Source organism: Streptomyces sp. NPDC029139 (genome assembly GCF_055564335.1).
Window position 1 is genome coordinate 1 of record NZ_JBVHWN010000021.1, and the last position, 55706, is coordinate 55706.

Genomic DNA, 55706 nt, shown 5'->3' on the forward strand with positions numbered 1-55706 from the left:
GGTGGCGAATCCAGAACGCGAGGGGGGGAGGAGGTGAGGAAGCAAAGGAGGGAGGAGAGGGGGGGGGGGGGGGGGGGAGGGGGGGGGGGGGGGGGGAAACCCCCCCCCCCCCCCTCCGTACGTCCCCGGCAGTCCGGTCCGGGGGCCGGCCCCGGACCGGCGCCGCTCCGCTCAGCGCTCCAGGACGAGGGCCAGACCCTGACCGACGCCGATGCACAGCGCGGCGAGCCCCGTTCCCGAGCCCGCCGCGGCCAGCTGGTGGGCCACCGAACCGGCGAGCCGTGCGCCGGAGGCGCCCAGCGGGTGACCGATGGCGATGGCGCCGCCGCGCGGATTGACGATCTCGGGGTCGAGTTCCGGCCACTCGGCGAGGCATCCGAGCGACTGGGCGGCGAAGGCCTCGTTCAGCTCGAAGGTCGTCAGATCGGCGAAGGAGCGGCCCGACTTCTCCAGCGCGCGCCGGACCGCCTCGACCGGCCCGAGGCCGAAGAGCTGCGGCTCGATCCCGCTGACGGCGGAGGCACGGATCCGCGCGAGGGGCTCGCGGCCGGTCTCCCGCAGCCCCTCCTCGTCGACCAGGAGCAGAGCCGCGGCGCCGTCGTTGAGCGGCGAGGCGTTGCCGGCGGTGACCGTGCCGCCCTCGCGCCGGAAGGAGGGCTTGAGCTTGGCGAGGGCCTCCAGCGAGGTGGTGTCGCGGATGCACTCGTCGCGGGCGAGGTCCACGCCCTCGTACGGCACGACCTCGCCGTCGTAGAGGCCCTTGCCCCACGCCTCGGCGGCCTTCTGGTGGCTGGCCAGGGCGAAGGCGTCCTGCTGCTCGCGGGTGATGCCGTGCTTGTCCGCGACGAGTTCGGCTCCCTCGCCGAGCGCGACCGTCCACTCGGCGGGCATCCGCGGGTTCGTCATGCGCCAGCCCAGCGTCGTGGAGTGCAGCTGCTGGTGGCCGGCCGGGAAGGCGCGCTCCGGCTTCTGCAGGACCCAGGGCGCGCGGGACATCGACTCCACGCCCCCCGCGACGGCCACCGAGGCGTCGCCGAGCGCGACGGCGCGGGCGGCCTGGATCACCGCCTCCAGACCGGAGCCGCAGAGGCGGTTGACGGTCACGCCCGGAACGGAGGTGGGGAGCCCGGCGAGCAGCACGGCCATGCGGGCCACGTCACGGTTGTCCTCCCCGGCGCCGTTGGCGTCGCCGAAGTAGACGTCGTCGATCCGGGCGGGGTCGAGGGCGGGCGTACGGTCCACGAGGGCCTTGACGACATGCGCGGCGAGGTCGTCGGGGCGCACCGAGGAGAGGGCGCCCCCGAACTTGCCGATCGGCGTACGGACGGCGTCGACGATGTAGACGTCGCGGATGCTCATCGGTTCTCTCCCACGTGACCTTCGGTGCGGCGTTCGCCTGGTGAACGTTCCTTCGTTGCCGTGCGCGCCGAGTCTCCGCCGGGGGGCGCCTTCTGTCAACGGTCCCGGGAGACGGATACGTGGTGGATGAACCGATGCCTTCGGACGGGGTGGGTCATGACCGCGGGGGGTGCCGGACCAGCGCCGTCAGGCCGTAGTCCAGCTCGCGGCCGTCGACCAGCAGCGCCTCGACCGTGCGGGTCTCGGGGTCGATGTCCGCGGTCAGGCCGTGGCCTTCGTAACGCGGGTACCCCGAGGCGCCCTGGCGGCCGGTGGCTTCGACGACCGCCGAGCGGACCGCGCTGTCCTCCACGGACGCGTCACCCCTGTCCTCCACGTGCTCGGGGACGAGAAGGATCTCGAAACGCTTCGGAACTGTGCTCATGCCTCGACGCTAGTCCGCCGCGGCGCCGCGCGCCGCTCAGCTGGACTCGCGCGGCACGACGTGCGAGGCCATCAGGTCCCGCGCCTCCGGCGTGCCCTCCGGGTCGCGCACCGCGCTGTCGACGAGCTCCGCGAGGTGCCTGCCGATCACCATGTCGATCCGGACCGTGGTCAGCCGGGGCCGCAGCAGCCGCCCGAGCATCAGATCGTCCGAGCCGACGACCGCCGTCTCCTCCGGGACGGAGATCCCCGCGTCCTGCAGGGCGCGCATCAGCAGCATGGCGTACTCGTCGTTGTAGGCGAAGACCGCGTCGAGCCCGAGTTCGCGCCACCGCCCGGCGAGCTCGTTCGCCGACTCCTCCTCGTACCGCAGGGGCAGGGGTACGACCGTGGCGTCCGTCCCCGCCACCGCCTGGCGCACCCCGTCCAGCCGCGGGCCGGAGAACATGTCCAGGCCCGGCTCCTCCGGCACGATCACGCCGATCCTGCGCCGCCCCCGCTCGACGAGGTGTTCGGCGGCGACACGGCCGACTCTCCCCTGGTCCATGACGAGGGAGTGCGTTCCCGCGACCCGCTGCGGGCCCACGGTGATCACGGCCTTCGCACCCGAGCGCTTGAGGATCTCCACGCCGTCCGGAGTCAGCTCCACCTCGCCGAAGGAGACCACCGCGACCGGGCGAAGTTCCGCCCAGGCACGGGCGGCCTCGTCCGCGTCCAGGCCGAGACTTCCGTACTGCACGACGGTGTAGTCGAGGCGGCGCAGGGCCCACTGGAGTTCGTTGAAGAACTGGCTGTAGAGCGGGCCGATCGGCACCTGCGCGGTCGGGAGCAGGACCATCCGGCTGTGGCCGGCACGCAGACTGCGGGCGGCGGCGTGAGGGACGTAGCCCAGCTCCTCGGCCGCCTCGCGCACGCGTCGGCGGGTCGGCTCACTGATCCGCACGGCGGCCGTGTTGTTCAGGACGTACGAGACGGTGGCTCGGGACACGCCGGCGAGGCGCGCGACGTCGGCGCTGGTGGGCACGGCACGTTCGGCGGGCTGTTCGGTTGGCTTCCTCATCGCTCCGGCATCTTTCCAGACCGATCCGGGCCAAGGTCTGGCGGATGGCCTGATTCGAGTGCTACACAATGCTGACGCGTGTCACTGACACGTGTCAACACACCCTCTTCTACCGCTCTCGCCCCCTCGGGCGATCTCCCAGGAGGGCACCATGGCCCTTTCCTCCTCCCCCACGGGTACCGGCACCCCCACCCCCTCGGCTCCCCGGCCGACCCGTGGTCTGCTGCCCCTGCTGCTCACCGGCAACACGGCGATGTACGCGCTCTACGTCGGCGTGCCCGGCATGCTCCTGGCGCTCCAGATCGAGGACATCGACCCCGCGAACAAGGTGGCCAACTTCGGGCTGATCTCCGGCGTCTCCGCCATCTTCGCCACCGTCTTCAACCCGGTGGCCGGCGCGCTCTCGGACCGCACCGGGCGGCGCAACCCCTGGATCCTGGCGGGCGGACTGCTCGCGATACCGGTGATGTTCCTGCTCGGCAGTGTGCACACGATCCTGCTGGTGATGATCGCGTGGTGCCTGGGCCAGGCCGTCATGAACATCTATCAGGCCGCCATCACCTCCGTCGTGCCCGACCGGGTGCCCGTGGCCTCGCGCGGCAAGGCCTCGGCGGCCGTGGGGCTCGGGCTGCCCATCGGCTCCACCATCGGCGCGCTGCTCGGCGCGGCCTTCTCCGAGGACTACCGCACCGGCTACCTGGTCTTCGGCGTGATCGTCGCGGCCGCCGCCGTCCTGTTCACCACCTGCGCCCGTGAGGAGCGCATGCCCGCGAAGGCGTCCCTGCCGGTGAAGCAGCAGATCGCCGCCTTCGGCAGCGCGCTCAAGGACCACGACTTCCGCTGGGCGTTCATCGGCCGTGCGCTGCTGGTCCTCGGCTACTTCGCGGTCTCCGGCTTCCAGCTGTACATCCTCAAGGACCACACCGATCTGCCGGCCGGGCTCGCGGCCGAGGAGGCCGTGGCGCTCCTGATGCCGCTCAACGCGGTCGCCATGGTCGTCTCCACCGTGCTGGGCGGCTGGCTCTCCGACCGCTACGACCGCCGCAAGCTCTTCGTCGGTGCCTCGGCCGCGCTCGCCGCCGTCGCCCTCGTCATCCCGGCGGTCTCGACGAGCTGGACCGCGATGCTCGCCTTCTCCGTCGTCAACGGCCTGGGATTCGGCTGCTACATGGCCGTGGACACGGCGCTGGTCACCATGGTGCTGCCGAAGGCCGAGGACGCGGCCCGTGACATGGGTGTGCTCAACGTCGCCAACGCGGGACCCCAGATCGTCGCGCCGTTCGTCGCCTCGCTCGTCGTGTCGGTGAGTGGCGGTTACACACTCCTCTTCCTCGTCGCCGCCGTACTGTCGGTCCTCGGGGCGCTCGCCGTGCGCCCCATCCGTACCGTGCGCTGAGGACCACACCGAGAGGCATCGACGTGCGACTGAACACCACGACATGGGGATCCGGTGACCGGATCGCGCTGCTGATCCACGGCATCATGGCCGACCACCGCACCTGGCGGCGGGTCGGGCCGGCCCTGGCCGAGCGTGGTTACCGGGTGATCGCCGTGGATCTGCGCGGCCACGGCGGGAGCGGGCGCGCCGAGGGCCCCGAGGGCTACACGCCCTCGCACTACGCGGACGACCTGGTCGAAACCCTGCCGCGGAGCGCCGAGTTGGCGATGGGCCACTCCCTCGGCGGGCTGAGTCTGGCGGCCGCCGTGGAGCGGCTCGCGCCGCGCCGCGCGGTCTACTCCGATCCCGCCTGGCATCTGCCGTCAGGGGACGAGGGCTACCGTCCGGAGCTGTTCACCCAGGGCAAGTCGCTCACCCGCGCGCACATCCGGATCCTCAACCCCCGCTGGTCCGAGGAGGATCTGGACATCGAGTACGAGACGCTGCGGCTGTGGGACGAGCGGACAGCGCACGGTCTGCTGGGGGTCGTCGGACAGGACATGTGGCCCGTGCGGCCGCTCGTCCCCTCGCTGATCACGCTGGCCGACCCGAGCTCCCTGGTCTCCTCCGAGAACGCCCGGATGCTCAAGGAGCGTGGTTTTGAACTCCGTACGGTCGTCGGCGCGGGCCATACGATCCACCGGGACGACTTCGACGGGTTCATGACCGCCCTGGAGGGCTGGATCTGACGTACCTTCTGTTCATGGACGACGTCTCGATGGTGGGTCTGCTCGGCCGGGTCACCGGCACCGTCGGACCGGGTCTCGTCGGTGAGGTGATCGTCCGGATCCGGGGCGGCGCCGAGCACTTCCTCGCCCATCCGGCCCATCCCGCGGAGCGGTTCGCGCCCGGAACGGTGGTGACTGTCGTGGAACATCTCCCTCCACGCACCGTCTATGTCACAGCCGCGTACGACGGTTGACCGATCCATTGAGTGCCCGCCGTGAGGGGCGCACACTCCCTTCACCGGATCCGCACGGCTCCGGTGAAGGGGGAGCTGCCCATGGGCATCGGCATCCTGGCGGGCGGCGTGGTCGCCGCCGTCCTTGTTCTCATCGCACTGTTCAAACTGATGTGGCGCGTCGCGGAACCCAACGAAGCGCTCATCATCTCCGGCTCCAACCACAAGATGGAGGGGCTCGGAGAGGGGATGGGCTTCCGGATCGTCACCGGCCGCGGCACCCTCGTGCTGCCGGGCGTCCAGGCCGTACGGAAGCTGTCGCTCGACCTCAACGAGACCCAGCTGCAGGTGGAGTGCGTCACCCACCAGGGCATTCCGCTCAAGGTCCGCGGTGTGGTGATCTTCAAGGTGGGTGACGACTTCGTGTCGATCGCCAACGCCGCCCGCCGCTTCCTCGATCAGCAGAAGCTGATGTCGGAGCGGGTGCACATCGTCTTCGCCGGGCATCTGCGCGCCATCGTCGGCGGGTTGACGGTCGAGGACATGATCCGTGACCGGGAGAAGCTGACCGGACAGGCCCGTTCGGCCTGTGGCACGGAGATGGAGAAGCTCGGCCTGATCGTCGACTCGCTGCAGATCCACGAGATCGAGGACCCGACCGGGTACATCAAGAACCTGGCCGCGCCGCACGCGGCGGCCGTCCAGCGTGACGCCCGGATCGCGCAGGCCGAGGCCAACCGGCGGGCGACGGAGGCCGAGCAGCAGGCCGCGGCCCGGATGTCGGAGGCCACCCGCGACAGCGAGATCCTGCAGGCCGGCTACCAGGCGGAGCGGGACCAGGCGTCCGCGAAGGCGCGGCAGGCCGGGCCGCTCGCCGAGGCCGGGGCGCGTCAGGAGGTCGTCGTCCAGGAGACGCGGGTCGCCGAGCTGGAGGCGCACCGTAAGGAGCAACAGCTCCAGGCGGAGGTCCGCAAGCCCGCGGACGCGATGGCGTACGAGACCCGGACGCGGGCCGAGGCCGACCGGGACGCCCGGATCTCGGCGGCGCAGGCGGAGGCCAAGGAGACCGAGCTGGCCAGTGCCGCCAGGGCGACGGCGACCCGGTTGACCGGTGAGGCGGAGGCGGCGGCCCAGCACGCCAAGGGCCTGGCGGTGGCCGAGGCGACCCGCGCCAAGGGGCTCGCCGAGGCCGAGGCGATCAAGGCCAGGGCTGCGGCGCTCGCCGAGAACCAGGAGGCCGTGGTCGCGCAGCAGCTGGCCGAGAAGTGGCCGGAGATCGTCGAGGCGGGCGCGTCCGCGTTCGGCAACGTGGATCAGATGGTCCTGCTGAACGGCGCCGACGGCATGGCGGAGGTGTTCGCCAAGGCGTTGACCATGGGCGGTACGGGTCTCGGGCTGGCCCGTCAGCTGCTCGCGACCATGAATCCGGGCGCCCAGCCGGGGGTGGCGCCCTCGGTGGACGGCGCGGCGCCGCCCGCTCCCCGCGCGGAGGTGATCGCGGTCGGCGACGACCAGGGGTAGTCCCACGGGCCGGGCCCGGCGCCGTAGCGGCGTCGGGCCCCGGTCATGTCGTGCGTCGTACGGTCGTACGGTCGTGACCCGCGGTCGTACGGTCGTGACGTGAGTCGCACGGCCGACCGCGACGCCCGGTCATGGCGTCCGGGCCGCGTCGACGGGCCCGTGGAGGCTGCCTCGGTGGGCGCGTCGTGGTGGCCGCGTCGACGGGCGCGCGGAGGGTCGGAAGTCAGTTGTGACCGAACTTCGGCTCCTTCTTGTGCGAGACCTGTTCGATGATCGGCCGCTGGGTCTCACGTACGACCGATGTCTGTTCCTTCGCCGTCGCCTCGGTCCTGTGCTCGTGGCCGCCCGTACGGGCACCGCGGTTCACCCGGGTCTGTTTCTTGCCCACGATCTGCCTCCTGTACCGGAACTCGGACGCTGGGGCCATTTCAGGCTCGCACGCGGGTACGACCACCGCATGTCAGGCGCCCGCGAGGACCCGCTGGAAGGCGCCGAGCGTCGTCCGGTCCCTGGTGCGGTCCAGGATCGCGAAGACGATCTCCTCGAAGTGTCCGGCGAACCGGCCGCCGTCCGTCAGCAGGGCCCGGAAGGCGCCGGCGACCTGGGCCGGGTCGTTCTGGAAGACGCCGCAGCCCCACGCGCCGAGGACGAGCCGGCGGTAGCCGCCGGTCACGGCCGTCTCCAGGACCCGCTCGGCGCGGGAGGCGAGCACGGCCTTGACGCGGTGGACGAGTTCGGGGTTCTGCCGTCGGACGACTCCCGCGTTCGGCGCCGGAGAGGTGAGGAAGCCGACCGTGAACGGCTCGTTCAGGAGACCGCCGCGGTCGTCGCGGAAGACCGGGACGCCGGGAGAGAGGATCACCCGGTCCGTGTAGAAGGCGTTCCTCTCGGCCCGGTGATGCTCGTAGTACGCGGAGGCGCGCAGCAGCGTGGTGTAGAGGGCCGAGGCCCGGCAGACGGCCTCTTCCTGGGCCTGGGCGCCGTTCAGGTAGCCGCCGCCCGGGTTGCGGGCGGAGGCGAAGTTCAGGACGGCCACCGGGGCCGCGTCCGCTCCGGTCAAGCGACGGGCGGCGACGAGGCTGCTCTCGTCGGTCACCGTCAGGACGGTGGTGCGGTCGCTGTCGGGGGCGACGGCGAGGGGTTCGGGGCCGTAGAGCCTGGTTCCGGCCAGCGCCGCGCGCAGTTCCGCCTCGATCGAGACCGTCCGGCCGTCGGGGGCCCGGTAACGGCCCTCCGCGACGATGTCCTCGGTCTGCTTCGCGATCCCCCGCAGTCGTGCGCTCATGCCCGCAATCCTGATCGAATCGACTCCGCCGGAGCAACGGGATATTCACCGTGCGGCCGGTGGGGCGCCCTTGCACGCCCGTCGGCGGTGGCTTTAGGTGGAATCAGCGCCTTCCGACAGGAGGAACGACATGTCGTCGAGCGGCATACCGCGGGGCGGTCCCGCCCTCACCGAGAACGAGGCCGAGGACCTGCTGCGATGTATCTGCTTCAAGACGGGCCCGCCCCGTGTGCTCGGGGTGGAGGTGGAATGGCTCGTCCACGATCTGCGTGACCCGCGGCTTCCCGTCCTGCCGCAGCGGCTGACCTCGGCCGTCGACACCGTACGGTCGCTGCCGCTGGCCTCGCCCCTGACCCTCGAACCCGGCGGACAGCTGGAGCTCAGCTCGCCGCCCGCCGGCTCGCTCATGGAGTGCCTCGACACTCTCTCGGCCGATCTCCGGGCGGTGCGCGAGGCGCTCGCCCCCCTCGGACTCTCCCTCGGCGGATACGGGGTGGATCCCTGGAACGCGCCGCGGGAGCGGCTGCTGCGCGAGCCCCGGTACGACGCGATGGAGGCGGCCCTGGACCGTACGGGACCCGCCGGCCGGGCCATGATGTGCGACTCGGCCTCGGTGCAGATCTGTCTGGACGCCGGTCACGAGGAGCCCGGTCCGCTCGGCTATCACCGCCGCTGGCAGCTGGCCCATCTGCTGGGCGCGGTCCTGGTGGCCGCCTTCGCCAACTCCCCCGTCCACGGCGGGCGCAGGACCGGCTGGCGATCGACGCGCCAGGCCCTGTGGACCGATCTCGACCCGGCGCGGGCGCTCGCTCCGGCGCCGGACGGCGAACCCCGGGCGGCCTGGGCGGCACACGTGCTGGACACCCCCGTGATGTGCGTCCGCGGGGAGGACGGGCCCTGGGAGGTGCCGGAGGGGCTGACGTTCCGGGAGTGGCTGCGTACCGGCCGTCCGCGCCCGCCCGGCGAGGACGACCTGCGGTACCACCTGACGACGCTCTTCCCGCCCGTACGGCCGCGCGGACATCTGGAACTGCGGATGATCGACGCCCAGCCCGGTCCGGACGGCTGGATCGTGCCGGTGGCCGTGACGGCGGCGCTGTTCGAGGACCCGGAGGCCGCGGAGACGGTCTACCGCGCGGTCAAGCCGCTGGCCGAGCGGGCCGGTTCGCAGGCGCCGCCGCGCAATCCGCTCTGGCTGGCCGCGGCCCGCGACGGCCTGACCGATCCCGATCTGCACGCCGCCGCCCTGGTGGCGTTCCCGGCCGCCCTGGAGGCGCTGCCCCGGATCGGGGCGAGCCCCGCCGTCCGGCGGGCGGTGGCCGCCTTCCACGAACAGTACGTACTCCCCGGCAGCTGTCCCGCCGACCGACTCCAGGAGGTCTCGTCATGACCGTGACGACGGATCCCTCGGCCCTGCGGCGGCGGGCCCTCGACGCGCTCACGACCGCGCGGGAGCGCACCGCGCTGCTCACCTCCTGCGTGGAGGACGACGAACTCAACGCGCAGCACTCGCCGTTGATGTCCCCGCTCGTGTGGGACCTGGCGCACATCGGCAACCAGGAGGAGCAGTGGCTGTGGCGGACCGTCGCGGGGCGTGACGCCCTGCGCCCGGAGATCGACTCGATCTACGACGCCTTCGAGCACCCCCGCGCCAGTCGCCCCACCCTGCCCCTGCTGCCTCCGGCCGAGGCCCGGGCGTACGCCTCCGACGTGCGCGGCCGGGTCCTGGACGTCCTGGCGGCCACCCCGCTGGAGGGCCGGCCACTGGTCGAGGCGGCGTTCGCCTTCGGGATGATCGCCCAGCACGAACAACAGCACGACGAGACGATGCTGATCACCCATCAGCTGCGCAAGGGTCCTCAGGCGCTGACCGCTCCCCCGCCCCCCGCGACGGACACGGGACCCCTTCCGGCCGAGGTCCTGGTCCCGGGCGGTTCGTTCACCATGGGAACGTCCGACGAGCCGTGGGCGCTGGACAACGAGCGTCCTGCCCACACGCGGGTGGTCCCGGCGTTCTTCATCGACACCGTGCCGGTCACCAACGGCGCCTACATGGCGTTCGTCGCGGACGGCGGCTACACGGACGAGCGCTGGTGGCGGGCGGAGGGCTGGGCGCAGATCCGGCGGCACGACATCGGCGCCCCGCTGTTCTGGCGCCGCTCGGGCGGTCAGTGGCTGCGCCGCCGGTTCGGCGTGACGGAACCGGTGCCCGAGGACGAGCCGGTGGTGCACGTCAGCTGGTACGAGGCCGACGCCTATGCCCGCTGGGCGGGGCGCAGGCTCCCCACCGAGGCCGAGTGGGAGAAGGCGGCCCGGCACGACCCGGCGAGCGGGCGTTCGCGCCGCTACCCCTGGGGCGACGCCGACCCCGCGTCCCGCCACGCCAACCTGGGTCAGCGTCACCTGCGGCCCGCCCCGGCCGGAAGCTATCCGGAGGGCGCCTCGCCGCTCGGCGTACGGCAGTTGATCGGCGACGTGTGGGAGTGGACCTCCAGCGACTTCCTGCCGTATCCGGGGTTCACGGCCTTCCCGTACAAGGAGTACTCGGAGGTCTTCTTCGGCCCGGCGCACAAGGTGCTGCGCGGTGGGTCCTTCGCGGTGGACGCGGTGGCCTGCCGGGGGACCTTCCGTAACTGGGACCTGCCGGTGCGCCGGCAGATCTTCTCCGGGTTCCGGACCGCACGCGACGCGGAGCTGGGCTGATGTGCCGCCATCTGGCCTTCGTCGGTGATCCCGTGCCGATCGGGGAGCTCGTGCTGCGGCCGCCGCACTCCCTGGAGCGGCAGGCATGGCAGCCGCGCACCCAGAGCAGTGGCATCGTGAACGCTGACGGCTTCGGCGTCGGCTGGTACGCCGAGGGAGATCCGGTGCCGGCCCGCTACCGCCGGGCCGCGCCCGTCTGGGGGGACCTCTCCTTGGCCGACCTGGGGCGCGTGGTGCGGACGGGGGCGTTGCTCGCGGCGGTCCGGGGGGCCACCCTGCCGGGCGCGGACGGGGAGGCCGCGGCGGCCCCGTTCACGGCGGGGCGGTGGCTGTTCAGCCACAACGGGGCGGTCCCGGGCTGGCCCGACTCGCTGACCGGCCCGGCGGCGTCCCTGACGGCCGGGGAGCTGCTCGCGCTGGAAGCCCGCACGGACTCGGCGCTGGTGTGGGGCCTCGTCCTGCACCGGCTGCGGGCCGGTGACGGGCCGGGGCAGGCGCTCGCCGACACCGTACGGGAGGTCGCCGCGGCGGACCCGGACTCCCGGCTGAACCTGCTGCTCACGGACGGTTCGGAGATCACCGCGACCACCTGGGGGAACTCCCTGTGGTGTCTGAGCCGCCCCGACCGCACGGTCGTGGCCTCGGAGCCGTACGACGACGATCCGCTCTGGCGCGAGGTGCCGGACCGCACCCTGCTGACCGCCACCCGCACCGATGTCACCCTCACCTCGCTCAAGGAGCCCTCCGCGTGAGCCCGTTCCAGTTGACCCGCACCCTGCCCGAGGACGCCACCGAAGCCGAGCTGCGCGCCGACGTCCTGCACGGCCTGACCCGGATGCCGAAGGAGCTGCCGCCGAAGTGGTTCTACGACGCGCGCGGCAGTGAGCTGTTCGAGGAGATCACCCGGCTTCCCGAGTACTACCCGACCCGCGCCGAGCGGGAGATCCTGATCGCCCGGGCCCCTGACATCGCGGCGGCGACGGGGGCGCGGACCCTGGTGGAGCTGGGTTCCGGGTCCTCCGAGAAGACCCGGTTCCTGATCGACGCGCTCCTGCCCGGTCTGGAGAGCTACGTCCCGGTGGACGTGAGCGAGTCCGCGCTGACCGGCGCGGCCGAGGCGTTGCTGGCCGAGCGGCCCGCACTCCATCTGCACGCCTTGGTGGCCGACTTCACCCGGGGGCTCGCTCTGCCGGGTACGCCGGGTCCGCGGCTGGTGGCCTTCCTGGGAGGCACGATCGGCAATCTGCTGCCCGAGGAGCGCGGGGTGTTCCTGCGCTCCGTGCGGGCGATGCTGACGCCGGGCGATGCGCTGCTGCTCGGCACGGACCTGGTGAAGGACGAGGCGACGCTGGTGGCCGCCTATGACGACGCCGCCGGGGTGACGGCGGCGTTCAACAAGAACGTGCTGGCCGTGATCGCGCGCGAGCTGGGGGCGGACGTGCAGCCGGACGACTTCGACCATGTCGCGCTGTGGGACCACGAGCGGCAGTGGATCGAGATGCGGCTGCGGGCGCGCCACGCGCTCACGGTGAAAATCCCGGAGCTGGATCTGGCGGTGCCCTTCGAGGCCGGCGAGGAGGTACGGACGGAGGTGTCGGCGAAGTTCCGTCAGGCGGGGGTGCGGGCGGAGCTGGCGACGGCCGGTCTGGAGCTGACGCGCTGGTGGACGGACGAGGAGGGGCGGTTCGCGCTGTCGCTGGCGACGGCGCGCTGAGCGGCCCGGGCCAGGGCGCGGCGGTTCGGATACTGGACGTTGGATATCGGATCCAGTATCCGGATCTCCGCGGTGAGTTCGCGAGCCGCCGCGATCCGCCAGAGCGAGGCGGCGAGCGGATCGTCTCCGACGAAGGCGGCGGGGCCGGTCGGCCGGTACTCCAGTCGTACCGGCTGCACGGGTACGGAGGCGTCGAGGGCGGCCTGGAAGGCGGCCGGCCGGAAGGCGCCCGCGCCCCGCCCGCACCAGGTCGACCCCTCGGGGAAGACGATCACGCGCCTGCCGCCCGCCAGCGCCCGCGTCATCGCGCGGACGGTGGCGGGCAGGGCCCGCAGCCGGTCGCGGTCGATGAAGAGGGTGCCGCCGCGTGCCGCGACGGGCCCGAGCAGCGGCCAGGCCCGGATCTCCCGCTTGGCGAGCATCGTGCCGGGCAGGACGGCGGCGACCAGGGGGATGTCCAGCCAGGAGATGTGGTTGGCGACGACGAGCAGGGGTCCGTCGGCGGGGACGGGGGCTCCGGTGATCTTCAGCCGGACGCCGAAGGCGCGGAGCACCAGTCGGCACCACGCGCGCACCAGCGCCCGCCGGCCGGCGGAGGGCAGCAGCGCCGCCAGGGGCGCGAGCAGCACCCCGGCGAGGACGGCGGCGACACCCGTGGCCAGCCGGGCCGCCGCCCGTACGGGTCCGGCGGCCCCGCCCGTGTGCCGTGCACAGGGATCAGGGGCGCACGGCGAGGTCGGCAGCCAGGGCGAGGGGGAGCCGGCGCCGGTCACTGCGCGGGGGCGAGGGAGAGGAAGTGGCGCAGGTAGCGGGGGTTGGTGTTGCGCAGCGACAGCAGGACGTAGAGGTCGGCCACGCCGAAGTCGACGTCGTGGGCGGGCGCGCCGCAGACCCACGCGCCGAGCCGCAGATAGCCGCGCAGCAGCGGCGGGAGCTCGACCCGGCCCTCGGGGCGGGCGACTCCGTCGGGCGTCCAGAGCTTGTGCGGGGTGACCCAGTACTCCTCGGGGGCGAGGTGCTTGGCCTTGACGGTGTCCCAGGTGGCGGCGGCGAGCGTGCCCCCGTCGGCGAGGGGGATGGAGCAGCAGCCCGCGAGCCAGGTGTGGCCGGTGCGGGTCATGTAGCGGGCGAGTCCGGCCCAGATCAGGGCGATGACCGCGCCGTTGCGGTGGGCGGGGTGGACGCAGGAGCGGCCGACCTCGACGAGGTCGTCGCGGACGGGGGCGAGCCGGCCGAGGTCGAACTCGCCCTCCGAGTAGAGGCGTCCGGCGATCCGGGCGCGGTCGGGCGGCAGGAGGCGGTACGTGCCGACGACCTCGCCGGTGGCCTCCTCGCGTACCAGCAGGTGGTCGCAGTACGCGTCGAAGGCGTCGATGTCGAGCCCGGGTTCGGGCCCGTCGAGGCGGGCACCCATCTCGCCGGCGAAGACCTGGTGCCGCAGGCGCTGCGCGGCGCGTACGTCCTCCTGGGTGCGGGCGAGACCGACGACGTAGCGGGACTCCTCGCCCGCGGGGCGGTCGGTCGGGCGGTCCGCGGGCCGGTCGGTGGAGCGAGGCTGCGTTCGCCTCTGCGGTTGCGGCTGGGCGGGAACTCCGGCGAACGGGGCGGCCGTGGCAGGCGCACCACCGGGGGCCGGGAGACCGGCGGGGACGGGGACAGCGGGGGCTGCGGACGACGGTGCGGGCATGTCGGGCTCCTCCGGCGTACGGAAGGGGGACGGTGAGGGCCGGACCGTGGGGCGGTGGTCCGGCTCCTTACTTCTTCCGTTGCCGGCTGGATTCGACGTGACCGTGCGGGGGCCCGCGGGTGTGCGGTCGCTGAAATGCTATTCGGCGAGGGCCTGCGTGATCTGGTCCGAGGCCGCCTTCGCGGCCTCCTTCGGATCGTCTCCCCGCAGGACCGCGGTCATGTACGGCTTGATCGGGTTCGACGCCTCGACGTCCGCCCACTGCGGGGAGTTGGGTGTGGCCTTGCCCCGGGCCGCGCCGACGGCCATGACGGCGGTGGCCTCCTGGCCCTCGACGACGGAGGCGAGGGAGCTCTTGTTGGGGACGTAGTTCATGGCGCGGGCGAGCTCGGCCTGCCACTTCTCTCCGGCCAGGGCCTTGACGACGTCGATGGCCGCCGACCGCTCGGGGGCGTTCTCCGGGATGATCAGATCGGAGCCGCCGGTGAAGACGGCGCACGGCTGCCCGGCCTTCTTGCCGGGTATCGGGAAGAAGCCGAGTCTGTCCTTGATTCCGGGGTTGGCCTTGGTGATGGCGGCGACGGCGCTGGGGGTGGCGATGATCTGGGCGACGTCACCCTTGGCGAAGACCTCGGCCTGGGGCGGGGTCTGCTCGTCGGCGTTCTTGGGACCGGAGCCGAGCGACTGCAGCTCCTTGTAGAACTCCATGCCGCGCAGCGCGGCGGGGCTGTGCAGGGCGCCGGTCCAGTCGCCGCCCTTGTCCTCGGCGAGCTCGCCGCCCTCGTCCCAGATGAAGCCCGCGAGGGTGTACCAGTCCTGTCCCGCGAGATAGATGCCCTGGGTGCCGTCGCGGTCGAGCTTCTCGGTGGCGTCGAGCCACTGGGCCCGCGTCGTGGGCGGCTCGGTGACGCCGGCCCGCGCGAAGAGGTCCTTGTGGTAGATCACGACGCGGTTGGCGGCGTACCAGGGGATGCCGTACTGGGAGCCGTTGATCCGGCCGGGCTCGGCGAGGCCCGGCAGCCAGTCCTCGCTGCCGAGATCGCGCACGGACTCCAGGGTGAGGTCGTAGAGCTTGTCGGTGTCGGCGTACTGGGCGACCTGGGTGTTGCCGACCTCGATGACGTCGGGTCCGCCCGTGCCCCCGATCGCCTCCGTGACCTTCTTGCCGATGCCCGTCCACTCCTGGAACGTGAACTTCAGCTCGATGCCCTCGTGCTCGGCCTCGTACGCCGCGGTGAAGCGCTGGAGGAAGTCCTCGCTGACGCTGTCGCGCATCAGCCAGACATTGACCGTGCGGTGCTCGTCGGAGGCGCCGGGAAGGAGCCCGCAGCCGGCGAGCGCGAGGGCGGTCGCGACGGCCAGGGGACTGACGAGATGGCGGTTCTTCACGGAGGTCACCTTCTGCGTTCCATGACATGGAGTGCGGCATGGGGAGCTGACCCGTCGTGGGGGGACCGAACGGCGTGTTCGCGCGGGTATGTGGCCTGGATTCTGGTCTGGACCAACCGGGCGGTCAAGTCCTGGACGGTCCGGTTCCGGGCGGGCGTGCGGCGCACGCCCGCCCGTCACCCCTGGTGGAGCGCGGGGCCGGTGTTACGGGACGGCCGGTACGGAGTCCTCGAAGGCCGTGCCCGCGGTGCGGTACGAGGCGACCTTGGCGGCCACCTGGGCCGGGGTCAGCACCTGGTCCTTCACGTGCAGGACGTAGTCGACCTTCTGGTCGTAGGCGCGCGCGGCCGTGGAGGTCTGGCCGGCGAGGTCGATCAGCCACTGGTTGAAGTTGATGGACATCGGGCGCTCGGGGAGGTAGCGGGCGTCATGCCGGCCGAACTCCTGGCCGTCGACGTAGTAGACGATGGTGCTGTCGTCGATGGTCAGGACGAGGTCGTGCCAGCCCGCGTAGCTCGCCCGGACCTCGGAGTGCTGGTTGACGGCCTCCCAGGGATCGGGCCGGTAGGTCTCCCACGAGGTGGTGTAGAGGATGTTGGCGGGCTCGCCCCAGCCGCCGTTGGGCAGGTACTCGAAGTCGTACTCGGCGTAGTCGTCCGCCATCGGCGCCTTGAGGTCGTTGATGGTGAAGAACGTCTGGACGATGCGGTCGCCGTCCGGGCCGGAGAGCGGAGCGTCGGAGAAGCGGACCCGGGCCGCGTACGTGCCGTTCCTGAACTTCGTGGCCCGGGTGAGGATCTCGGTCTGCCGGGTGGACTCCGCGGTGCCGGCGGTCGAGGTCCTCAGGTTCATGATCGAGTTGGCGCCCTCCTTGGCGAAGGTGACGTTCTCGGGCGCCCAGCCGGCGCCGGGCACGCCCGGTCCGCCGGAGTTGGAGCGCACGCTCCAGCCGTGGGCGCCGATCGCCGGGTCGGTGTGCCCGGTGTAGTCGAAGTCGTCGAAGAGCGCGGCTCCGGAAGGCGGCGGCGTCGTCGGATCGGTCGGGGTCGGCGTCGGCGTCGGCTCGTTGCCCGCCGGGGCCGTGCCCCAGACCTGGACGCCGCCGACGGTGGCGGTGACCTTGCTCCAGTTCGCGTACGTGGTCCGGGACGGCCCGAAGGAGTAGTCGTCGTTCTGGTTCAGCGGCTGCCAGTTGGAGCGGTGGAAGCGCAGCTGCATGTCGCCCGTGTCGGCGCCGGGGGCGAGGCTCCCCGCGCCGGCCGTGAAACCGACCTCCAGATAGCGGTCGGCGGTGGCGGTCGGGTGGGTCAGGGTGCCGAAGGTGCCGGTGAGGTTCGCGCAGCCCTTGACGGCCCAGGAGCAGGCGTAGCTGTACGAGGCTCCCGCCTCGGCCTTGAAGTAGTACCGCACCTTCACCTGACTCAAGGGCACGCTCGACGCACCGGTGTTGACCACCTTGAGCCAGGGCTCGACCTGGTCGCTCCCGGTGGCGCTCTGCCGGTACTGGACGGTGACCGCCTCGCCCGCGGCGGCGGCCGGGAGGGCGGTCAGCGCGGTGGCGCCGAGGCCGGTCACGGCGGCGACGGCGAGTGCGGCACGGATCCGCGGGGCGGCGCCGGTCGTTCGGGAACCGGTCGGTGGCGTACGCGTCGTCGCCGTACTCGTCGGTCGGATGCTCATGGGGTTTCCTCTCCTTCGACGGAGGTGGGGGAAAGACGGCGCGGCACCCCGAGGGTGTCGAGCCGGGTCCGGTGGTGGCGCAGCCGTGCCCGGAAGCCCGGCCAGTCCCGGCGCCCGCTCCAGGCGGTCTCGGCCAGGGCGCAGAGCCGCGGGAAGGCCAGGTACTCGGCGTGCGCCGCGGTGGGGACGTACTCGGTCCACAGCTGGGCCTGGGTGCCGAGGACCCGCGCGGTCTCCTCCGGGCTCCAGTGGGCGGGCGCGGGGTCGGTGCCGTGGACGGTGCGCAGGTCGACGACGGGGCCCGGCTGGCCGGGCGGCTCGTCGGGGCTGGCCGACTGGGGGTAGTCGAGGTAGGTGGAGCGGTGGGGGGCCATGACGACGTGGTGGCCGCGGCGGGCGGCGGTGCGGCCGTGGGCGGTGTCCCGCCAGGGCATGACCGTGAAGTACGGGGGGAGGTCGGCGCCGGTCTCGGTCCAGCCGAGGGGGCGACGGCCTGCGTCGAGGAGATGGCGCCCGACCTGTTCCATGAACCAGCCGTGCAGGGCGTCGGGCCCGGCGAGTCCTTGCTCGGCGGCGCGTCGGCGGGCGACGGGCGAGGCGTGCCATTCGGCGGTCGGGCACTCCTCCCCGCCGAGGTGGACGTGGGGTGAGGGAAAGACGTCGAGGACCTCGTCGAGGACCTCGCGACAGAAGTCGAGGACGCCGTCGTGGACGCCGAGGACGGTGTCGCACACCCCCCAGCGGTCCCAGACGCCGAGCGTGCGGTCCGGCCGGTTGCCGAGTTCCGGATAGGCGGCCAGGGCCGCCCTGGCGTGGCCGGGCATCTCGATCTCCGGCACGACGGTGATGCCCCGCTCGGCCGCGTGCCGTACGAGCGCGGCGAGTTCGGGACGGGTGTAGGCGCCGCCGTGCGGGAGTCCGCCGACCTCGGTGAGCCGGGGGCGGGCGGCGACGGGCATGCGCCAGCCCTGGTCGTCGGTGAGGTGCAGGTGGAGGACGTTGAGTTTGTGGAGGGCGAGGAGGTCGACGTACCTCCGGAGGAAGGAGACGGGCCGGAAGTGGCGGGCGACGTCGAGCATGGCTCCGCGCCAGGAGAAGCGCGGGACGTCGGTGATCTGTACGCAGGGCAGGGACCACTCGACCCCGGTGACCGGCCGGTCCCGGAGCGCCTGGACGGGCAGGAGTTGGCGGAGCGTCTGCACTCCGGCGAGCAGACCGCGGGGGCGGGCTGCCCTCAGCAGGACGCCCTCGGGGCCGGCGGTGAGGCCGTACCCCTCGTCGCCGAGGCCGGTGAGGGCGGTGTCGAGGGCGAGGACGACGGTGCCGTCCGGGCGGGCGGGCAGCGGGAGGCCGGTGGCCGGCCCGAGGAGGGTGCGCAGCAGCTCCGCGGCGTCGCCGGCGCCGGGGGCGATCCTGAGCGCGGTGGTGCCGTCGAAGGTGAACCGGCCGGGCAGCACGGTGAGGTGGGCGGGGTGCGGGACGAGCTGGGGCACGGGCATGGCGGCGCGCTATCCCTTCACGGCTCCGCCGGTCATCCCGGCGGCGACCCGGCCCTGCAGGACCAGGAAGAGGACGAGGACGGGCAGGGCGAAGAGCGTGGACGCGGCCATGGTGGCGCCCCAGTCGGTGCCGAAGACGTTGGAGAAGGAGGAGAGCCAGACGGGCAGGGTGCGGTCGTCCTGGTTCTTGATGATGAGCATGTTGGCGAAGGCGAACTCGTTCCAGGCGGTGATGAAGCCGAAGAGCGAGGTGGCCATCAGCCCCGGGGCGAGCAGCGGGAGGGTCACGCGGCGGAAGGCCTCGGCGCGGGTGCAGCCGTCGACCTGGGCGGCCTCCTCGAGCTCGGCGGGGACGGCGGCGAGGAAGGAGCGCAGGGTGACGATCGTGAACGGCAGGGTGATCATGAAGTAGATCAGGGTCAGGGTGACCAGCCGGTCGAGCAGGCCGGCGTCCCGGGCGATGACGTACAGCGGGATCAACAGCGCTTCCCATGGGGCGACTTGGGCGAGGAACACCATGAGGACGAAGGCGCGCCGGCCCCGCCAGCGCATCCGGGCGACGGCGAAGGCGGCGCCGAGCGCCACGACGAGCGCGAGCAGGACGCAGCCGGCGGTGACGATCAGGCTGTTGCGCCAGAAGAGCCAGAATCCGTCCGCCTCGACGGCGTGTGCGAAGTGCTCCAGGGTGAGGGAGGTCGGCAGCAGGACGGGGGTCTCGGCCTGGATGTCCGAGGTGGGCTTGAAGGCGGTGGAGATCATCCAGTAGACGGGGAAGACGGCGAGGGCGAAGACCGTCAGCGCGGCGGCGTGCAGGGGAAGCCGGCGCAGGGAGCGGGGTTTCACCGGTCGGCCTCCTGCCGGAGCATCTGGCGGAAGTAGGCGATCAGCACGGCGACGAGGATGAGCACCGTCAGGGTCGAGACGGCCGCGCCGAGGTCGTAACGGTGGAGCGACCGGGCGACCCGGTACGCGTAGACGGGCAGGGTGGTCGTGGCCTCGCCGGGGCCGCCCCGGGTGACGGCCCAGATCTGGGCGAAGCAGCGGAAGACCCAGATGACCTCGAGGCAGAGGACCAGGCCGAAGATCGGCCGCAGCAGCGGCAGGGTGATCGACCGGAAGATCCGCCAGGCCCCGGCGCCGTCCAGGCGGGCCGACTCGTACAGCTCCTCGGGGACGGTCAGCAGGGCCGCGTACAGGGTGATGGCGGCGAAGGGGACCGACTGCCACACCACGAGCAGGACGAGGACGGTGAAGGCGGCCGTGCCGTCGGCGAGCCAGGAATACCCCTCGAAGGACGTGAACCCGAGGCGTACGAGCGTCCAGTTGACGATGCCGAGACGGGAGGCGAAGAGCCACTGGAAGACGGTGGTGGTGGCGATGACCGGGCTGGCCCAGGCGAGGACGAGCCCGCTCGTCACCAGGATCCGCATCCGCCGTCCGAGCCGCCGCATCATCAGCGCGACCAGCGTGCCGATCCCCATGATCAGTACGACGTTGACGAGGGTCCACCAGAAGGTGCGCCGGACGACCTCCCAGAACTCCGGGTCGGCCAGGACCGTCCGGTAGTTCTCGAACCCGGCGAACGCCGCGCCTCCCCCTATCAGTTCGCCCAGTCCGTAGTGCTGGAAGGAGATGAGCAGGTTGCGGACGAGGGGGTAGCCGAGGAGCAGGGCGCCGCCGAGGACGGTGGGGGCGACGAGGAGGTAGGGGCCGAGGGCGGCCCCGCGGCGCGGCCCGCTCACGAGCCGAGGGTCTTGGTGATGCTCTCCGACGCGGCCCGGGCCGCCTGCGCGGGGTCGGTTCCGGTGAGCACTGCGGTCATGTACTGCTTGATCGGGTTGGTGGCCTCGACGGCGGCCCACTGAGGGGAGTTGGGCGTCGCGCGGCCCTGCGCGGCGCCGGCGGCCATGGCGGCGGTGCCCTCGTCGTCCTGGATCACGTGGGCGAGCGAGGTGCGGTTGGGGACGTAACTCATCGTCCTGGCCATGTCCGTCTGCCACTTCTCGCCGGCGAGCGCCTTGACGACCTCGTAGGCGGCGTCGGGGTGGGCGGAGGCGGCGGGGACGATCAGGTCGGAGCCGCCGGTGAAGACCGCACCGGGCTTGTCCGCCGTTCTGCCGGGGACCGGGAAGAAGCCCAGCTTGCCCTTGAGTGCCGGATTGGCCTGTTCGACGATCTTCGCGCCGCCGGGCACGGCGATGATCTGGGCGACGTCACCCTTGGCGAAGACATCGGCCTGCGGGGGCTTGGCCTCGTCGGAGTCCTTGGGGCCCTTGCCGAGGGCCTGGAGCTGCCGGTAGAAGTCCATGCCGGCGAGGGCCTGCGGGGTGTCGAGCGCACCCTTCCACTCCTTGCCGTCCCGTACGGCGAGGTCGCCGCCGTCCTCCCAGACGAAGCCCGCGAGGGTGTACCAGTTCTGTCCGGGCAGGTAGATGCCTTGCGTGCCCCCCTTGTTGAGCTTGGCCGTGGCCGCGAGCCACTCGGCGCGCGTCCGGGGCGGAGCGGTGATGCCGGCCCGGGCGAAGAGCTCCTTGTGGTAGATGACGACACGGTTGGCGGCGTACCAGGGGATGCCGTACTGCTTCCCGTCGACCTTCCCCGGCTCGGCGAGGCCGGGCAGCCAGTCGGCCCCGTTCAGCTCGGCGACCTTGGCGCTGAGGTCGCGGACGCCGCCGCTCGCCGCGTACTGGGCGACCTGGGTGTTCCCGACCTCGATGACGTCGGGGGCGTCCTTGCTGGCCAGGGCCGCGGTGATCTTCTCGCCGATGCCGTCCCACTCCTGGACCTGGATGTCGAGCGTGACGCCCTGGTGGGTCGCCTCGAAGTCGGTGCGGAAGCGGCCGAGGAAGTCGTCGGTGACGCTGTCCTTCATGATCCAGACGGTGACCTCGCCGGCTCGGTCGGCGGTCGCGGGGTCGTCGGTCGTGCCGCAGGCGGTGGCGCCGAGGGCCAGCGTCGCCATCAGGGCGACGGGGCCGGCGAGGGAGCGCATGTTCACGGGCACCTCAAGAGATGGTTGACCAATTGGTCAAGTGGTCAGATGCGTGACCAGAAGGTGGCATGGACCAATGAAGCCGTCAACCCCCTGGAAAATATGCGCTGTTCACTCACTCCACGGCGAGGACGGCTGGCTAGGATGAGGCTTACCAGTTGACCAGTAGGGAGCCGGCATGAAGGACGACGCCTCGGGCGGGGTGCTGAAGAGGGAGCGCGTACGGGAGCATCTGCTGGGCCTGATCGAGGCCGGCCGCCCCGGCGAGCCGATCCCCTCCGAGCGCACCCTGTGCGCCACTCTCGGCGTCTCGCGCCCCACCCTGCGCGCCGCCGTCGACGAACTCGTCGCCACGGGCGCGCTGGTACGGGAACACGGACGCGGCATGTTCGTCGCCCCCGCCAAGATCACCCAGCAACTCGCACCGGACCACGCGGCCTTCACCGTCCCGCGCGCCTCCGGCAGCTGGTCCGGCACGGTGCTGGAGTCCGCGAGGCTCCGGGCCGGCGCGCGCATCGGCCGCAAGCTCCGCGTCTCCCCCGCCGCCGAGCTGCTCTACATCGCCCGCCTGCGTCTGGTCGACGGCTCCCCCATGGCGATCGAGCACCTGCACATCCCGGCGGATTTGGTCCCCGCCGCGCTCACCGCGCGGGAGCTGGAGTCCGGCGACCTGTACGACCACCTCCGGGACCACCACCGCGTCCATGTCCGGGAGGCGACGCAGTCGATCGAACCCACCGTCGTGAGCGAGGCCGAGGCAGCCCTCCTGGACGTCCCGGTCCTCTCCCCCGCCCTGCTGATCGAACGCCTCACCCTCGACACCTCGGGCCGGCCGGTCGAGTACGTCCACTCCGTGTACCGGGGCGACCGCTACCGCATCGTCTCCCGCCTCGACTTCACCCGTGACGGCGTCGTGACCTCCTCCACGGCCGGGGATGCATACTGACCGCCGGACGACAGGCCGGGGAGGGCACGCGATGGAGCTCAAGCGGGAGCGGGTACGGGAGCATCTGCTGGCCGTGATCGACGGGCGCCGTCCCGGGGACGCCATCCCCTCCGAGCGCACGCTGTGCGCCACCCTCGGCGTCTCGCGCCCCACCCTGCGCGCCGCCGTCGACGAACTCGTCGCCACGGGCGCGCTGGTACGGGAACACGGACGCGGCATGTTCGTCGCCCCCGCCAAGATCACCCAGGAACTCGTCGCCGAGGACCACGCGGCGGGCGCGCCCCGGAGCCGTGGCAGCTGGACGAGCACGGTGCTGGAGTTCCGTACCGTACGGGCCGGCGCGAGGATCGGGCGGAAGCTGAAGGTCTCCCCGGCGGCGGAGCTGGTGTACGTGGCGCGGCTGCGGCAGGTCGACGGGGCTCCGATCGCCCTGGAGCACCTGCACGTCCCCGCCGCGCTGGTGCCCGGTCTGACGCCCGCCGACATGGAGGCCGGCTTCTACGCCCATCTGCGGGAGACGTGCGGCATCAGGACGGCGCACGCGGTCCAGTCGATCGAGCCGACCGTCCTGAGCGAGGAGGAGGCCGCCCTCCTGGACGTCCCGGTCCTCTCCCCCGCCCTGCTCTTCGACCGGATCACCTCGGACACCGGCGGGCGGCCGGTGGAGTACGTCCGTTCGCTGTACCGCGGCGACCGCTACCGGATCGTCTCGCGGCTCGCTCTCGGTGCCGGCGCCGCCGACCACCCGGCGCCTGACGTGTCGCGGACCGGGGCGTGGTGGGGCACGGTGGAATAACCTTCGAGGAGAGGAGTTCGGCCCCCATGTCGAACCACACCTACCGCGTCACCGAGATCGTCGGCACCTCCACGGAGAGCGTCGACCAGGCCATTCGTAACGGCATCGAACGGGCCTCGCAGACGCTCCGCGGCCTCGACTGGTTCGAGGTGACGCAGGTGCGCGGCCACCTCGTCGACGGGGCGATCGGGCACTACCAGGTCGGCCTGAAGGTCGGATTCCGCCTGGAGGAGGGCCAGTGACCCGAGCGGGTCAGGCCCTGTCTCCTTCTTCCGGGCGTCCCTGAGGGCAGCCGGGTCAGGTCCTGCCCTCCTTCTCCTGGGCGGCCTTGAGGGCCTCCGACGCCACGGCCCAGCGGGCCCGGACGACCGGGAAGCCGGCCTCCTCGGCCGCGTCGCAGACCAGCTCGTCGTCGTCGACCAGCATCCGGACCTCGCGGTCGCGGCCGAGCCGGCGCAGGATCTCCAGCTTGGTGTGGCGCGCGGGACGGAAGTCGTTGTTGCGGCGCATGTGGATCGGACCGCCGGGCAGGTCCTGCGCGGCGAGCCAGGCGACCGTGTCCCGGCGGCAGCGCTCGGGCCGCCCGGTGAGGTAGACGATCTCGCACTCCTCGGCGGCCTCCCGGCACAGGGCGACGCCCTTCGCGAGCGGCGGGTCCTGGGGCGCCGCGGCGAAGAAGGCCGCCCAGTCGCGCGGACGCCGTTCCAGGAAGTGCTGGCGGTGTGCGGTACCGGCGAGCGTGTTGTCGAGATCGAAGACGGCCACGGGCCTGCTGTTTCGCGTCACGCGGACAGCGTAGGGAACACGGCGCGGGAATCCTGCCCGCGCGCAGGCGTTGCACCCGTCGTGACCCTTTCTTCCGACGGCATCCGTCTTTCCGTCCTCGACCGCTCCCGGACCCGGGAGGGCGAGGACGAATCCGTCGCGCTGCGCGCCACCGTGGACCTCGCGCGGGAGGTGGAGGCCCTCGGGTACCACCGGTTCTGGGTCTCGGAGCACCACAGCGTGCCGGGCGTGGCGGGCTCCGCGCCCACCGTGCTGGCCGCCGCCGTCGCGGCCGCCACGTCCGCCGTCCGGGTCGGCACCGGCGGGGTGATGCTGCCCAACCACCAGCCGATGGTCGTGGCCGAGCAGTTCGGCGTCCTGGAGTCGCTGTTCCCCGGGCGGATCGACATGGGGCTGGGCCGCTCGGTCGGCTTCACGGACGGCATCCGCCGTGCGCTCGGCCGGGACAAGGACGACGCCGAGCGGTTCGGGGAGCAGCTGACCGAGCTGCTCGGCTGGTTCACGGGGACGCAGACCGCCCACCCGCAGGTGCACGCCCGCCCGGCGGAGGGCAGGCGTGTGCCGCCGTACGTCCTCGCGACGGGCGAGGGCGCCTCGGTCGCCGCCGAGGCCGGTCTTCCGCTGGTCGTCGGGGATCTGCGGGGGCGCGAGCGGATGCTGCGCGCGATCGAGGTCTACCGGTCCGCCTTCCGTCCCTCCCCCTGGTCCGAGGAGCCGTACGTCGTCATCTCGGGCACGGTCGCGGTGGCCGGTACCGAGGAGGAGGCCCGGCGCCTGCTGATCCCGGAGGCGTGGTCGCTGGCGTACTCGCGTACCCAGGGTGTCTTTCCGCCGCTGATGCCCGTCGAGCGCATCGAGGCACTGGCGATGACGGAGAAGCAGCGCGCGTTCTTCGCCTCGGGCCTGGAGGGGCACCTGTACGGCACGGAGGAGCAGGTCGGCGAGGCTCTGCGGCGGGTGGTGCAGGAGAGCGGCGCCCAGGAGGTCCTGGTGACGACCAGTACGTACGACCGCGACGCGCTGCGCGACTCCTACCGCCGGCTGGCCCGTGCCACCGGCCTGACCGGTGGGGCCGACTCCGCGCACCCGGCGTAGAGGCGGGATCGGGACATTCCCCGCGCACTCCGGTCGGCACCCCACCTCTCCGGCCTGTGCACCGGTCGGGGTGAGGGAAAGGTTCCGGCCTTCGCGCCCTCCTGTGCGCCCCTCGTGCGCCCAGTGTCGCGTTCTCGCTCAGGACGCAAGGGCAGAGGGGTGGGGTGGCTGCTCGCGCCGTGCCCCCTGGCACGGCGGAGGACCGAAGGGGTGGGAATGACAAGAGTGACGGTGGTCTACGAAGCACAGCTCCTCCGTGCCGCGCTGGTGGAACTGCTGCGATCGGGCGGGTGCCTGGTCGTCTCCTCGCTGCCGCACTGGCCCCGGGAGCCGGGGCCCGAGACGTCGCCTCCGGACGTGTACGTCGCCGATGCCGAATGTCTGCCCGCTGCCGGGGCGCCGCCCGGCAGCGCATCGACATCGGCACCGGCGACCCCGGGAGCCGGTGGCAGGCCGCTGCTGGCGCTGATTCCCGCTCAGCGACCCGGTGTGCTGCGCCGGGCCCACGCGGCGGGGGCGACGGGATTCGTCGACAAGAACGGTTCGAAGAGCCGATTACTCGAGGCGGTGCACCGTGTCGCCGCGGGCGAGCGTTTCATCGACGACTCGCTCGCCGTCGGATTTCTCCAAGCCGCGGAGATGCCGCTCACCCGGCGTGAGCTCACTGTTCTCTCGCTGGCCGCCAAGGGGGCGCCGGTCGCCGAGATCGCCGCGACGCTCTACCTGTCCAGGGGCACGGTCCGCAACTACATGGCGAGCGTCATCCGCAAGGTCGGCGCGCGCAATCGGGTGGACGCCATCCGGATCGCCCAGGGTGCCGGGTGGACCTGACCGCCGTCGCGTGACGTCTCGGCGGGCTCGCGCTCCCGTTCACTCCTGGACGTCGTTCCAGTGCCCCACCAGGTCGCGGTAGAGAGCGGACCGCACGAGCAGGTCGTCGTGCGTGCCGTACGCGGCCCGGGTGCCGTCGAGGACGAGGATCCGGTCGGCGCGGAGGGCGGACGACAGCCGGTGGGCCACGACGACCAGGGTCCCGGGCCGGGCGCGCAGGGCGCGCTCGGCCGTGGCCTCCGCGACGGGGTCCAGATGGCAGGTCGCCTCGTCGAGCAGGAGCAGGGGGGCCGGGGAGAGATGCGCGCGCCCGAGGGCGATCAGCTGGCGCTCACCGAGGGAGAGTGTGTCCGGCGTCAGCGGACCTTCGAGCCCGCCGAGACGGTCGACGAGCGGTTCCAGCGCCAGGGCCCGTACGGCCTCGTCGACGTCGGACCGGCGGGCGTCGGGCCGCAGATACCGGAGGTTCTCCCGCAGGGTGCCGGTGAAGACGTACGCCTCCTGCGGAATCAGTACACGCAGGGCCGCGAGTTCGGGCGGGCGATGGTGCGCGACGGGGCGGCCGGCGAGGCGTACGTCGCCCTGGTCGGGCGTCAGCAACCCCGCGGCGACGTGCAGCAGGGTCGACTTGCCGATGCCGCTCGGGCCGACGACGGCGATGTGCTCCCCCTCCTCGACGGTCAGTTCCAGATGGTCGAGGACGGCACGGGCACCGGGCCCGTATGCGGCCCGGACCCCGCTCAGCTCCAGTGCCGCCGTCGCGCGACCCGCCCGCGGGTGCCCACGACGGGCGGCGGTGGGAGGAGCGGGCTCGGGCATCGGACGGGTGAGTCGGTCGAGGATCACGAAGAGACGCGCTCCGGCGGCGCCCAGGACCGTCATCAGTGTCTGCAGTGCCGGGAGGAGCGCCTGGAGAACGTAGGTGAGCGCACCCACCAGGGCGCCGGTCGTGACCCCGTGGCGATGGAGCCACGGGGTCGCGGCAAGCAGCAGGAACACCGGCAGCTGCCCCGCCGTCGCGACGGAGAGCGTGCGCGCCGCCGCCCACCGGGCCATGGCGCGCTGGGCGGCGGCGGCCTCGTCGATCGCACGGCGGTTTTGGGTGGCGGTCGGCTCCTGGGCTCCGCAGGCGACGATGTCGCGCAGGGCTGTGCACGTGATCTCGGCTCTCCGCCCGACCGCCTCGTCGGCGTCGAGGTAGCGGTGCTGGGCGCGTGCCATGGGCCGCAGGGAAGCGGTGAACAGGGCGAGGCCCAGCACCATCGGCGGGAGGACGATGAGGAGCAACCGCGGCGCCAGTGACAGCAGACCGATCAAGGCTCCGGCGGCGACGAAGACGAAGGAGCGGGCGGCGAGCACCAGCCCGGCGAAGCTGTCGCGGGCGATCTCGGTCTGGCTGGTCAGCCGGGACACCGCGGTCGTGTCCACGGTCGCGCCCGCTGCGGTGGCGGCGCGCAGCGCGTGGCGCACCGACCGCCGTACGAGGTGATCGCGCAACGGTTCGGTCAGATGCGCGAGTTGGGCGAAGACCCCACGGAGGACCGGAGCGCCGAGAAGGATGGCCACGACGGCGCCGGTCAGCCAGAGCAGCCCGGTCGCCGGGGCGCCCCGCAGGAAGCCGTCGTCCAGGGCACGTGCCACGCAGTAGCCGCCGAGGAACGTCTGCGCGGACTCGGCCGCGGACCATGCCGCCAGTCTGACCAGCACGCCCTTGCGGCGGCCGAGGAAGACCGCCGCCGAAGCCCTGACGCGCCGGGACGCCCCGGGCTTTCCGGCGGCCACCCCCGCGTCACGGGGGGCCGGCCGCGTCTGCGGAGGGTCCGCCGCCCGGCCCGTGTCCGCCCCCGCGGTCATGCGCCCGCCCCGGGGCCGTCGTGGGCGGAGAACACGGCGCGGTAGTCCGGGTCCTCCCACAGCCGGCGGTGCGGTGCGTACCGCCGCACGCGGCCCCCCTCCAGCCAGACGACCCGGTCCGCGCGGGCGGCGGTGGACACCCGGTGGGCCACGATCAAGGTGGTGCACGGCCGCAGCAGGGTGGAGAGGGCGAGCTCCACCTGCCGTTCGGTGGCCGTGTCGAGGCTCGACATCGCGTCATCGAGAATCATCAGGCGGCCCGCGCCGATGAACGCCCGTGCCAGCCCGAGGCGTTGGCTCTCGCCACCGGAGAACGGCGCGTCGTCCAAGGGCGTGTGGTAGCCGCGCGGCAGCAGCCGGATGAAGCTGTCGGCGCTCGCGGCACGCGCCGCCCGTCGGACCTCGGCGGTCGTGGCGGGGCCCCGGCCGGGGCCGATCCCGGCGGCGACCGCGGAACGGACCGTGGCGGCGGCGCCGCCGTCGAAGGCGGGCCGGGCGAACGCGTAGGCGGTCGCCCCCCGCAGTTCGTCGTGGGACAGCGCGGCCATGGCGACACCGTCGAGGAGGACCTGCCCCGCGTCGGGGTCGGTCAGCCGGCCCGCGACAGCGGCCAGGGTCGACTTGCCCGCGCCCGAGCGGCCCACGACGGCCACCGTCGATCCGCCGTCGATCGCGAGCGTCACGTCCGTGAGCAGCGGGAGGCCGTCGCGCACCACCCGCACTCCCCGTAGCTCCAGGCCACCGGGCCCGTCGGCAGGCAGGACGGCGGAGCCGTACGGCACGGGGGGAAGGTCGGCGAGTTCGGAGGTGCGGCGTCCTGCGCTGCGGGCCCGCACCAGCGTGCCGAGCGGCACCGCGATGCCTCCGATGCCGGCGGCGAGGGCGGCGTACCGGGTGGCGGCCAGCAGTGCGCCGACGCTGAGCTCCCCCGAGGCGAGCCGGGTCCCCGCCACCGCCACGACGGCGGTGGTGAGCAACGGGAGCAGGACTCCGCTGCGGGCCACGGCGCGACCGTGGACGAGCCACATGCGCGTGCCGTGCCGCGTCATGTCCTCCAGTGGGGCGAGGATGCGCTCCTCCTCGCGGCGTGCCGTGTCCGCGGCGGCGATGGTGCGCGCGCCTTTCAGCGCCTCGGCCAGCCGGGCGGCGATGACACCCTGCGCATGCTGGTACCGGCCGACGGTGTCGGAGGACTGGTGCGCGAACGCGCGCAGCAGCAGCAGGAGCAGGGGAAGACCGGCGGCGAAGACGGCGGCGAGCCAGAGGTCGATGACGGCCAGCGCGACGAGGGCACCGGCCGGGGCGAGTACGGAGGCCACCGAGGTCGCGAGCGCCGCCGGTGCGGTGCCGCTGTCCGTGGCGTTGACGCACAGCCGGGCGGCGACGTCGCCGCCGGAGTGGGACGCGGCGCGATGAGGGGCCGTGCGGAGCAGCCCGGTCAGCGCACGTCGGCGGATCCAGGCGGTGGCGCGGGCGTTGGTGAGCTGGGTCAGCAGGACCGACGCGCCCTCCAGCAGGACTTCCGCGGCGAGCAGCACGCCGACGTACACCAGCCAGGTGCCCGCGCCGGGGCGCTGGTGCAGCAGCAGATCCAGGGTCCTGCCGGCCATGGCGGGGACGGCGAGGGAGCAGGCCGCACCGGCGACCGAGCAGACGAGCAGCGCGACCGTGGTTCCGGCGGTGTGCCGTACGGCGCCGCGCGACAGCCGGTCGGAACCGGTCGGCGAGGCCATCCGATGCCCTTTCTCCTGGCGGGTGTGGTTCCCCGGCCGGGCAGCCCCCGCGCTCGGCCCCCGACGGCCGGTGCCCCCGGAGACGCGCTCCAGGGGCACCGGGACTCCGCGCCGACGTGCTCAGCTGCCGTACGCGGAGCCGGGCCGGGTCAGTTGCAGGTCGTCACGCTGAGGCTGCTGTCGCCGCAGAGCAGAAGGCTCGCGCGGCTACCGGTCTCGACGTCACCGACGGCCTCGTCCTTGGGGGTCTCCAGCGACTGCAGGTCGAGCAGGTTCATGATCGTTTCCTTTCGTGTGGGGACGGTGGTGCAGGGACGACCCCGGTACGGGGCCGGTTCTGGGGCCGCGGAAGCGGCGGGAGGAAGGGCAGGTGTGCCGGGCGGTCGCCCAGCGCTGCCGCGAGGGCCAGCAGGACGCCCGCGGTGCCGGTGGCGAGGTCCATGGAGAGCCGCATCATCTGTTCGCCGGGGAAGGCGAGATGGCCCTGGTAGGCCATCGCGTGCCAGGTCAGGCAGTCGACCTGGCGGCGTACGTCCGCCGGCTCCGTGCCGGGGCCGCCGACGTTCGTGCGGGCGAGGTGGAGCACCATCCCGGAGGCGCCGCGAAAGAGTCCCGGCTGGGCGTAGAAGGTGGCCTGGGCCGCCCGCACGATCTCGTGGCGGGCCCGCTCGAGGGCGTCGTCGCGGCGGTGGAGGAGGTAGTCGTCGATCACCATGCCGATGCCCACACTGCCGGCGCCGAGGTACGGCATCGTCCGCCAGCCCTCGTCGACCTGGAGGGTGCCGGAGATTCCGCGCACACACCGGGAGAGGTCGTCGTGGAGCGCTTCGGCGGCGAGGTCGAGGAGGGCGGTGTCCCGGGTGCGTTCGTAGAGCCGGACGAACAGCAGTGCCCGGCCGGCCCCACCGTGCAGCAGCCCGGTCCGCACCCGGCCCGGTGACTCCCCCGCCGCCCGGGAGGCGGCGGGCGGGCGGGCCGTCAGTTCCGCGCAGCGCAGGGCCGCGTCGTGCAGGGCCGTCTCACCGGTGGCGGTGGCCAGGGCGTCCAGGGCCAGGCCGATGCCGGCCGTTCCGCCGTGCAGGTCGGGGGCGAGTGCGTCGTGGTCCTCCTCGAGGACCAGGTCCGCCAGTTCGAGGGCGGCCGCCGTGTGCCCGAGCCGCTGGAGGGTCCACGCGATGCCGGTCAGCCCGTCGTAGAAGCCGAGCGGCGTGCCGGACCCCGGCTGTTTCGCGTACCGCAGGAGTCCGGCCTCCGCCGCGGGGCACCGCTCGGCCCCGCTCTCCTGGAGGGCGTGGAGGACGCCCGCCGTACCGTAGCCGAGGGACAGCGCGCCGCCGGCGGTGGCGAACTGCGCGATGTCGCCGGGGAAGAAACGATCCTCCCGGTCCGGGGTCGCCGATGCCAGGATCGCGCGCACCATCGAGTCGCGGCTGCGCGGCCAGTCTCCCGGCTCCTCGGGAAGGAAGCGGGCCCTGCCCGCGGGACGGGCGGGCGCCGGCGCACCGCCGGGAGGCGCGTCACCGGCCGGTTCGCGGATGATCTCCCGTACTGCCGCCTCCAGGAAGTCCCGGGGTACCGGGAACCGCGCCGCCGCGACCTCCGCCAGGTGCGCGGCCTTGGCCCGGTCCACGGCGAAGAGGCTGGTGAGCGGGACGAACAGGGCGATGCGCAGGCAGGCGAGGGCGTAGCGGTCCACGTCGAGGCCACGCCGGTCGGCGGGTGCGACGAACGCCGGGTTGGCGACGGTCTGGCGGCCGCCGGCCGCGGCCGGCTGTGCCGCCTCGAAGTCCAGCAGCACCACGGAGGACTCGTCCTCGGACACCATGATGTTGAACAGGTGCAGGTCGTTGAAGACGATCCCGCGCGCATGCACCTCGGCCATGGCCCGCTCCACGAGCCCATGTACGCGCAGCGCCCACTCCGTGTACTCGGCGAGCCGCTCCGCCGACGGATCGGCCTCCATCAGCGGATGCCTGCGGGCGAAGAAGGTGTTGAGCGGCTTGCCCTCCACGAACTCGAGGGCCAGGAAGTGGTGGTCGCCAAGGGTGAAGCTGTCGAGGACCTCCGGTGTGCAGGCGAGCCCCGAAAGCCGCTCCAGCGCGCCGCGTTCGCGGTGCAGCCGTGCGACGGCGTCGGCGCCGTCGGCGGCCAGCCCGGCGTACGGCCGCGCCTCCTTCAGGACGACGCGTCTGCCGGTCCGCCGGTGCCGGGCCTCGTAGACACCGCCGCCGTTGGAGAAGTGCAGGGCCTTCTCGATCTCGTACGGCATGTCCTGGACGGTCACCGCGGCCCTCGCGTCGAGGTGCGGGCGCAGGAAGGGGGGCGGGGTCACCCACGCGGGCACGGAGAAGACGGGACCGCGCTGGTCGGGTACGAGGGTGCCCGAGCCGTCCTCGATGGCCGGCCGCAACTCCCCGTGCGCGTCGTAGCAGTGGCGGCGGACGAAGCTCCCGTACCGCAGGTGCACGGGGCCCCGGCCCCACCGCAGGTCGCTGAGGATGTAGGGGCCCGGTTCACCGTCGAGCGACCGCGCCAGGTCGGTGGCCACGCGTTCGCACTGCTTGTCGTCGGCCGGGTAGACCGTGATGAACTTGCCGCTCGCCGCGCGGTCCGCGTACTTGGCGTTGCGCTGGTGCAGCAGGTACCGGCTCGGCACGAACTTGAAGGCCACGTCATGGCGCAGGCAGTAGTCCCGGACGGTGGCGAGGACCGTCTCCGCGTTGTCGAGAGCGGCCGAGACGTGGATCTTCCAGCCCTGCGCCGGGAGCGGGCGGCCCAGCGGGCGCAGGGCGAGCCAGTCGCCCGTCCGCCGGCGGGTCCAGCCCTCGGGGACGGGGAGTGTGGCGGCCGGGTAGAGGGAGTCGCCCCCTCCGTCGGCGAAGACGAGGCGGTGCGGGGCGTCGTAGAAGTGACGGTCGGCGTCGCAGAAAACCGCGTACCCCTTGTTCACAACGCACTCCCTCGGTCGGTGACGAGTCGACGTTGTCACGGCCCCGAGGGGCCACGACAGTCGCCGCTGTCACGTTCCGCCCGTGCGGTACGCATAGGTAACCGGCCGCCGTCGCCCCTGCGTCGGCGGGGCGACGGCGGCCGGCTGCGCGGTTCGCTCCTCGGTGGAGAGGCCCTGGCCCTTGCGCCACGTACGCGTCGCCGTGGGTGCTGTGCGGGCTGCCGGGCGTCGCGTACGGGCCGCCCTGGACCACGGACGGGTCACTGTGCGTCGCGTACGGGCCGCCCTGGACCACGGACGGGCTGTGGTGCGTCGCGTACGGGCCGCCGGCGGGGGCGGCACCCGCCGTCGTCATGGCGAGGGCGACGCCACGGCGAGGGCAACCGCCACGGCACCCCTGGTGGCCGCCGCCCTGGCTCCCGGAACGGCTCCGGCGCACGGGCGGCTCAGGCGCGACACATGTGCTCCCTCGCCGTCAGAGCGGCAGGGTGCGCCAGCCTCGGGTGATCTCGTCACGGACCGTGTCCGGTTGCGTCGGCTCGTGGTGCGGGCCGGCCTGCGACGTGAGCAGGTCCACCAGGCCCGCGCCGTCCGCCGGCCGGGCGGCCGGGTCGACGGTCAGTGCCCGGCTCACGGCGGCCGCGAGGTCCGGGGCGAGGGCGTGGACCGCGGCCAGCGCGGCGGCCTCCGGATCGCCGTCGACGATCCGGCGGATCACCGCTCCCGTACTGGTCGCCGCGAACGGGCTGCTGCCGTGTGCGGCACAGACCACGCAGCAGGCCCATGCCCACACGTCGGCGGCCGGACCGACCCGCTCCTCGCCGAACTGTTCCGGCGCCATGTAGGTCAGGGTCCCCGGCCCGGCGCCGGTGCGGGTGAGCCGGGTGCCGTCGACCAGGTCCGCGATGCCGAAGTCGAGCAGGCGTGGCCCGGCCGAGGTCAGCATGATGTTCGCGGGCTTGAGGTCGCGGTGGACCAGGCCCAGCCGGTGGACCCCGGACAGGGCCACGGCCAGCGCGAGCGCCAGCGCCCGCAGCGCTTCGGGGGCCCGGATCGGCCCCTGCTCCTCCAGGTACGCGTCGAGGGGCCGTCCGTCCAGCAACTCCATGGCCAGGTACGGCCGTCCGGCGTCGACGCCGGAGTCGAGGACGCGGGCGGTGTAGGCACCGGGGACCATGGACAGCACCTCGGACTCGCGCTGGAACCGGCGCAACAGGTCCGCGTTGTCGAGGAGTTCCGCATTGATGGTCTTCAGCGCCACCTGCGTCGCCGCCCCCTCCCGCCGGGCGAGGTAGACCGTGCCCATGCCGCCGGCGCCGATGCGGCCGAGGAGCTGGTAGCCGCCGATCGTCGGCGCCTCGCCCGGGTGAAGCGGGTGGTGCGGTACGGGGACCGCGACCGGGCTGGGCCGGGTCGGCACGTACGGGGCGGGCCCGGCCCGCCGCGGGGGCCGGGCGGGAGGCACGTACCCGGGCCCCGCCGTCGGCGCGTCGGCGGCGGCCCGCCCGGCGGGGACCGCGGCGCCCAGGGCCGCAACGCCTTCATCGGGGAGATACCTGCGGCTTGCCGTGTAGGCGACGGCCTGGCACGCGACGGCGGCCAAGGCCAGCCCCGTCGGCAGGAACAGCCCCAGTGCCACCCGGAGCGCCAGCAGTACCCCGGTCCGCAGCCGCGCCTCGGGCGACGAGGTCCAGGACCCCGCGGGCACACCCGCGGTCAGGAGGTTGCGCTGCGTTCGGAACCACAGCAGCGGCCAGACGACCGCGCCCAGACCGAGGAGGACGACGTACAGGGCCCAGCCCATCGCCTGCGCGTAGCCGAGGTGGTTCGACAGCGTGAAGCCGCTCTCGAGGGCGATGGGGACCCTCAGGAAGTAGTACGCGGGATAGGAGTCCAGACTCACCAGGAACCACAGGCCGACGCCTCCCCCCACGGCCAGCGCCAACTCGCCCGCGACCGCTCCGCCGGCGATCCAGGGCGGCGCCGAGCGCTCGCTCAGCGCCTGCTGCCGAAGATCGCGCTGAGCCCGCCTCAGCAGCGGCACTGTCACCGCTCGCAACGCCAGCGCCGGTCCGACCGCGGCCAGGGCGCTCAGACTCAGCGACGTCTCCACGATCTCCGCCATGCTTCCCCCGTGTCTCCGTGTCCGGCCGGCCGGTAGAGCACAGGGGAGTATAGGGCGACCGACCCGATCCCCCTTACCGGCGGGCGGACTTGCGCTGGGCCCGCAGCCACTCCTTGTTCATCGCCGCGATCGACGGGAGCGGGATCCCCTTCGGGCAGGCCGTCGCGCACTCGCCGGTCAGGGTGCAGCCGCCGAAGCCCTCGGCGTCCATCTGGCCCACCATGTCCAGGACGCGCGTCTCGCGCTCCGGGGCGCCCTGGGGCAGGACGTTCAGGTGGTTGACCTTGGCGGAGGTGAAGAGCATCGCCGAGCCGTTGGGGCAGGCCGCCACGCACGCTCCGCAGCCGATGCACTCGGCGTGCTCGAAGGCGAAGTCCGCGTCGGCCTTGGGGACCGGCGTGGCGTGCGCCTCGGGGGCCGCGCCCGTCGGGACGCTGATGTAGCCGCCGGCCTGGATGATGCGGTCGAAGGCGGAGCGGTCGACCACCAGGTCCTTGACCACCGGGAAGGCGGACGCGCGCCACGGCTCGATGTCGATCGTGTCGCCGTCACGGAAGGCCCGCATGTGGAGCTGGCAGGTGGTCGTACGCTCCGGTCCGTGGGCGTCGCCGTTGATGACGAGGCTGCACGCGCCGCAGATGCCCTCGCGGCAGTCGTGGTCGAAGGCGACCGGGTCCTCGCCCTTGCGGATGAGCTCCTCGTTGAGGGTGTCGAGCATCTCCAGGAACGACATGTCGGAGGAGATTCCGTCCACCTCGTACGTGGACATGGCGCCGGGGGCGTCGGTGTTCTTCTGGCGCCAGACGCGCAGGGTGAGCTTCATGCGTAGCTCCGCTGGGTGGGGTGGACGTACTCGAAGACGAGGTCTTCCTTGTGCAGGACGGGGGCGTCGCCGGTGCCCCGGAACTCCCAGGCGGCGGCGTACGAGAACTCCTCGTCGCGCCGGGCGGCCTCGCCGTCCGGGGTCTGGGACTCCTCGCGGAAGTGGCCGCCGCAGGACTCGGCCCGGTTCAGCGCGTCGAGACACATCAGCTCGGCGAGCTCCAGGTAGTCGACGATCCGGTTGGCCTTCTCCAGCGACTGGTTGAACTCCTCTCCCGTGCCGGGAACCTTGATCCGGCGCCAGAACTCCTCGCGGATCCGGGGGATGCGGTCGAGCGCCTTGCGCAGGCCCTCCTCCGTGCGGGCCATGCCGCAGAACTCCCACATCAGCTCGCCCAGTTCGCGGTGGAAGGAGTCGGGCGTGCGGTCGCCGTCGACCGAGAGCAGGAGGTTGAGGCGGTCCTCGGTCTCGGCCAGCACCTCGCGCACCACCGGGTGGTCGTCGTCGAGGGGTTCGCTCGACGGGTGGCGGGCCAGATAGTCGTTGATCGTGGACGGCAGGACGAAGTAGCCGTCGGCGAGGCCCTGCATCAGCGCGGAGGCACCGAGCCGGTTGGCGCCGTGGTCGGAGAAGTTGGCCTCTCCGATGGCGAACAGGCCCGGCACGGTGGTCTGGAGGTCGTAGTCGACCCAGAGTCCGCCCATGGTGTAGTGCACGGCGGGGTAGATCCGCATCGGCACCTCGTACGGGTTCTCGGCGGTGATCCGCTCGTACATGTCGAAGAGGTTGCCGTACTTCTCCTCGACGGCCTTGCGGCCCATCCGCCGGATGGCGTCCGCGAAGTCGAGGTACACGCCCTGGCCGCCCGGTCCGACGCCCCGGCCCTCGTCGCAGACGTTCTTGGCGGCGCGGGAGGCGATGTCGCGCGGGACGAGGTTGCCGAAGGAGGGGTAGATGCGCTCCAGGTAGTAGTCGCGTTCGTCCTCGGGGATCTCGGCGGCGGGGCGGGTGTCGCCCTTCGCCTTGGGGACCCAGATGCGGCCGTCGTTGCGCAGCGACTCGCTCATCAGCGTGAGCTTGGACTGGTGGTCGCCGGTGCGCGGGATGCAGGTGGGGTGGATCTGGGTGAAGCAGGGGTTGGCGAAGTACGCTCCGCGCCGGTGCGCCCGCCAGACGGCGGTGGCGTTGGAGTTCATGGCGTTCGTCGAGAGGTAGAAGACGTTGCCGTAGCCGCCGCTGGCGAGGACCACCGCGTCCGCGTAGTGGGTGGAGATCGCGCCGGTGATCAGGTCGCGGGCGACGATGCCGCGCGCCCGCCCGTCGACCACGATCAGGTCGAGCATCTCGGTCCGGGCGTGCAGTTCGACGTTTCCGGCCGCGATCTGCCGGGACAGCGCCTGGTACGCGCCGAGGAGGAGCTGCTGGCCGGTCTGGCCGCGGGCGTAGAAGGTACGGGAGACCTGGACGCCGCCGAAGGAGCGGGTGTCGAGCAGGCCGCCGTACTCCCGGGCGAAGGGGACGCCCTGGGCGACGCACTGGTCGATGATCTCGACCGAGATCTGCGCGAGGCGGTGGACGTTGGACTCGCGGGCGCGGAAGTCGCCGCCCTTGACGGTGTCGTAGAAGAGGCGGTGGACGGAGTCGCCGTCGTTGCGGTAGTTCTTCGCGGCGTTGATGCCGCCCTGCGCGGCGATGGAGTGGGCCCGGCGCGGGGAGTCCTGGTAACAGAACTGGACGACGTGGTAGCCCTGTTCGGCGAGGGTCGCGCCGGCGGACCCGCCGGCGAGGCCGGTGCCGACGACGATGACGGTGTGCTTGCGGCGGTTGGCCGGATTGACCAGCTTGGCCTGGAAGCGGCGGGTGTCCCAGCGCTCGGCGATGGGGCCGGCGGGGGCCTTGTGGTCGACGACCGGCGCACCGGTCTCGAAGTCGAGGTAGCTCATGTCAGCTCACCACTCCGGTCATGACGGCGACGGGGACGGAGACGAAGCCCGCGGTCAGCACGAGCGCGAGGCCGTTCGCGAGGGCCTTGAGCAGCCGCTCACGGCGGGCGTTGCCGACGCCGAGCGTCTGGGCGGCGCTCCAGAACCCGTGGCGGACGTGCAGGCCGACGGCGAGCATGGCGACGATGTAGATCACGTTGCCGTACCAGGTGGAGAAGGTGTCCACGACGTTCTCGTACGGCCGGCCCTCCTGGAAGCCGCCGGAGTGGACGGTGCCGGTGGTCAGGTCGAGGATGTGCCAGACGATGAAGAGCGCGAGGATCACCCCGCCCCAGCGCATGGTGCGGGTGGCGTAGGAGGACCCCTTGCGGCGGCGGACGTAGGCCGTGGGGCGGGCCTTGATGTCCCGCCTGCTGAGCTGGTACGCGGAGACGGCGTGGGCGACGACGGCCGCGAGCAGCACGATCCGGACGAGCCACAGGGCCCAGGAGTAGTGCAGGACGGGAGCGCCCATGGTGCGCAACCAGTGGCCGTACGCGTTGAACTCCTCGGGGCCGAAGAAGACCTTGAGGTTGCCCATGACGTGGGCCACGAGGTAGCCGAGCATGAGCAGGCCGCTGACGGCCATGACCGTCTTCTTGCCGATCGTGGACGCCCAGAATCCGCGGGAGCGCGCGGGCGACGGTGGTCGTTCCGTGGGTGCCGTCTTCGTTGCCAGAGCCATGGAGAAGACGCTAGGGCGGAAAGCCCTCAGAGGTCCAAGACATGGTCCGGCTCATCTCGATAGGCTGAGCCTATGCAGTTCCAGCAGCTCCTGTACTTCGTGGCCGTGGCGGAGACCCGGCACTTCACCCGCGCCGCCGAGCGGGTGCACGTCTCGCAGCCCTCGCTCTCGCAGCAGATCAGGGCCCTGGAGCGGGAACTGGGGGCGGAGCTGTTCAGCCGGGCGCGGGGGAACATCGCGCTGACGGACGCGGGCGAGGCGCTGCTGCCACTGGCCCGGCGGATCCTGGAGGACACGGACACGGCCCGGCACGAGGTGCAGGAGCTGGTGCAGCTGCGGCGGGGGCGGGTGCGGCTCGGGGCGACGCCGAGTCTGTGCACGGGTCTGCTGCCGGACGTGCTGCGCGCCTTCCACGACCAGCACCCGGGGATCCGGCTCCTCATCGAGGAGAGCGGCTCGCACGACCTCGTACGGGAGCTGGCGCGCGGCGCGCTGGACCTGGCGCTGGTGGTGCTGCCGCTGCCGACGCCGTCTCCGGCGCTGACCACGGTGGAGCTGCTGCGCGAGGATCTGGTGGTCGTGTCGAGCGCGGCGGCGCCGGCGCCGGGGCGGCCGGTGCGGATCGCGGATCTGCGGGACCAGCCGCTGGTGATGTTCCGGCACGGCTACGACCTGCGGGAGCTGACGGTGGCGGCGTGCCGGGCGGAGGGGTTCGAGCCCTCGTTCACGGTGGAGGGCGGGGAGATGGACGCGGTGCTGGGTTTCGTACGGGCGGGGCTGGGGGTGGCGGTGGTACCGGCGATGGTGGCGGCGCGGGCGGGCCGGGACCTGCGGGTCACCTCGCTGGCCCGTCCGGGGCTGCGGCGCACGATCGCGCTGGCGCACCGCAGCGACGTGGCGCCCCCGCGGGCGGCCCGCGAACTCCAACGCATGCTCCTGGCCTCCCGCCTCCCGCGCTAGCCCAGGGGGCGGCTCCCGGCCCGCTGGGGCGGTGTTGGCGCGGTGCTGGGGCGGTGCCCACCCACCCTGGTCGGGGGCAGGCGTGTCGCGGGGCGGAACGGGTGGGCACGACCCACGACGGCGCCGCACCCGTGGGCACCCCGGGCACCGGGAGCCCTCTACACCGCGTCCGCCAGGAGCAAGGAGTGGATCCGGTCCGGCGCCCCCGGGCGGGCGTAGTACCAGCCCTGGGCCGTGTCGCAGCCCAGTTCGCGGAGCTGCTGCGCCTGCGCCCGCGTCTCCACCCCCTCCACCGTCACCGCCAGCTCCAGGCTGTGCGCCAGCGCGACGATGCCCTCCACGATCTTGAGGTCCACCGGGTCCGCCGGGTGCTGCTGCATGCCGCGGGTGAAGGACCGGTCCAGCTTGAGGACGCTCACCGGCAGCCGGCGCAGGTTCGCCAGGTTCGAGTAGCCCGTGCCGAAGTCGTCCAGGGCGATGTCCACGCCCATCTCCGCGAGCTGCCGCAGCGGCTTCAGCAGGTCGTCGTCCGCGCCGATCAGCGCCGACTCGGTGACCTCCAGGCACAGGGCGCCGGGCTCCAGGCCCGAGCGCTCCAGGACGTCGACCGTGTCGGCGACCAGGCGGGGGTGGTGCAGCTGGGTCGGTGAGAGGTTGACGTTGATCCGCAGCGGGCCGCCGTCGGAGTGCCGCGTCTGCCAGAAGCGGGCCTGGCGGACCGCCTCCTGGAGCACCCAGCGGCCCAGCGGCACGATCAGGCCGGTGTTCTCGGCGAGCGGTATGAAACGGTCGGGGCCGAGCACACCGTGCTGCGGGTGGCACCACCGTACGAGCGCCTCAGCGCCGTGCACGCTGCCGTCGCCGAGGTGCACCAGCGGCTGGTACTCGATGAAGAACTCGCCGCGCTCCAGCGCCGCCGGCAGCGCGGTGGTCAGCCCGTGCCGGGTGATGGCGCGGGCGTCGGCCTCCGCGTCGGCGAACTCGAAGCGGTTGCCGCCCGCCGACTTGGCGCGGTACATGGTGATGTCTGCGCTGCGCAGCACCTCGGCCGGGGTTCGCTCCCCCGCCGGTCCCTCGACGACACCGATGCTGCCGCGCACGGTCAGCTCACGGCCGTCGATCCGCACGGGCGAGGCGAGTGCGGCGAGGATACGGTTCGCCAGCTCGACGACGTCCCGCTCGGTTCCGGGCCCGGTGGTGAGCGCGACGAACTCGTCGCCGCCGAGCCGGGCCACCATCTCGCCCGGGGCCGTGGCGCAGGTCTGCAGCCGGTCGGCGACCTCGACGAGAAGGCGGTCCCCGGCCGCGTGGCCCAGGCTGTCGTTGATGGCCTTGAAGCCGTCGAGGTCCAGGTAGCAGAGCCCGAAGCGGGCGCCGTCGCCCGCGGCGAGCGCCTTCTCCAGGCGCTCGAAGAACAGGGTCCGGTTGGGCAGCCCCGTGAGCGCGTCGTGGGTCGCCTCGTACCGCAGCCGCAGGTTGAGCAGCCGCCGCTCGGTGGTGTCCTCCATCAGCGCCAGCTGGTACTGGGGGAAGCCCTCGGCGTCGCGGAGGAGCGAGACGGTGAGGTTGGTCCACAGCACCGTGCCGTCGCCGCGGTCGTACGGCTTCTCGACCCGGTAGCTCTCCCGCTCGCCGCGCACCAGCTCGTCGTAGAGCCGCCAGACGTGCGGGCCGTCCTCGGGGTGCACCCACTCGCTGACGTTGCGGTTGCGGATGGTGTTCTCGAGACCGCCGAACATCCGGGTCAGGGTCTCGTTGATCTCCAGGATGTTTCCTTCGAGATCGGCGATGCCGATGCCGATCGCGGCCCCGTCGAAGACCGCCCGGAAGCGGCTCTCCGTGGCGTGCAGGGCCACTTCGGCGGCGGTGCGGGCGTTGAGCGCGGAGCGGGCGATGGCCTCCTGCTCCAGCAGGGTCCGCTCGCGGAGGGCCTGGGCGTACCCGGCGGCGAGGGCGTGCTGGAGCCGCGAGCTGCGGGCGCGCAGCTCCTCCGCGGGCACCTCCCCCTCCGTGCCGCAGTACAGCACCAGGTAGGAGTCGATGACTCCGAGGGTGCGGCTCAGCGCGTCCGGGTCGGTGCAGTGGGCGGCCACCAGTGCGGCCCCCGTGCGGTGAGCGGGGGCCGTGTCGAAGGGCCGGGCGTGCAGTGCCTCGCACAACGTGCGGGCGAGCGGCAGCAGATGGAGCTCGAAGTCGGCGCGGGTGAGGGAGGTCGCGGTGACGGGGAAGATGGCCCGGCTCCAAATGGTCGCGAACCTCCTGAGTCTGTCCTCCGGGCCGTCCGGGTCCGCGCCGGAACCGGACGGCTGTGACGGCACCCTCACGCCTTGCGCCCCACCCCTGCGAATCCCGAGAAGGCGAATGGATCCTCCTCGTCCGTGGGGCCCTCGGGCCGCCAGAGAGGCATGGAGACGAGGCCGGGGTCGACCAGGTCGAGCCCTTCGAAGAACCGCAGGATCTCCTCGTGCGAGCGCATCACGAGCGGATTGCGGATGTTGCGGTAGACCCCGACGGTGCCGCCGGCCTGATCCTCCGTCAGCGGGATGCCTTCGTAGGAGGCGTGGGTCAGGATGACGACGCTGCCGGGGGCGAGGGCGTCGACGAGTTCGGCGACCGCCCGGCCGGGCTCGTCCTCGTCCTCGAGGAAGTGCAGGACGGCGACGAGCAGCAGGGCCACAGGCCGCTCGAGGTCGATGAGTCGGCCGACCTCGGGGCTGTGCAGGATCTCCTGCGGCTTGCGCAGGTCCGCGGAGAGGACGGCCGCGTCGGCGTTGCCCTCGAGGACGGCCCTGCTGTGCGCCACGGCGACCGGGTCGTGGTCGACGTACACCACCCGGGCGCCGGGGGCGGCGGCCTGGGCGACCTCGTGGACGTTGCCGAACGTGGGTATGCCGGAGCCGATGTCGAGGAACTGGGTGATGCCGTTGTCGACCGCGAAGCGGACCGCGCGACGCATGAAGGCACGGTTCGCCTGCATGATCTTGGGGAGTCCCGGCATGAACTCCATGGCCTTGCGGGCCGCTTGCCGGTCCACCTCGAAATTGTGCGAGCCGCCCAGATAGAAGTCGTACATACGGGACACGCTCGGCACCGAAATATCGATACCCGGCGGAGCCCAGGCGGGACGCTCCATCAATGTCTCCAACAAGTCGCCACGGAGGATACGGCCATGTGTTCGCGGCCGGTGTTCGAGCCGAGGCTACTGATCGCCCGCCGAGAGGGCGAGTAGAAACGGAAATTCGCGGTCCGTTCTTGGTCACACGCCATTGGCACGTGCAGCCGGAACGAAGAGTTCACGCCTTCAGGCCGTGCAAATTCACGTGCATATGGTCGTGCGCCGACCCGCCGTCACCCGGGGGCGACGGCGGGCCGGCCGGCCGGAAGCGCGGCGCGGGGGACCTACTTGGGCGCTCCGACCAGCTTTCCCTCCGGGGACACGGCGTACCAGGTGCCGCCCACACCTTGGCCGTTGGTGTCTCCGGGAGCCTCGTCGCCGGCGAAGGTGTAGAGGGGCCAGCAGTCGATCGTCTGCTGCTTGATGCCGTCCGGGCGGTTGAAGGTCACGAAGCCCTTCTTGGTGATCCCCTCGATGTCGTTCTTGTCGACAGGGGCGACAACCGGCCACTTCTCCAGGCAGGCGCCCGTGCAGGCCGTCTTCATGGGCCAGGCGGAATCCTTCTTGAATCGGTAAACCGTCATTCCTCGCGAATCGACCACGATGTCACCGAGCTCGGGGTCCTTGCGCACGGAGAGGCCGGCGGCGGGCGCATCGGAATCCTCCGCATCGCCCGCGTCCGCCCCTCCGCCGATGTCCGCTCCGGCGCCCGCGGCGGGGGCGGCGGCCTTCTTCCCGTCGGGGGCGGCGGCGAACCAGGTGCCGCCGACGCCCTGGCCGTTGATGTCTCCGGGCTTGGTGTCCTTGGCGTACCGGTACATCGGCCAGCCGTCGAGGGTGAGTTGCTTGCTGCCGTCGGCGCGGGCCACCTCGCCGAGCAGCGCCGCGTCCACGCCGGCCGGAGGCTTGGCGCCCGCGGCGCTCACGACCGGCCACGCCTTGGCGCAGTCGCCCTCACAGGTGGCGCGGGGCGGGGAGGAGGAGTCCTTGTCGAAGCGGTAGAGGGTGAAGCCCTCGCTGTCCGTGACCACCTTGCCCAGTTGCTTGGTGTCGGCCACCGCCAACTGCCCGGCCGGCTCCGCCTCGCCGCCTCCGCCGCCGGCGTCGGATCCATAACCCCCGGAGGCGTACCCGCCGGAGCCGTAGCCGTTGTCGGCCGGTGCGCCGGCCGGGCTCGCCGCTCCCGCGGGCTGCCCGTCCAGCGGTGACTCGCCCTTCTCCTGACCGCACGCCGTCGTCAGCGCGAGGACGGCCACCGCCGTCAGAGCGATTGCCGCGTTCCCCCAGGACTTCATGTCAACTCCCAGTGCTCAATGATGGTGTCGGCGCGGCGCTGGACGCCGTTCCCGGCAATGAATACGGAGCGCGGGGGCCGGACACTCAAGGGGACGCGAAGGAGTTTTCGCGGAAACGTCAAACCAGCGCCCTTCGAGAACCCCTCCATCCGGCGAATCCGGGCCGTTCCCGCCCTTACGCGCCGGGCTTGCGATCATGATCTTCGGCGTGTCTCCGTACGGATCGTCTCTCGCGCGGCCCCTGGCGGCCGCCGCGCTGCTGTGGCTCCTCGCCACACCGGCGCCCGCCGCCGCCGATGCCTGCGCCTATGCCACGACCGGGCCGGGTGGTTCGCACACCTCGGTCTCGGTCATCGGGCCCGGCGCGTGCTCGCCCACCCCGGCCCCGCCGTCGCCGCAACCCCCGCGACCGGCCCCCACCCCCACCCCGAAGCCCCCGCCGCCGTCCCCGGCGCCGCCTCCTCCCGTACGGGCCGACCCGCCGCCCCCGCCGGTGCGGCCGCCCGCGGTTTCGGCCCCGCCAAAGCCCGCCCCGGCGCCCGGCGCTCCCGAGGTGCCCGCGCTGCCCGCACCGCCGCCCCCGAGTCCCTCGTTGAGCATCCGGCCGCCGGCGCCGACTCCCGTCGCCCTGCCCGCCTACCGCCGCGCCCAGCGGTCCGAACCCACGGGCGGAGGCTCGCTCGTGTCCATGACGCTGCTCGTCACCGTCCCCGCGGTGCTGGCCGCCGTGACGCTGCGCCCCCGCTCCCGCTGAGCCCCGACAGAGGATTCACATGTCCGAATGGCTTGTCCTGACCATCGCGATGGCCGCCGCCTGCGCCGTCGTCCTCACCATCGTCGTCATCAACAACCGCAGGGTTCCCGACGACGACGATCCGAGCGAGACGCCCGACGTCATGGAGTACATGACCATGATGATCGGCGTGATCTACGCGATCGTGCTCGGCCTCGCGATCGCCGGTGTGTGGGAGGCGCGCGGAGCGGCCCAGGAGACCGTGCGTCAGGAGGCCCAGGCGCTGCACGAGATCTCGGCGCGGGTGGAGGTGTACCCGGCCGACGTCCGGGCCCGGATCCGCGCCGACGTGGACGCGTACGTCTCGTTCGTGGTCGACGAGGAGTGGGGCCACATGTCCGAACACGGCGAGCTCAGCGAGAAGGGAACGCGGCTCCTGGAGCAGGTGCGCCGGAGCGTGACCGACTACCGGCCGGCCGACGACCACGAGGGCCAGGCGTACCAGCCGCTGGTGGACCAGGTGGCGGTGGTGGACGACGCGCGGGGCGCCCGGGGGCAGAACGCGGGGGCGACCATGCCGGGGGTGGTGTGGTTCGGCCTGATCGTCGGGGCGCTGGTGACGGTCGGCCTGATCTTCACCCTGCAGATCCGGCGTACCGGCCGGGAACTGCTCCTCGCGGGGCTGTTCAGTGTGCTCATCGCCTTCCTGCTCTTCCTGATCTGGGACTTCGACGCGCCCTTCGGGCGCGGGATCTCGGCGACGGCCACGCCGTTCACCGACCTGTTCCCGCACGTCATGAGCTAGCGACGCGGGAGCGGGGGCCTTCCGGACCGGGCCGGGGCGACACGCGGACTGGGCCGCACGGGGGACACGCGTGCCCCATTCGCCCGTCTGGAATCGCGGCTGTGATAGTGCGCTTCTAGCGTTTCGGGCATCGAGGTGCATGTCTGGCCCATTGTGGAAACCGCTTCCGCAGCTGCTCCTCGGGGACCCGGAGGATTCACCATGCGCGCGATACGCATCGCGTCCACCGCCGTGCTGGGGGCGGCTGTCCTCGCCCTGGCCGCTCCCGTCGCCGCCGCGGCGGACGGCGCACCCGCACCGAACCGGCAGGCGCCACGGGCGAAGGCCCCGGGCGACTTCGTCGTCTCGCCCTCGCTGGTCGCGCCGGGCGGCCGGGTGACGCTCAGCGCTCCCGGTTGCTCCAGTACGGCGATCGCCTCGTCGGGCATCTTCGACACGGTGACCATCGCCCCCGGATCCTCGGCCACCGCCCTGGTGGACATGGACGCCAAGCGGGGTGCCGTCTACACGATCACGTTCAACTGCACCGGCGGCATCACGGACACCGTCAACCTGACCATCAGCGGCACCACCGCGAGCCCGACGATCAGCTCCACGGTCCTCACCACCCCGCGCGGTGTGCGGGGCGGGGTCGGCGGTTCGGTCGGCGGGATCGACACCGGGACGCTGGCGGCCGGCGCGGGCCTGGTCGTCGCAGCGGCCGCCGGAACCGTCTTCGTCGTACGCCGCCGGTCGAACCTCGACCGGGGCCGTCGTCACTGACGGGGTGGGGACGGTGTCCGCCCCGCCCCCACACGACAAGCCCGTCGCCCCCGAGTCCTGATCCGCAGGATTCGGGGGCGACGGGCTTGTCGGGTTCGGGAGGTGCGGGACGGCCGGCCGGGGAGGTTCGACCGGTCAGGCGCTCGCGCCACCCATGCGGCGCCGGCGGGCGATGAAGAGACCACCGCCCAGCGCGGCCGCCGCGACGAGCGAACCGCCGATCGCCATCTCCGTGGAGCTGGGGGCGAGCGAGCCGCCGATGCCGCCCCCAGCGGGCGGGCCGGCCAGCACACGGAACCGCTGGGTGAACGTCCGGTTGGGGCTGGTGCAGTGGACGGTCAGCGTGTGCTCGCCGAGCGTGGCGTTGTTGTGGATGCGGGCGACAGCGCTGGAGACCCCGCCGAAGGGCGCGGAGAGGTTGACCGTCGGGAAGGCGGCGGAGGTGACGGTGCCCCCGGTGCAGCCCTTGACGGTGATGGTGAGGGTCGACCCCTGGTGGACCGCGGAGGGGGTGACGGTGACGTTGTGGGAGCCGTCGCCTCCCCTCTGGACCTCGGAGGAGCCGACGGTGACGCTGCTGGGACCGGTGGTGGCGGCAGCGAGGGGGGCCGACAGCCCGACCGCCGCGATCGCGGTGGCGGCCACCGCCAGAGTGCGTGCAGCACGCATGGTTGAACCTCCAGTGGAAGACGCCCCGAAGCGGTGCCCCGGGAAATTCGACGAGTACGGCTTCCATGACGAACCATCACCAATGCTGACGATCACCGCATCTCGGCACTGGTCCACCCCGGTGAGGCGACACGCCGGGCGGACGGCGTGCCGTCTGACGGAGTCGCAGGTCACAGACCGTCAGGATGGTTATCTGACGAATACTCGGATGGCCGATCGTCCCCGTCACCCGGCCGCCTGTCGGGTACGAAGGGCCCGGGCGCTCCCCGCCCGCCCACCGGCCGCCCGCCGGCCGCCCGCCACCCGTTCGCCCTGCCCTGATCGCCGGTTCGCCCGGTCGCCCTTACCGTTCTGACACGCCACGAAGGGAGAACCATGAGCCCCAAGGACTTCAGCGTCCTTGAGCCGAGGAGACGCCGTCCGTGGGGCGTGCTCGCCCTTGTCATGCTGTCCGGCCTGGCGATGATGCGCAACGGAGTCGACGTCGAACACGGCCCGCCGCAGCCGGCGGCGGCGGCCCGTCCCGACACCCGCCCGGTCGGCACTCCCCCCGCCGCCGACCCCGGCCTGGAACCGTTGCCGCACGCTCCCGCCTCCCGGGTGAGGATCCCTTCGATCAGGGTCGCGGCGCCCGTCATGGACGTGGGCCTGGACGAGAACGGCTGGATCGCGGCGCCGCCGCCGGAGGACCCCAACCTGGCCGGCTGGTACCAGAACGGCATCGCGCCCGGCCAGCGCGGCACGGCCGTCCTCGTCGGTCATGTCGACAACGCGTCGGGCCCGGCGGTCTTCTACGGCCTCGGCTCGCTGGACAAGGGCCAGCACATCGAGGTGGAGCGGTACGACGGCCGGGTCGCCGTCTTCGAGATCTACGGCGTCGAGGTGTACGCCAAGAACAACTTCCCCGGCGTCCAGGTCTACGGCGACACCGGGCAGCCCGAGCTCCGGGTCATCACCTGCGGCGGCGGATACTCACGGGCCACCGGGTACGACGGCAATGTCGTCGTCTACGCCCGCATGGTCGGCTCGCGCTGACCTCCCGCGGCACGCCGCCCGAGGACGCGTGGAGGAGGCCCCCGGAGTCCGGGGGCCTCCTCCGCGCGTGCGGTGCGGCTCAGCGGCGCGGGACGGTGATGCTGTAGCCCGCGTCGAGGAGTTCGGGCAGATAGCGCCTGAGGGCCGCCACGCTCTGCGAGCGGTTGCCTCCCGCGTCGTGCGAGAGCACGACGACACCGGGAGCGGCTCCGTCCAGCACGCGGCGGACGATGCTGTCGGCGCCGGGCTCCTTCCAGTCGAGGGTGTCGACGGTCCAGGCGAGCGGCTCCATGCCCAGTTCGGCGCCGATCTCGAAGGAGTGCCGGTTCCAGGCGCCGAACGGTGCGCGGTACCACAGCGGGGCCGAGCCGAGGACCTTCTCGACGAGGTCACTGGTGGAGCCCAACTCGTCCCGGATCCGGGAGGGACGGAGCTTGGGCATGAGCGGATGGGACCATGAGTGGTTCCCGACCACGTGCCCGTCCGCGGCCATCTCCCGCACCAGGTCCTGGTTCTCGACGGCCATCTCGCCGCAGACGAAGAACATCGCCCGGCAGCCGTAGCGGCGCAGGACCGCGAGGATGTCCGGGGTGTACCGGGGGTCCGGCCCGTCGTCGAAGGTGAGCACCATCGAGCGGCCGACCCCGGACATCCGCAGGAAGGGCCGCTGCCGGATCGGCGGGACCGCCTGGCGGAAGGCCGGGGGCGCGTCGGCCGTCATCGGCTGGAGCCGGTACGCGGAGGGCCTGAGCCGGCTGCCGGCCGGGGGGCCCGCCGCGGGCGCACCCCCGGGGGTGGTGCCCCGGGGGGTGCCCGGCAGGGCGTTCGGTGGCGCGCTCGGCGCCGTGCCGAAACGGTCCGCCGTGAGGGCTCCGACCGTGGCTGTGGCCCCGAGGGCGGCGGCGATGCGCAGCACCGTCCGACGCCCCGTGGGCATCTGATCCTTTTTCATGACTAATGGCTCGCATGGACGAAGGCCGGTGCGCCTCATCCACACCGGCCGTTCGCCCGAAAACACCCGTTGAGCCGATGGGCGGCCTACTCGCCCATCACCAGACCGTCGTTCGCGGCCCCCCTGGAGAGGACGACGTCGTGGATGGTGTCGCGTACGGCGGTGAGGGGTTCGCCCTTCCTGATGGCGGCGTTGACGTCGATCACCCGCCCCCGGCCGGTGTCGAACCACTGCGGAAGGAACTCGGCCTTGGCGACCTCCCAGCGTGCGCCGGGCTCCCTGGGAGGCACGAAGGTGAAGCGGCCGAGGGTGCCCTGGTTGCCCCGCGGATCGTGGGCGCCCTGGTGGTTGATCATGTCACCGGCGATCTGGTCGCCCATGCCGTAGACGACCCAGGTGCCGTTGACCTTCTCGTACGCCTGCGGGACATGGGCGTGGGTGCCGAGGATCAGGTCGATGTCCGGCCGGCCGCCGGTCCGCGAGGCGGTGAGGGACCTGCCGAGGGTGAGCTGGCGCGTGTCGGGGGCCGTCTGCCACTCGGTTCCCCAGTGGATGCTGACCACGACGACATCGGCGCCGGCCGCGCGGGCGGCCCGCGCGTCGGCGATGATCTTCTGCTCGTCGATGAGGTTGACCGCCCAGGGCTGCCCCTCGGGCAACGGGAAGCCGTTGGTGTCGTAGGTGTACGCGAGCTGGGCGACGGTCGCGTCTCCCGCCTTCAGCAGGGTGGGGCGGGCCGCCTCCTCGGCGGTGCGCGCCGAACCGGCGTGCCGGACGCCCGCCTTGTCGAGGGCGTCGAGGGTGCGGCCGAGGCCGGCGGCACCGTCGTCCAGGGTGTGGTTGGAGGCGGTGGAACAGGAGTCGTAGCCGGTCTCCTTGAGGGCGGGGGCGATCTCGGGCGGGGACTTGAAGGCGGGGTAGCCGGTGTAGGGCCCGCCCTCCTGCCCGTACACGGTCTCCATGTGGCAGATCGCCAGATCGGCCGCGGAGACCACGCTCTTCACGCCGGACAGCATCGGGCGGAAGTCGTACCCCTGGCCGTTCGCGTCCGCGGCCGCCTGGCGGATGATCGAGGCGTGCGGCAGGACGTCGCCGGAGGCGACGAGGGTGAAGCCGGTCCGCGCGGAGGCCGCGCCACCGACGGCCGAGGGGGCGGCGGGGCTCGCCGGCCCCTGTCGCTCGGAATCGCCCGCGGACGTGCGGGCGCCGCCGGCGCAACCGGTCGCCGCCGTCAGCAGGACGGCGGCGAGGGCCACCGCCCCCTGTCTCTTTCGCTGGGTCATGACCGGCTCCGCCTGATTCGTCGGATGAACATATGTCCAGATGAATCCACAGGTCATATAAGCCACAGTCAAGAGTCAAAGCCGCAGTGTTCTGCAAAACCTGCCGAAACGGACGAATACCCTCCGGCTGACCGCTCGCCGCACCATTCGCCGCTCGTTGCGACCGCTCGTCGCAGACAGCTGCCCGCTCCCTGTCCCTGGCCGCCGCCATGCGCTCGTATACGCCCCGGGACGAGGAGCCGACAGGAGAGGTGTGGAGCATGGCAACGGCCACGACGACGGCGACGACGGACGAGCGGGCCCTCGCGGAGCTGCAGCGTGACCACGGTCAGGCACTGTTCGGCTTCCTGCTCGGCCTGACCTACGGCGACCGCCAGCGCGCGGAGGATCTGGTGCAGGAGACCCTGGTCCGCGCCTGGCTCCACCCGGAGGCGTTCGACGGCCCCTACGAGTCGATGCGGCCCTGGCTGTTCACGGTGGCCCGGCGCCTGGCCATCGACGCCCGGCGCTCCCGGCTCGCGCGCCCCGCCGAGATCGGTGACGGGATGCTCGCCGCCACCCCCGACCCGGCCGACGCCACGGAGTCCGCGGTCGCGGCGGTGGACGTGCGGGCGGCCGTACGGTGCCTGAGCCCGGAGCACCGGGCGGTCCTGGTCCGGCTCTACTTCCACGGCCTGACCGTCAACGAGGCGGCCGCCGACCTCGGCATCCCGGCCGGGACCGTGAAGTCCCGGTCCCACTACGCGCTGCGGCAGCTCGGGCACCGCCTGCCCGGCTACCGGCCGGGCCGCCGCGCCGTTGCCCGCCGGCCGCCCACGGCCGCACAATGACCGCGTGACGCTGACTCTCGCCGCCGCGGAAAAGGTACTCGCCGACAACTTCGCCCCCTGGGTGCTCGATCTGGGGCTGTCGGTGGTCTCGATCGACGGGCAGGAGGCGGTCCTGCGCCTCCCCTGGTCCAACCGGCTCGCCCGGGAGGGCGGGGGCCTGTCGGGTCAGGCGCTGATGGCCGCCGCCGACACGGCGACCGTGATCGCGGTCGCCGCCGCCCGCGGCGGCTTCGTGCCGATGACGACGGTGCAGCAGTCCATCAGCTTCCAGCGGGCGGTGCTCGCCGCGGACGTTCTCGTGCGGGCCCGGCTGACCAAGGCGGGCAAGCGGATGGCCTTCGCCGACATCACGATGACGGCCGAGGGCTCGGACGAGACGGCGGCCCACGCCACGGCGGTGTACGCGCTCCTCGGCTGAGACCCCCGGATCCGGCCGTCCCATCCGCCCCGCCGACCCCGGGCGCCTCTCGTGCTCTCGCCTTTCCCACCGGCACCTTTCCGGCGGGGGAACGTATCCGAAACCACACGGGCGAGTTGAGCAAAGAGGGCCCCGCATCCGTCTTCCTCGGTGGAGGCTCGTGGTCGGGGTTCGTCGACCGACATGTCCGGGAGAAGGTGGGAGCGTTGCTGCCCGAGAGTACGAACGGCACCAGCGGAGGCGGGCTCGCGGTCCCGATGGACTGGCTGCGCGCCGAGTTCACCGCGGACGATCTGCTGCGTGCGGGATGCCTGGTCGCGCCCGGCACGCTGGAGTTCCGGGCCGGCCGGCAGACGCTGGCCCTCACCATCCACCTCTGCGCCGACGCGGACACCTCCTCCGGGGCGTGGACCGCGGGCCTCATCGAGGAGTGGATGTCCCGCACCGCCTACGACCACCCCTGGCCCAAGTGGGTCCGCGAGCGGCTCGCCGCCCGGGAGCGCGCGGACCGGGAGAGCCCCGACCTCGCCATGGCGCGCGAGACCTGGCGGCTGCTGGAGGCGACACAGGTGCGCGCGGCGGATCTGTGCGGGCTGCCGTCGACCGGGGCGGCGTCTCCCGTGGACGAGTCGGAGCAAGTGTGGCTGCCCGCGTGGAAGCTGGGGCTTCCTCTCGGCCATCTGGCCCTGCACCTCTACGGCGCGGGTGGCTGAGGGGTCGTACGGTGCACTCCTGAGCGGTACTTGGGGATCCGTACCGTCACCTTCATCCCCGCGTCGACCCCGGTCTCGATGACGAGGCCGTGCTCCGCCCCGTACACCTGGCGCAGCCGCTCGTCGACGTTGGAGAGGCCGATCCCGGAGCCGGTGGGCCGCTCCCCCAGCAGGATCGCGCGCAGCACGGCCGGGTCCATGCCCACGCCGTCGTCCTCGATCACGACCACGGCCTCCGCGCCCGCGTCCCGGGCGGAGATCGTGACCCGGCAGACGTTCACGCTGTCCTCCAGGCCGTGCTTGACGGCGTTCTCCACCAGCGGCTGGAGACAGAGGAAGGGCAGGGTGACCGGCAGCACCTCGGGCGCGATCTGCAGCGTGACCTTCAGGCGGTCACCGAAGCGGGCCCCGGCGAGCGCCAGGTACTGCTCGATGGAGCGCAGTTCGTCGGCGAGCTGGGCGAACTCGCCGTGTCGGCGGAAGGAGTAGCGGGTGAAGTCCGCGAACTCGAGCAGCAGCTCCCGGGCGCGTTCGGGGTCGGTGCGGACGAACGAGGCGATGGCGGCCAGGGAGTTGAAGATGAAGTGCGGTGATATCTGGGCGCGCAGGGCCCGGATCTCCGCCTCCACGATCCTGGTCCGTGAGCGGTCCAGCTCGGCCAGTTCCAGCTGGACGGAGACCCAGCGGGCGACCTCGGTCGCGGCCCGCACGAGCACGGCGGACTCCCGCGAGCCGTAGGCGACGAGGGCGCCGAGTACCCCGTCCTCACCGGTGAGCGGGGCGATCACCGCCCACCGCAGCGGGCAGGCGTCATCGGCGCAGACCGTGTGCTCCGCCCTGCTGCGGCCGGAGTCGAGGATCGCGGCGACCTGGTTCATGACGTGCTCGCGGTGGTGCCCCTCGCCCGGCCCGTCCCAGGCCAGGACGGCGGACCGGTCGGTGAGGCAGAGCGCCTCCGTCCCGAGCAGCGGGCGCAGCCGCCGGACGGCCTTGCGGGCGGTGTCCTCGGTGAGCCCGCCGCGCAGGGGCGGCGCGGCGAGGGAGGCGGCGTGCAGGGTGTGGAAGGTGGCCCGTTCGACGGGGGTGCCGAGGTCGAGGTCGGCGGCGCCGCGGCGGGCGGTGAGCCGGCCGAGGACGAAGCCGGCGACCAGCAGGACGGCCCCCACCGCGGCCGCCGCCGCGAGGGCGATCCCGGTCATCGTTCCGCTCCTTCCCGCGGGGCCGCGGTCCGGCCCCCGATCTCCTCCGGCAGGTGCAGCCGGGCGAGCAGGGCCGGGGTGCCGGCCGGGATGTGGCGAGGGGTGGCCAGGGACACCAGGATCATCGTGAGGAAGCCCAGCGGCACCGACCAGACCGCCGGCCAGGCCATCAGGGTGTGCGGCCAGCCCTGGTCCGGCAGTCCAGCCCGGGTCGCCATCACCGCCGCCAGCGCGGAGCCGCCGCCGAGCAGCAGTCCGGCCATGGCGCCGGGCGGGGTGAGCCGGCGCCACCAGATGCCGAGGACGAGCAACGGGCAGAAGGACGAGGCGGAGACGGCGAAGGCGAGGCCGACGGCGTCCGCGACCGGGACCTTCGAGGCGAGGATCCCCGCGGTCAGCGGTACGGCGGTGGCGAGCAGGGTCGCGAGCCGGAAGTGCCGCACGCCACGGGAGGGGAGGACGTCCTGGGTGAGGACACCGGCGACCGACATCGTGAGTCCCGAGGCGGTGGAGAGGAACGCGGCGAAGGCCCCGCCGGCGAGGAGCGCGCCCAGGAGGTCGCCGAGCACTCCGCCGAGCATCCGGTCCGGCAGGACGAGCACGGCGGCGTCGGCGGCCCCGGTGAGCGCCAGTTCGGGCGCGTAGATCCGGCCGAGGGCTCCGTACACCGGAGGCAGCAGATAGAACACGCCGACGAGGCCGAGGACGACCAGCGTCGTACGGCGGGCGGCGCGGCCGTGCGGGCTGGTGTAGAAGCGGACGGCGACATGCGGCAGCCCCATGGTGCCGAGGAAGGTGGCGAGGATCAGCCCGTACGTGGCGTACAGCTGGTGGCCGTCGCGCCCGCCGGCCAGGGGCTGGGACCAGCCGAGGGGGTCGGCCCCGGTGGAGGCGCGCGCGGGGACGGGCGCGCCTTCGGGGAAGGTGAGTTCGGTGCCGCCCTCGACACGGTGGGCGCCCTCGCCGAGGGTGACGGTCCGTCGCTCGTACGTGGTCGAGTCGACGCGTCCGGTCACGGTGAGTGTGAGGGGGGCGTCGACCTCGATCCGTACGGTGTCGGCGACGCGGACGACGGTGTGCTCGCGGAAGACCGCCGGGGCGTCGAAGCGGACGCGGGGCGCGTCGTCGCCGTACCAGGCCGCGGCCAGGAAGAGGGCGGGCACGAGCAGGGCCGTGAGCTTGAGCCAGTACTGGAAGGCCTGGACGAAGGTGATGCTGCGCATGCCGCCCGCGGCGACGATCCCGGTGACGACGAGGGCGACGAGCAGGCCGCCGACCCAGTCGGGGGCGCCGGTGAGGATCTCCAGGGTGAGCCCGGCGCCCTGGAGCTGCGGCAGGAGGTAGAGCCAGCCGATGCCGACGACGAGGAGGCTGGCGAGCCGGCGGGCGGGCGGGGACTCGAGCCGGGCCTCGGCGAAGTCGGAGAGGGTGTACGCCCCCGAGCGGCGCAGCGGGGCGGCGACGAGGACGAGCAGGACCAGATACCCGGCGGTGTAGCCGACGGGGTACCAGAGCATGTCGGGGCCCTGGACGAGGACGAGTCCGGCGATGCCGAGGAAGGAGGCGGCGGAGAGGTACTCGCCGCTGATGGCGGCGGCGTTGAGGCCGGGCCGGACGGTGCGGGAGGCGACGTAGAAGTCGGAGGTGGTGCGGGATATGCGCAGACCGAGGGCGCCGATGAGCACGGTCGCCAGGACGACGGCGGTGACGGCGGTCACCGCGTAGGTGTGGTTCACGTCCGGCTCCCGCGCTCAGCGGCCCTCGACGAGGCCGGTGAAGTCGCGTTCGTTGCGTTCGGCGCGGCGTACGTACCAGCGGGCGACGGCCCAGATGACGGGATACACGCCGACACCGAGGGTGGCCCAGACGACGGCCTCGGGGGCGGGCAGCGCGAGGAGCAGCGGCAGCGGGCCGACGAGGAGCGCGAGGGCGGCGAGCGCGGTGAGGGCGGCCTTCAGCTGGCTGCGCATGAGGGAGCGCACGTAGGTGTGGCCGAGGGTGGTCTGTTCGCTGATCTCGGAGCGGGCCGGTGGAGGGCCGGGCGGACGTGCGCCGGGGATGCGTGGCGGCGGGCCGCCGGCGTCGCGGAGGGCGGAGGCGCGCGTGACGGTCTCGCGCCGCGGCCGGCGCGGCGGTGGCTGCTCGGACGTCGGTGTCCGCTCCGTCATCTGTCGACCTCGCAGGGGGCTGGGGAGGCCACGGAGTCTACGCAGCGGCGCTGACCTGGGGTAGGGGCGCGGTGCCCCGGTCGTACGGGAGGCGGTCCGCCGCTCCCGGCGCCGGTCAGCCGCCCGCGCGGCGCATGAGCAGGTCTCTCAGCTGGCGGGCGTGGCGGCGGCTGACCGCCAGTTCGGTACTGCCGACCCGGACGGAGGTGGCGCCGCCGTCGAGCCGCAGTTCGTCGATGCGGCCGAGTGCGACGAGGTGGCTGCGGTGGATGCGGACGAAGCCGCGGTCGGCCCACCGCTCCTCCAGCGTGGAGAGCGGGATGCGGACGAGGTGGCTGCCCTCGTCGGTGTGCAGACGGGCGTAGTCGCCCTGGGCCTCGACGTAGGCGATGTCGTCGACGGCCACGAAGCGGGTCACCCCACCGAGTTCGACGGGTATCTGCTCGGGCGCCGTGAGCGGGGCCGTGGGCGCGGCGGAGGCGTGGACCAGCTCGCGGACGCGGCGGACGGCC

53 protein-coding genes (1 of these 53 running past the window's edge) are annotated in these 55706 nt (G+C 72.8%); 21 read left to right on the forward strand and 32 right to left on the reverse strand.

The window, feature by feature from the left end; translation table 11 throughout:
- Positions 1–171 precede the first annotated feature (171 nt).
- The 3 genes from ACZ4VW_RS30710 to ACZ4VW_RS30720 form a co-directional block, all read right to left on the reverse strand.
- On the reverse strand, positions 172–1359 hold the full coding sequence (locus ACZ4VW_RS30710; RefSeq protein WP_467968086.1) for a thiolase family protein: 1188 nt from the start codon (positions 1357–1359) through the stop codon (positions 172–174).
- A 154-nt stretch (positions 1360–1513) separates the two neighbouring features.
- Positions 1514–1783 carry a hypothetical protein gene (locus tag ACZ4VW_RS30715; RefSeq protein ID WP_467968088.1) on the reverse strand — a complete coding sequence of 90 codons (270 nt, stop codon included), beginning with the start codon at positions 1781–1783 and terminating at the stop codon, positions 1514–1516.
- A gap of 36 nt (positions 1784–1819) precedes the next feature.
- A complete protein-coding gene (locus ACZ4VW_RS30720) occupies positions 1820–2842 on the reverse strand; it encodes a LacI family DNA-binding transcriptional regulator (protein WP_467968090.1) in 1023 nt (340 codons plus the stop codon).
- A 151-nt stretch (positions 2843–2993) separates the two neighbouring features.
- Here ACZ4VW_RS30720 and ACZ4VW_RS30725 point away from each other — a divergent pair, with 151 nt between their 5' ends.
- The 4 genes from ACZ4VW_RS30725 (at position 2994) to ACZ4VW_RS30740 (ending at position 6702) form a co-directional block, all read left to right on the forward strand.
- Entirely contained in the window at positions 2994–4238 is a 1245-nt protein-coding gene (locus ACZ4VW_RS30725; protein ID WP_467968091.1) for an MFS transporter, read from the forward strand.
- A 23-nt stretch (positions 4239–4261) separates the two neighbouring features.
- Positions 4262–4969 carry an alpha/beta fold hydrolase gene (locus ACZ4VW_RS30730; RefSeq protein ID WP_467968093.1) on the forward strand — a complete coding sequence of 236 codons (708 nt, stop codon included), beginning with the start codon at positions 4262–4264 and terminating at the stop codon, positions 4967–4969.
- Positions 4970–4983: 14 nt separating this feature from the next.
- On the forward strand, positions 4984–5202 hold the full coding sequence (locus ACZ4VW_RS30735) for a hypothetical protein (RefSeq protein WP_467968095.1): 219 nt from the start codon (positions 4984–4986) through the stop codon (positions 5200–5202).
- Between the two features lie 81 nt (positions 5203–5283).
- Positions 5284–6702 (forward strand): flotillin family protein, encoded by a 1419-nt coding sequence (locus ACZ4VW_RS30740; RefSeq protein WP_467968097.1) that lies wholly within the window; start codon positions 5284–5286, stop codon positions 6700–6702.
- 223 nt (positions 6703–6925) lie between these two features.
- On the opposite strand, the gene ACZ4VW_RS30745 is transcribed toward ACZ4VW_RS30740, so the two are convergent.
- Positions 6926–7090, reverse strand: coding sequence for a hypothetical protein (locus ACZ4VW_RS30745; protein ID WP_467968099.1), 165 nt, complete (start codon positions 7088–7090; stop codon positions 6926–6928).
- A gap of 72 nt (positions 7091–7162) precedes the next feature.
- Positions 7163–7987 carry a TIGR02452 family protein gene (locus ACZ4VW_RS30750; RefSeq protein WP_467968101.1) on the reverse strand — a complete coding sequence of 275 codons (825 nt, stop codon included), beginning with the start codon at positions 7985–7987 and terminating at the stop codon, positions 7163–7165.
- A 130-nt stretch (positions 7988–8117) separates the two neighbouring features.
- Between ACZ4VW_RS30750 and egtA the strand changes: the two genes are divergently transcribed.
- The 4 genes from egtA to egtD are packed head-to-tail and all read left to right on the forward strand — an operon-like array spanning position 8118 to position 12404.
- Entirely contained in the window at positions 8118–9377 is a 1260-nt protein-coding gene (gene egtA / locus ACZ4VW_RS30755) for an ergothioneine biosynthesis glutamate--cysteine ligase EgtA (protein ID WP_467968103.1), read from the forward strand.
- On the forward strand, positions 9374–10690 hold the full coding sequence (egtB, locus tag ACZ4VW_RS30760) for an ergothioneine biosynthesis protein EgtB (RefSeq protein WP_467968105.1): 1317 nt from the start codon (positions 9374–9376) through the stop codon (positions 10688–10690). Before egtA ends, egtB begins: the two co-directional genes overlap by 4 nt.
- The gene (gene egtC / locus ACZ4VW_RS30765) at positions 10690–11442 is read left to right on the forward strand and encodes an ergothioneine biosynthesis protein EgtC (protein WP_467968106.1); all 753 of its coding nucleotides are present in this window, start codon (positions 10690–10692) and stop codon (positions 11440–11442) included. Before egtB ends, egtC begins: the two co-directional genes overlap by 1 nt.
- A complete protein-coding gene (gene egtD / locus ACZ4VW_RS30770; protein ID WP_467968108.1) occupies positions 11439–12404 on the forward strand; it encodes an L-histidine N(alpha)-methyltransferase in 966 nt (321 codons plus the stop codon). The genes egtC and egtD overlap by 4 nt, the downstream gene beginning before the upstream one ends.
- Here the strand turns inward: egtD and ACZ4VW_RS30775 are convergent.
- From ACZ4VW_RS30775 to ACZ4VW_RS30810, 8 genes are all read right to left on the reverse strand, one after another.
- A complete protein-coding gene (locus tag ACZ4VW_RS30775; protein WP_467968110.1) occupies positions 12299–13177 on the reverse strand; it encodes a lysophospholipid acyltransferase family protein in 879 nt (292 codons plus the stop codon). The genes egtD and ACZ4VW_RS30775 overlap by 106 nt on opposite strands.
- Positions 13174–14091, reverse strand: a complete 918-nt coding sequence (locus tag ACZ4VW_RS30780; protein ID WP_467968112.1) for a GNAT family N-acetyltransferase — start codon at positions 14089–14091, stop codon at positions 13174–13176. The genes ACZ4VW_RS30775 and ACZ4VW_RS30780 overlap by 4 nt, the downstream gene beginning before the upstream one ends.
- A 138-nt stretch (positions 14092–14229) precedes the next feature.
- The gene (locus ACZ4VW_RS30785) at positions 14230–15480 is read right to left on the reverse strand and encodes an extracellular solute-binding protein (protein ID WP_467968114.1); all 1251 of its coding nucleotides are present in this window, start codon (positions 15478–15480) and stop codon (positions 14230–14232) included.
- Between the two features lie 204 nt (positions 15481–15684).
- A complete protein-coding gene (locus ACZ4VW_RS30790) occupies positions 15685–17160 on the reverse strand; it encodes a cellulose binding domain-containing protein (RefSeq protein WP_467968116.1) in 1476 nt (491 codons plus the stop codon).
- The gene (locus tag ACZ4VW_RS30795; protein WP_467968118.1) at positions 17157–18659 is read right to left on the reverse strand and encodes a beta-N-acetylhexosaminidase; all 1503 of its coding nucleotides are present in this window, start codon (positions 18657–18659) and stop codon (positions 17157–17159) included. Before ACZ4VW_RS30795 ends, ACZ4VW_RS30790 begins: the two co-directional genes overlap by 4 nt.
- A 9-nt stretch (positions 18660–18668) precedes the next feature.
- Positions 18669–19502 (reverse strand): carbohydrate ABC transporter permease, encoded by an 834-nt coding sequence (locus ACZ4VW_RS30800; RefSeq protein WP_467968120.1) that lies wholly within the window; start codon positions 19500–19502, stop codon positions 18669–18671.
- A complete protein-coding gene (locus ACZ4VW_RS30805) occupies positions 19499–20401 on the reverse strand; it encodes a carbohydrate ABC transporter permease (RefSeq protein ID WP_467968122.1) in 903 nt (300 codons plus the stop codon). Before ACZ4VW_RS30805 ends, ACZ4VW_RS30800 begins: the two co-directional genes overlap by 4 nt.
- Complete coding sequence (locus tag ACZ4VW_RS30810) at positions 20398–21657, reverse strand: extracellular solute-binding protein (protein ID WP_467968124.1); 1260 nt, start codon at positions 21655–21657, stop codon at positions 20398–20400. Before ACZ4VW_RS30810 ends, ACZ4VW_RS30805 begins: the two co-directional genes overlap by 4 nt.
- A 172-nt stretch (positions 21658–21829) precedes the next feature.
- Here ACZ4VW_RS30810 and ACZ4VW_RS30815 point away from each other — a divergent pair, with 172 nt between their 5' ends.
- The 3 genes from ACZ4VW_RS30815 to ACZ4VW_RS30825 are packed head-to-tail and all read left to right on the forward strand — an operon-like array spanning position 21830 to position 23635.
- Positions 21830–22597 carry a GntR family transcriptional regulator gene (locus ACZ4VW_RS30815; RefSeq protein WP_467968126.1) on the forward strand — a complete coding sequence of 256 codons (768 nt, stop codon included), beginning with the start codon at positions 21830–21832 and terminating at the stop codon, positions 22595–22597.
- 31 nt (positions 22598–22628) lie between these two features.
- Positions 22629–23393: a GntR family transcriptional regulator gene (locus ACZ4VW_RS30820; RefSeq protein ID WP_467968128.1), complete on the forward strand. Its 765-nt coding sequence runs from the start codon at positions 22629–22631 to the stop codon at positions 23391–23393.
- A gap of 26 nt (positions 23394–23419) precedes the next feature.
- On the forward strand, positions 23420–23635 hold the full coding sequence (locus tag ACZ4VW_RS30825; RefSeq protein WP_467968130.1) for a dodecin: 216 nt from the start codon (positions 23420–23422) through the stop codon (positions 23633–23635).
- Between the two features lie 55 nt (positions 23636–23690).
- Here the strand turns inward: ACZ4VW_RS30825 and ACZ4VW_RS30830 are convergent, their stop codons facing one another.
- Entirely contained in the window at positions 23691–24179 is a 489-nt protein-coding gene (locus tag ACZ4VW_RS30830; RefSeq protein ID WP_467968132.1) for a phosphatase domain-containing protein, read from the reverse strand.
- 60 nt (positions 24180–24239) lie between these two features.
- Between ACZ4VW_RS30830 and ACZ4VW_RS30835 the strand changes: the two genes are divergently transcribed.
- Together ACZ4VW_RS30835 and ACZ4VW_RS30840 are read left to right on the forward strand one after the other, a co-directional pair.
- Complete coding sequence (locus tag ACZ4VW_RS30835) at positions 24240–25274, forward strand: MsnO8 family LLM class oxidoreductase (RefSeq protein WP_467968134.1); 1035 nt, start codon at positions 24240–24242, stop codon at positions 25272–25274.
- A 216-nt stretch (positions 25275–25490) separates the two neighbouring features.
- Positions 25491–26105 (forward strand): LuxR C-terminal-related transcriptional regulator, encoded by a 615-nt coding sequence (locus tag ACZ4VW_RS30840; RefSeq protein ID WP_467968136.1) that lies wholly within the window; start codon positions 25491–25493, stop codon positions 26103–26105.
- 39 nt (positions 26106–26144) lie between these two features.
- Here the strand turns inward: ACZ4VW_RS30840 and ACZ4VW_RS30845 are convergent, their stop codons facing one another.
- From ACZ4VW_RS30845 to ACZ4VW_RS30880, 8 genes are all read right to left on the reverse strand, one after another.
- Positions 26145–27959, reverse strand: coding sequence for an ATP-binding cassette domain-containing protein (locus tag ACZ4VW_RS30845; protein ID WP_467968138.1), 1815 nt, complete (start codon positions 27957–27959; stop codon positions 26145–26147).
- On the reverse strand, positions 27956–29692 hold the full coding sequence (locus ACZ4VW_RS30850) for an ABC transporter transmembrane domain-containing protein (RefSeq protein WP_467968140.1): 1737 nt from the start codon (positions 29690–29692) through the stop codon (positions 27956–27958). The genes ACZ4VW_RS30845 and ACZ4VW_RS30850 overlap by 4 nt, the downstream gene beginning before the upstream one ends.
- Before the next feature lie 149 nt (positions 29693–29841).
- A complete protein-coding gene (ramS, locus tag ACZ4VW_RS30855; RefSeq protein WP_355109764.1) occupies positions 29842–29970 on the reverse strand; it encodes a mycelium formation morphogenetic lantipeptide SapB in 129 nt (42 codons plus the stop codon).
- Positions 29967–32642 (reverse strand): class III lanthionine synthetase LanKC, encoded by a 2676-nt coding sequence (lanKC, locus tag ACZ4VW_RS30860; RefSeq protein WP_467968142.1) that lies wholly within the window; start codon positions 32640–32642, stop codon positions 29967–29969. The genes ramS and lanKC overlap by 4 nt, the downstream gene beginning before the upstream one ends.
- 475 nt (positions 32643–33117) lie before the next feature.
- Positions 33118–34767: a protein kinase domain-containing protein gene (locus tag ACZ4VW_RS30865; protein WP_467968144.1), complete on the reverse strand. Its 1650-nt coding sequence runs from the start codon at positions 34765–34767 to the stop codon at positions 33118–33120.
- Between the two features lie 73 nt (positions 34768–34840).
- Entirely contained in the window at positions 34841–35590 is a 750-nt protein-coding gene (locus ACZ4VW_RS30870) for a succinate dehydrogenase/fumarate reductase iron-sulfur subunit (protein WP_467968146.1), read from the reverse strand.
- Positions 35587–37533 carry a fumarate reductase/succinate dehydrogenase flavoprotein subunit gene (locus tag ACZ4VW_RS30875; protein ID WP_467968148.1) on the reverse strand — a complete coding sequence of 649 codons (1947 nt, stop codon included), beginning with the start codon at positions 37531–37533 and terminating at the stop codon, positions 35587–35589. The genes ACZ4VW_RS30870 and ACZ4VW_RS30875 overlap by 4 nt, the downstream gene beginning before the upstream one ends.
- Before the next feature lies 1 nt (position 37534).
- On the reverse strand, positions 37535–38257 hold the full coding sequence (locus ACZ4VW_RS30880) for a succinate dehydrogenase (protein WP_467968150.1): 723 nt from the start codon (positions 38255–38257) through the stop codon (positions 37535–37537).
- Between the two features lie 72 nt (positions 38258–38329).
- Here ACZ4VW_RS30880 and ACZ4VW_RS30885 point away from each other — a divergent pair, with 72 nt between their 5' ends.
- Entirely contained in the window at positions 38330–39217 is an 888-nt protein-coding gene (locus ACZ4VW_RS30885; protein WP_467968152.1) for a LysR family transcriptional regulator, read from the forward strand.
- A 158-nt stretch (positions 39218–39375) separates the two neighbouring features.
- Here ACZ4VW_RS30885 and ACZ4VW_RS30890 read toward each other — a convergent pair whose 3' ends face one another.
- The 3 genes from ACZ4VW_RS30890 to ACZ4VW_RS30900 all read right to left on the reverse strand — a co-directional run bounded on the left by ACZ4VW_RS30890 (position 39376) and on the right by ACZ4VW_RS30900 (position 43627).
- A complete protein-coding gene (locus ACZ4VW_RS30890) occupies positions 39376–41541 on the reverse strand; it encodes a putative bifunctional diguanylate cyclase/phosphodiesterase (protein WP_467968154.1) in 2166 nt (721 codons plus the stop codon).
- Entirely contained in the window at positions 41538–42350 is an 813-nt protein-coding gene (locus ACZ4VW_RS30895) for an SAM-dependent methyltransferase (protein ID WP_467968156.1), read from the reverse strand. The genes ACZ4VW_RS30890 and ACZ4VW_RS30895 overlap by 4 nt, the downstream gene beginning before the upstream one ends.
- 266 nt (positions 42351–42616) lie before the next feature.
- Positions 42617–43627, reverse strand: coding sequence for an SCO0930 family lipoprotein (locus ACZ4VW_RS30900; RefSeq protein WP_467968158.1), 1011 nt, complete (start codon positions 43625–43627; stop codon positions 42617–42619).
- A 208-nt stretch (positions 43628–43835) separates the two neighbouring features.
- Between ACZ4VW_RS30900 and ACZ4VW_RS30905 the strand changes: the two genes are divergently transcribed.
- The 3 genes from ACZ4VW_RS30905 to ACZ4VW_RS30915 all read left to right on the forward strand — a co-directional run bounded on the left by ACZ4VW_RS30905 (position 43836) and on the right by ACZ4VW_RS30915 (position 45927).
- Positions 43836–44381, forward strand: coding sequence for a hypothetical protein (locus ACZ4VW_RS30905; protein ID WP_467968160.1), 546 nt, complete (start codon positions 43836–43838; stop codon positions 44379–44381).
- 19 nt (positions 44382–44400) lie between these two features.
- On the forward strand, positions 44401–45165 hold the full coding sequence (locus ACZ4VW_RS30910; RefSeq protein WP_467968162.1) for a bestrophin-like domain: 765 nt from the start codon (positions 44401–44403) through the stop codon (positions 45163–45165).
- A gap of 201 nt (positions 45166–45366) precedes the next feature.
- Entirely contained in the window at positions 45367–45927 is a 561-nt protein-coding gene (locus ACZ4VW_RS30915) for a hypothetical protein (protein WP_467968164.1), read from the forward strand.
- A 135-nt stretch (positions 45928–46062) separates the two neighbouring features.
- Here the strand turns inward: ACZ4VW_RS30915 and ACZ4VW_RS30920 are convergent, their stop codons facing one another.
- The gene (locus ACZ4VW_RS30920; RefSeq protein WP_467968166.1) at positions 46063–46596 is read right to left on the reverse strand and encodes a hypothetical protein; all 534 of its coding nucleotides are present in this window, start codon (positions 46594–46596) and stop codon (positions 46063–46065) included.
- A gap of 375 nt (positions 46597–46971) precedes the next feature.
- Between ACZ4VW_RS30920 and ACZ4VW_RS30925 the strand changes: the two genes are divergently transcribed.
- A complete protein-coding gene (locus ACZ4VW_RS30925; RefSeq protein ID WP_467968168.1) occupies positions 46972–47631 on the forward strand; it encodes a class F sortase in 660 nt (219 codons plus the stop codon).
- A gap of 79 nt (positions 47632–47710) precedes the next feature.
- Here ACZ4VW_RS30925 and ACZ4VW_RS30930 read toward each other — a convergent pair whose 3' ends face one another.
- Both ACZ4VW_RS30930 and ACZ4VW_RS30935 read right to left on the reverse strand, forming a co-directional pair.
- Entirely contained in the window at positions 47711–48583 is an 873-nt protein-coding gene (locus ACZ4VW_RS30930; RefSeq protein WP_467968170.1) for a polysaccharide deacetylase family protein, read from the reverse strand.
- A gap of 86 nt (positions 48584–48669) precedes the next feature.
- A complete protein-coding gene (locus tag ACZ4VW_RS30935) occupies positions 48670–49866 on the reverse strand; it encodes a CapA family protein (RefSeq protein ID WP_467968172.1) in 1197 nt (398 codons plus the stop codon).
- Positions 49867–50126: 260 nt separating this feature from the next.
- Here ACZ4VW_RS30935 and ACZ4VW_RS30940 point away from each other — a divergent pair, with 260 nt between their 5' ends.
- The 3 genes from ACZ4VW_RS30940 (at position 50127) to ACZ4VW_RS30950 (ending at position 51827) form a co-directional block, all read left to right on the forward strand.
- Positions 50127–50696 carry a sigma-70 family RNA polymerase sigma factor gene (locus tag ACZ4VW_RS30940; RefSeq protein WP_467968174.1) on the forward strand — a complete coding sequence of 190 codons (570 nt, stop codon included), beginning with the start codon at positions 50127–50129 and terminating at the stop codon, positions 50694–50696.
- Positions 50697–50700: 4 nt separating this feature from the next.
- Complete coding sequence (locus ACZ4VW_RS30945; RefSeq protein ID WP_467968176.1) at positions 50701–51114, forward strand: PaaI family thioesterase; 414 nt, start codon at positions 50701–50703, stop codon at positions 51112–51114.
- Positions 51115–51320: 206 nt separating this feature from the next.
- The gene (locus tag ACZ4VW_RS30950; RefSeq protein WP_467968178.1) at positions 51321–51827 is read left to right on the forward strand and encodes a hypothetical protein; all 507 of its coding nucleotides are present in this window, start codon (positions 51321–51323) and stop codon (positions 51825–51827) included.
- On the opposite strand, the gene ACZ4VW_RS30955 is transcribed toward ACZ4VW_RS30950, so the two are convergent.
- From ACZ4VW_RS30955 to ACZ4VW_RS30970, 4 genes are all read right to left on the reverse strand, one after another.
- Positions 51809–53026 (reverse strand): sensor histidine kinase, encoded by a 1218-nt coding sequence (locus tag ACZ4VW_RS30955; protein ID WP_467968180.1) that lies wholly within the window; start codon positions 53024–53026, stop codon positions 51809–51811. The two genes, ACZ4VW_RS30950 and ACZ4VW_RS30955, sit on opposite strands and share 19 nt — an antisense overlap.
- Positions 53023–54762 carry a sodium/solute symporter gene (locus ACZ4VW_RS30960; RefSeq protein WP_467968181.1) on the reverse strand — a complete coding sequence of 580 codons (1740 nt, stop codon included), beginning with the start codon at positions 54760–54762 and terminating at the stop codon, positions 53023–53025. Before ACZ4VW_RS30960 ends, ACZ4VW_RS30955 begins: the two co-directional genes overlap by 4 nt.
- 15 nt (positions 54763–54777) lie before the next feature.
- A complete protein-coding gene (locus ACZ4VW_RS30965) occupies positions 54778–55194 on the reverse strand; it encodes a hypothetical protein (RefSeq protein WP_467968183.1) in 417 nt (138 codons plus the stop codon).
- A 115-nt stretch (positions 55195–55309) separates the two neighbouring features.
- Positions 55310–55706, reverse strand: the 3' portion of a protein-coding gene (locus ACZ4VW_RS30970; RefSeq protein WP_467968185.1) for a LytR/AlgR family response regulator transcription factor. Its footprint extends 359 nt past the window's final position; 397 of the gene's 756 nt are visible here — the last part of the coding sequence; the start codon falls outside the window, past its right edge; the stop codon is at positions 55310–55312.

Coding starts and splice junctions, on each gene's coding strand:
- ACZ4VW_RS30815 (WP_467968126.1), top strand. CDS start 21,830: ATGAAGGACGACGCCTCGGGCGGGGTGCTGAAGAGGGAGCGCGTACGG.
- egtC (WP_467968106.1), top strand. CDS start 10,690: ATGTGCCGCCATCTGGCCTTCGTCGGTGATCCCGTGCCGATCGGGGAG.
- ACZ4VW_RS30715 (WP_467968088.1), bottom strand. CDS start 1,783: ATGAGCACAGTTCCGAAGCGTTTCGAGATCCTTCTCGTCCCCGAGCAC.
- ACZ4VW_RS30880 (WP_467968150.1), bottom strand. CDS start 38,257: ATGGCTCTGGCAACGAAGACGGCACCCACGGAACGACCACCGTCGCCC.
- ACZ4VW_RS30725 (WP_467968091.1), top strand. CDS start 2,994: ATGGCCCTTTCCTCCTCCCCCACGGGTACCGGCACCCCCACCCCCTCG.
- ACZ4VW_RS30935 (WP_467968172.1), bottom strand. CDS start 49,866: ATGACCCAGCGAAAGAGACAGGGGGCGGTGGCCCTCGCCGCCGTCCTG.
- ACZ4VW_RS30915 (WP_467968164.1), top strand. CDS start 45,367: ATGCGCGCGATACGCATCGCGTCCACCGCCGTGCTGGGGGCGGCTGTC.
- ACZ4VW_RS30870 (WP_467968146.1), bottom strand. CDS start 35,590: ATGAAGCTCACCCTGCGCGTCTGGCGCCAGAAGAACACCGACGCCCCC.
- ACZ4VW_RS30840 (WP_467968136.1), top strand. CDS start 25,491: ATGACAAGAGTGACGGTGGTCTACGAAGCACAGCTCCTCCGTGCCGCG.
- egtB (WP_467968105.1), top strand. CDS start 9,374: ATGACCGTGACGACGGATCCCTCGGCCCTGCGGCGGCGGGCCCTCGAC.
- ACZ4VW_RS30750 (WP_467968101.1), bottom strand. CDS start 7,987: ATGAGCGCACGACTGCGGGGGATCGCGAAGCAGACCGAGGACATCGTC.
- ACZ4VW_RS30865 (WP_467968144.1), bottom strand. CDS start 34,767: ATGGCGGAGATCGTGGAGACGTCGCTGAGTCTGAGCGCCCTGGCCGCG.
- ACZ4VW_RS30795 (WP_467968118.1), bottom strand. CDS start 18,659: ATGCCCGTGCCCCAGCTCGTCCCGCACCCCGCCCACCTCACCGTGCTG.
- ACZ4VW_RS30850 (WP_467968140.1), bottom strand. CDS start 29,692: ATGGCCTCGCCGACCGGTTCCGACCGGCTGTCGCGCGGCGCCGTACGG.
- ACZ4VW_RS30720 (WP_467968090.1), bottom strand. CDS start 2,842: ATGAGGAAGCCAACCGAACAGCCCGCCGAACGTGCCGTGCCCACCAGC.
- ACZ4VW_RS30845 (WP_467968138.1), bottom strand. CDS start 27,959: ATGACCGCGGGGGCGGACACGGGCCGGGCGGCGGACCCTCCGCAGACG.
- ACZ4VW_RS30790 (WP_467968116.1), bottom strand. CDS start 17,160: ATGAGCATCCGACCGACGAGTACGGCGACGACGCGTACGCCACCGACC.
- ACZ4VW_RS30735 (WP_467968095.1), top strand. CDS start 4,984: ATGGACGACGTCTCGATGGTGGGTCTGCTCGGCCGGGTCACCGGCACC.
- ACZ4VW_RS30910 (WP_467968162.1), top strand. CDS start 44,401: ATGTCCGAATGGCTTGTCCTGACCATCGCGATGGCCGCCGCCTGCGCC.
- ACZ4VW_RS30820 (WP_467968128.1), top strand. CDS start 22,629: ATGGAGCTCAAGCGGGAGCGGGTACGGGAGCATCTGCTGGCCGTGATC.
- ACZ4VW_RS30710 (WP_467968086.1), bottom strand. CDS start 1,359: ATGAGCATCCGCGACGTCTACATCGTCGACGCCGTCCGTACGCCGATC.
- ACZ4VW_RS30940 (WP_467968174.1), top strand. CDS start 50,127: ATGGCAACGGCCACGACGACGGCGACGACGGACGAGCGGGCCCTCGCG.
- ACZ4VW_RS30920 (WP_467968166.1), bottom strand. CDS start 46,596: ATGCGTGCTGCACGCACTCTGGCGGTGGCCGCCACCGCGATCGCGGCG.
- ACZ4VW_RS30885 (WP_467968152.1), top strand. CDS start 38,330: ATGCAGTTCCAGCAGCTCCTGTACTTCGTGGCCGTGGCGGAGACCCGG.
- ACZ4VW_RS30825 (WP_467968130.1), top strand. CDS start 23,420: ATGTCGAACCACACCTACCGCGTCACCGAGATCGTCGGCACCTCCACG.
- ACZ4VW_RS30740 (WP_467968097.1), top strand. CDS start 5,284: ATGGGCATCGGCATCCTGGCGGGCGGCGTGGTCGCCGCCGTCCTTGTT.
- ACZ4VW_RS30955 (WP_467968180.1), bottom strand. CDS start 53,026: ATGACCGGGATCGCCCTCGCGGCGGCGGCCGCGGTGGGGGCCGTCCTG.
- ACZ4VW_RS30925 (WP_467968168.1), top strand. CDS start 46,972: ATGAGCCCCAAGGACTTCAGCGTCCTTGAGCCGAGGAGACGCCGTCCG.
- ACZ4VW_RS30930 (WP_467968170.1), bottom strand. CDS start 48,583: ATGAAAAAGGATCAGATGCCCACGGGGCGTCGGACGGTGCTGCGCATC.
- ramS (WP_355109764.1), bottom strand. CDS start 29,970: ATGAACCTGCTCGACCTGCAGTCGCTGGAGACCCCCAAGGACGAGGCC.
- ACZ4VW_RS30900 (WP_467968158.1), bottom strand. CDS start 43,627: ATGAAGTCCTGGGGGAACGCGGCAATCGCTCTGACGGCGGTGGCCGTC.
- egtA (WP_467968103.1), top strand. CDS start 8,118: ATGTCGTCGAGCGGCATACCGCGGGGCGGTCCCGCCCTCACCGAGAAC.
- ACZ4VW_RS30965 (WP_467968183.1), bottom strand. CDS start 55,194: ATGACGGAGCGGACACCGACGTCCGAGCAGCCACCGCCGCGCCGGCCG.
- ACZ4VW_RS30875 (WP_467968148.1), bottom strand. CDS start 37,533: ATGAGCTACCTCGACTTCGAGACCGGTGCGCCGGTCGTCGACCACAAG.
- ACZ4VW_RS30780 (WP_467968112.1), bottom strand. CDS start 14,091: ATGCCCGCACCGTCGTCCGCAGCCCCCGCTGTCCCCGTCCCCGCCGGT.
- ACZ4VW_RS30895 (WP_467968156.1), bottom strand. CDS start 42,350: ATGGAGCGTCCCGCCTGGGCTCCGCCGGGTATCGATATTTCGGTGCCG.